52 protein-coding genes (1 of these 52 running past the window's edge) are annotated in these 56,863 nt (G+C 60.8%); 27 read left to right on the top strand and 25 right to left on the bottom strand.

The genetic code is table 11. The annotated features are described in order from the left end of the window. The 4 genes in view from JQF37_RS07880 to JQF37_RS07865 are tightly spaced (at most 3 nt apart) and all read left to right on the top strand, a layout consistent with a single transcriptional unit that may run on beyond the window. Positions 1–415: the 3' portion of a DUF1175 family protein gene (locus JQF37_RS07880; RefSeq protein ID WP_130209795.1), read on the top strand. It extends 236 nt beyond the left edge of the window; the window shows 415 of its 651 coding nt (coding positions 237–651); its start codon lies off the left edge, out of view; its stop codon occupies positions 413–415. Next, positions 412–4,971, top strand: a complete 4,560-nt coding sequence (locus tag JQF37_RS07875) for an alpha-2-macroglobulin (RefSeq protein ID WP_130209781.1) — start codon at positions 412–414, stop codon at positions 4,969–4,971. Before JQF37_RS07880 ends, JQF37_RS07875 begins: the two co-directional genes overlap by 4 nt. Before the next feature lies 1 nt (position 4,972). Next, positions 4,973–6,592, top strand: a complete 1,620-nt coding sequence (locus JQF37_RS07870) for a DUF2300 domain-containing protein (protein ID WP_130209783.1) — start codon at positions 4,973–4,975, stop codon at positions 6,590–6,592. Between the two features lie 3 nt (positions 6,593–6,595). Continuing rightward, positions 6,596–7,408 carry a DUF2135 domain-containing protein gene (locus JQF37_RS07865; protein WP_130209785.1) on the top strand — a complete coding sequence of 271 codons (813 nt, stop codon included), beginning with the start codon at positions 6,596–6,598 and terminating at the stop codon, positions 7,406–7,408. Here JQF37_RS07865 and JQF37_RS07860 read toward each other — a convergent pair. The 10 genes from JQF37_RS07860 to JQF37_RS07815 all read right to left on the bottom strand — a co-directional run bounded on the left by JQF37_RS07860 (position 7,395) and on the right by JQF37_RS07815 (position 18,559). Next, the gene (locus tag JQF37_RS07860; RefSeq protein ID WP_130209787.1) at positions 7,395–8,570 is read right to left on the bottom strand and encodes a GGDEF domain-containing protein; all 1,176 of its coding nucleotides are present in this window, start codon (positions 8,568–8,570) and stop codon (positions 7,395–7,397) included. The two genes, JQF37_RS07865 and JQF37_RS07860, sit on opposite strands and share 14 nt — an antisense overlap. Positions 8,571–9,101: 531 nt before the next feature. Continuing rightward, positions 9,102–9,848, bottom strand: a complete 747-nt coding sequence (locus JQF37_RS07855) for a helix-turn-helix transcriptional regulator (protein ID WP_130211359.1) — start codon at positions 9,846–9,848, stop codon at positions 9,102–9,104. A gap of 229 nt (positions 9,849–10,077) precedes the next feature. After that, positions 10,078–10,605, bottom strand: a complete 528-nt coding sequence (gene ppa / locus JQF37_RS07850; RefSeq protein ID WP_003228599.1) for an inorganic diphosphatase — start codon at positions 10,603–10,605, stop codon at positions 10,078–10,080. Positions 10,606–10,716: 111 nt separating this feature from the next. Continuing rightward, positions 10,717–11,529: a zinc-dependent peptidase gene (locus JQF37_RS07845; RefSeq protein WP_130211358.1), complete on the bottom strand. Its 813-nt coding sequence runs from the start codon at positions 11,527–11,529 to the stop codon at positions 10,717–10,719. Positions 11,530–11,535: 6 nt separating this feature from the next. Then, a complete protein-coding gene (locus JQF37_RS07840; protein WP_130211357.1) occupies positions 11,536–12,192 on the bottom strand; it encodes a DedA family protein in 657 nt (218 codons plus the stop codon). Positions 12,193–12,462: 270 nt separating this feature from the next. After that, positions 12,463–12,924 (bottom strand): GNAT family N-acetyltransferase, encoded by a 462-nt coding sequence (locus JQF37_RS07835; RefSeq protein ID WP_130211356.1) that lies wholly within the window; start codon positions 12,922–12,924, stop codon positions 12,463–12,465. Positions 12,925–13,040: 116 nt separating this feature from the next. Beyond that, complete coding sequence (gene eutC / locus JQF37_RS07830) at positions 13,041–13,865, bottom strand: ethanolamine ammonia-lyase subunit EutC (RefSeq protein ID WP_130211355.1); 825 nt, start codon at positions 13,863–13,865, stop codon at positions 13,041–13,043. 8 nt (positions 13,866–13,873) lie between these two features. After that, a complete protein-coding gene (locus JQF37_RS07825; RefSeq protein WP_130211354.1) occupies positions 13,874–15,268 on the bottom strand; it encodes an ethanolamine ammonia-lyase subunit EutB in 1,395 nt (464 codons plus the stop codon). Between the two features lie 136 nt (positions 15,269–15,404). Beyond that, positions 15,405–16,775: an ethanolamine permease gene (eat, locus tag JQF37_RS07820; RefSeq protein ID WP_130211353.1), complete on the bottom strand. Its 1,371-nt coding sequence runs from the start codon at positions 16,773–16,775 to the stop codon at positions 15,405–15,407. A 263-nt stretch (positions 16,776–17,038) separates the two neighbouring features. Continuing rightward, positions 17,039–18,559 carry an aldehyde dehydrogenase family protein gene (locus JQF37_RS07815; RefSeq protein WP_047533778.1) on the bottom strand — a complete coding sequence of 507 codons (1,521 nt, stop codon included), beginning with the start codon at positions 18,557–18,559 and terminating at the stop codon, positions 17,039–17,041. A 299-nt stretch (positions 18,560–18,858) separates the two neighbouring features. Here JQF37_RS07815 and JQF37_RS07810 point away from each other — a divergent pair, with 299 nt between their 5' ends. The 4 genes from JQF37_RS07810 to JQF37_RS07795 all read left to right on the top strand — a co-directional run bounded on the left by JQF37_RS07810 (position 18,859) and on the right by JQF37_RS07795 (position 23,156). After that, a complete protein-coding gene (locus JQF37_RS07810; protein WP_130211352.1) occupies positions 18,859–20,772 on the top strand; it encodes a sigma-54-dependent Fis family transcriptional regulator in 1,914 nt (637 codons plus the stop codon). Positions 20,773–20,900: 128 nt separating this feature from the next. Further along, the gene (gene mpl / locus JQF37_RS07805) at positions 20,901–22,250 is read left to right on the top strand and encodes a UDP-N-acetylmuramate:L-alanyl-gamma-D-glutamyl-meso-diaminopimelate ligase (protein ID WP_130211351.1); all 1,350 of its coding nucleotides are present in this window, start codon (positions 20,901–20,903) and stop codon (positions 22,248–22,250) included. Next, positions 22,247–22,879, top strand: coding sequence for a flavin prenyltransferase UbiX (ubiX, locus tag JQF37_RS07800; protein ID WP_047533771.1), 633 nt, complete (start codon positions 22,247–22,249; stop codon positions 22,877–22,879). Before mpl ends, ubiX begins: the two co-directional genes overlap by 4 nt. Next, entirely contained in the window at positions 22,872–23,156 is a 285-nt protein-coding gene (locus tag JQF37_RS07795) for a YceK/YidQ family lipoprotein (RefSeq protein ID WP_130211350.1), read from the top strand. Before ubiX ends, JQF37_RS07795 begins: the two co-directional genes overlap by 8 nt. Before the next feature lie 29 nt (positions 23,157–23,185). Here JQF37_RS07795 and JQF37_RS07790 read toward each other — a convergent pair whose 3' ends face one another. The 3 genes from JQF37_RS07790 to JQF37_RS07780 all read right to left on the bottom strand — a co-directional run bounded on the left by JQF37_RS07790 (position 23,186) and on the right by JQF37_RS07780 (position 26,142). Continuing rightward, complete coding sequence (locus JQF37_RS07790) at positions 23,186–23,827, bottom strand: oxidoreductase (RefSeq protein WP_130211349.1); 642 nt, start codon at positions 23,825–23,827, stop codon at positions 23,186–23,188. 27 nt (positions 23,828–23,854) lie between these two features. Continuing rightward, on the bottom strand, positions 23,855–25,573 hold the full coding sequence (locus JQF37_RS07785; protein ID WP_130211348.1) for a C13 family peptidase: 1,719 nt from the start codon (positions 25,571–25,573) through the stop codon (positions 23,855–23,857). A 113-nt stretch (positions 25,574–25,686) separates the two neighbouring features. After that, the gene (locus JQF37_RS07780) at positions 25,687–26,142 is read right to left on the bottom strand and encodes a MaoC family dehydratase (protein WP_130211347.1); all 456 of its coding nucleotides are present in this window, start codon (positions 26,140–26,142) and stop codon (positions 25,687–25,689) included. Positions 26,143–26,336: 194 nt separating this feature from the next. On the opposite strand from JQF37_RS07780, the gene JQF37_RS07775 reads away from it, so the two are divergent. The 3 genes from JQF37_RS07775 to JQF37_RS07765 are packed head-to-tail and all read left to right on the top strand — an operon-like array spanning position 26,337 to position 28,017. Beyond that, a complete protein-coding gene (locus JQF37_RS07775) occupies positions 26,337–26,702 on the top strand; it encodes a CidA/LrgA family protein (protein ID WP_130211346.1) in 366 nt (121 codons plus the stop codon). After that, positions 26,699–27,415, top strand: coding sequence for an LrgB family protein (locus JQF37_RS07770; RefSeq protein ID WP_130211345.1), 717 nt, complete (start codon positions 26,699–26,701; stop codon positions 27,413–27,415). Before JQF37_RS07775 ends, JQF37_RS07770 begins: the two co-directional genes overlap by 4 nt. 11 nt (positions 27,416–27,426) lie before the next feature. Beyond that, positions 27,427–28,017, top strand: a complete 591-nt coding sequence (locus tag JQF37_RS07765; RefSeq protein WP_130211344.1) for an LON peptidase substrate-binding domain-containing protein — start codon at positions 27,427–27,429, stop codon at positions 28,015–28,017. Positions 28,018–28,023: 6 nt separating this feature from the next. Here the strand turns inward: JQF37_RS07765 and JQF37_RS07760 are convergent, their stop codons facing one another. Beyond that, on the bottom strand, positions 28,024–29,340 hold the full coding sequence (locus tag JQF37_RS07760; RefSeq protein ID WP_130211343.1) for a bifunctional DedA family/phosphatase PAP2 family protein: 1,317 nt from the start codon (positions 29,338–29,340) through the stop codon (positions 28,024–28,026). A gap of 95 nt (positions 29,341–29,435) precedes the next feature. Next, positions 29,436–30,134 carry a DNA-3-methyladenine glycosylase gene (locus JQF37_RS07755; protein WP_196587176.1) on the bottom strand — a complete coding sequence of 233 codons (699 nt, stop codon included), beginning with the start codon at positions 30,132–30,134 and terminating at the stop codon, positions 29,436–29,438. A 189-nt stretch (positions 30,135–30,323) separates the two neighbouring features. On the opposite strand from JQF37_RS07755, the gene JQF37_RS07750 reads away from it, so the two are divergent. The 13 genes from JQF37_RS07750 (at position 30,324) to JQF37_RS07690 (ending at position 42,979) form a co-directional block, all read left to right on the top strand. Beyond that, positions 30,324–31,595 (top strand): glutamate-5-semialdehyde dehydrogenase, encoded by a 1,272-nt coding sequence (locus JQF37_RS07750; RefSeq protein ID WP_130204635.1) that lies wholly within the window; start codon positions 30,324–30,326, stop codon positions 31,593–31,595. 1 nt (position 31,596) lies between these two features. Next, positions 31,597–32,286: a nicotinate-nucleotide adenylyltransferase gene (gene nadD / locus JQF37_RS07745; protein ID WP_161793943.1), complete on the top strand. Its 690-nt coding sequence runs from the start codon at positions 31,597–31,599 to the stop codon at positions 32,284–32,286. 73 nt (positions 32,287–32,359) lie between these two features. Then, complete coding sequence (gene rsfS, locus JQF37_RS07740; RefSeq protein ID WP_130204637.1) at positions 32,360–32,854, top strand: ribosome silencing factor; 495 nt, start codon at positions 32,360–32,362, stop codon at positions 32,852–32,854. A 9-nt stretch (positions 32,855–32,863) separates the two neighbouring features. Next, entirely contained in the window at positions 32,864–33,331 is a 468-nt protein-coding gene (rlmH, locus tag JQF37_RS07735; protein ID WP_007937439.1) for a 23S rRNA (pseudouridine(1915)-N(3))-methyltransferase RlmH, read from the top strand. A gap of 10 nt (positions 33,332–33,341) precedes the next feature. Further along, positions 33,342–35,237: a penicillin-binding protein 2 gene (mrdA, locus tag JQF37_RS07730; RefSeq protein ID WP_130204639.1), complete on the top strand. Its 1,896-nt coding sequence runs from the start codon at positions 33,342–33,344 to the stop codon at positions 35,235–35,237. A gap of 31 nt (positions 35,238–35,268) precedes the next feature. Continuing rightward, positions 35,269–36,372, top strand: a complete 1,104-nt coding sequence (gene rodA / locus JQF37_RS07725; RefSeq protein WP_090327560.1) for a rod shape-determining protein RodA — start codon at positions 35,269–35,271, stop codon at positions 36,370–36,372. Between the two features lie 17 nt (positions 36,373–36,389). Then, positions 36,390–37,400 (top strand): lytic murein transglycosylase B, encoded by a 1,011-nt coding sequence (mltB, locus tag JQF37_RS07720; RefSeq protein ID WP_090466901.1) that lies wholly within the window; start codon positions 36,390–36,392, stop codon positions 37,398–37,400. Then, complete coding sequence (locus JQF37_RS07715) at positions 37,400–38,407, top strand: septal ring lytic transglycosylase RlpA family protein (RefSeq protein WP_130204641.1); 1,008 nt, start codon at positions 37,400–37,402, stop codon at positions 38,405–38,407. Before mltB ends, JQF37_RS07715 begins: the two co-directional genes overlap by 1 nt. Before the next feature lie 259 nt (positions 38,408–38,666). Beyond that, positions 38,667–39,824 carry a D-alanyl-D-alanine carboxypeptidase family protein gene (locus JQF37_RS07710; RefSeq protein ID WP_047533722.1) on the top strand — a complete coding sequence of 386 codons (1,158 nt, stop codon included), beginning with the start codon at positions 38,667–38,669 and terminating at the stop codon, positions 39,822–39,824. 87 nt (positions 39,825–39,911) lie between these two features. Continuing rightward, positions 39,912–40,187 (top strand): DUF493 domain-containing protein, encoded by a 276-nt coding sequence (locus tag JQF37_RS07705; RefSeq protein ID WP_130204643.1) that lies wholly within the window; start codon positions 39,912–39,914, stop codon positions 40,185–40,187. After that, positions 40,187–40,834, top strand: coding sequence for a lipoyl(octanoyl) transferase LipB (gene lipB / locus JQF37_RS07700; RefSeq protein WP_047533716.1), 648 nt, complete (start codon positions 40,187–40,189; stop codon positions 40,832–40,834). The genes JQF37_RS07705 and lipB overlap by 1 nt, the downstream gene beginning before the upstream one ends. 25 nt (positions 40,835–40,859) lie before the next feature. After that, positions 40,860–41,858, top strand: a complete 999-nt coding sequence (gene lipA / locus JQF37_RS07695; RefSeq protein WP_161793957.1) for a lipoyl synthase — start codon at positions 40,860–40,862, stop codon at positions 41,856–41,858. A 170-nt stretch (positions 41,859–42,028) separates the two neighbouring features. Further along, positions 42,029–42,979, top strand: coding sequence for an LD-carboxypeptidase (locus JQF37_RS07690; RefSeq protein WP_047533711.1), 951 nt, complete (start codon positions 42,029–42,031; stop codon positions 42,977–42,979). A 110-nt stretch (positions 42,980–43,089) separates the two neighbouring features. Here JQF37_RS07690 and JQF37_RS07685 read toward each other — a convergent pair whose 3' ends face one another. The 5 genes from JQF37_RS07685 to leuS all read right to left on the bottom strand — a co-directional run bounded on the left by JQF37_RS07685 (position 43,090) and on the right by leuS (position 49,390). Then, positions 43,090–44,412: a lytic murein transglycosylase gene (locus JQF37_RS07685; protein WP_130204645.1), complete on the bottom strand. Its 1,323-nt coding sequence runs from the start codon at positions 44,410–44,412 to the stop codon at positions 43,090–43,092. A gap of 62 nt (positions 44,413–44,474) precedes the next feature. Continuing rightward, positions 44,475–44,639 (bottom strand): alternative ribosome rescue factor ArfA, encoded by a 165-nt coding sequence (gene arfA, locus JQF37_RS07680; RefSeq protein WP_065908951.1) that lies wholly within the window; start codon positions 44,637–44,639, stop codon positions 44,475–44,477. A gap of 373 nt (positions 44,640–45,012) precedes the next feature. Continuing rightward, positions 45,013–46,050, bottom strand: coding sequence for a DNA polymerase III subunit delta (gene holA, locus JQF37_RS07675; protein ID WP_130204647.1), 1,038 nt, complete (start codon positions 46,048–46,050; stop codon positions 45,013–45,015). A 39-nt stretch (positions 46,051–46,089) separates the two neighbouring features. Beyond that, positions 46,090–46,695 (bottom strand): LPS assembly lipoprotein LptE, encoded by a 606-nt coding sequence (gene lptE, locus JQF37_RS07670; RefSeq protein ID WP_130204649.1) that lies wholly within the window; start codon positions 46,693–46,695, stop codon positions 46,090–46,092. 88 nt (positions 46,696–46,783) lie between these two features. After that, on the bottom strand, positions 46,784–49,390 hold the full coding sequence (gene leuS / locus JQF37_RS07665) for a leucine--tRNA ligase (RefSeq protein ID WP_130204651.1): 2,607 nt from the start codon (positions 49,388–49,390) through the stop codon (positions 46,784–46,786). Between the two features lie 280 nt (positions 49,391–49,670). Here leuS and JQF37_RS07660 point away from each other — a divergent pair, with 280 nt between their 5' ends. Next, positions 49,671–49,991, top strand: a complete 321-nt coding sequence (locus JQF37_RS07660) for a hypothetical protein (protein ID WP_130204653.1) — start codon at positions 49,671–49,673, stop codon at positions 49,989–49,991. A gap of 105 nt (positions 49,992–50,096) precedes the next feature. After that, complete coding sequence (locus tag JQF37_RS07655) at positions 50,097–50,858, top strand: YdcF family protein (RefSeq protein ID WP_204149609.1); 762 nt, start codon at positions 50,097–50,099, stop codon at positions 50,856–50,858. Between the two features lie 76 nt (positions 50,859–50,934). Here the strand turns inward: JQF37_RS07655 and lnt are convergent, their stop codons facing one another. From lnt to miaB, 5 genes are all read right to left on the bottom strand, one after another. Then, positions 50,935–52,458, bottom strand: a complete 1,524-nt coding sequence (gene lnt, locus JQF37_RS07650; RefSeq protein ID WP_130204657.1) for an apolipoprotein N-acyltransferase — start codon at positions 52,456–52,458, stop codon at positions 50,935–50,937. Positions 52,459–52,474: 16 nt separating this feature from the next. Further along, complete coding sequence (locus tag JQF37_RS07645; protein WP_046028710.1) at positions 52,475–53,314, bottom strand: HlyC/CorC family transporter; 840 nt, start codon at positions 53,312–53,314, stop codon at positions 52,475–52,477. A gap of 5 nt (positions 53,315–53,319) precedes the next feature. Continuing rightward, positions 53,320–53,814, bottom strand: a complete 495-nt coding sequence (ybeY, locus tag JQF37_RS07640; RefSeq protein WP_047533696.1) for an rRNA maturation RNase YbeY — start codon at positions 53,812–53,814, stop codon at positions 53,320–53,322. Then, on the bottom strand, positions 53,807–54,811 hold the full coding sequence (locus JQF37_RS07635) for a PhoH family protein (protein WP_103403448.1): 1,005 nt from the start codon (positions 54,809–54,811) through the stop codon (positions 53,807–53,809). The genes ybeY and JQF37_RS07635 overlap by 8 nt, the downstream gene beginning before the upstream one ends. Positions 54,812–55,018: 207 nt before the next feature. Then, a complete protein-coding gene (miaB, locus tag JQF37_RS07630) occupies positions 55,019–56,347 on the bottom strand; it encodes a tRNA (N6-isopentenyl adenosine(37)-C2)-methylthiotransferase MiaB (RefSeq protein ID WP_178083105.1) in 1,329 nt (442 codons plus the stop codon). Between the two features lie 135 nt (positions 56,348–56,482). Between miaB and JQF37_RS07625 the strand changes: the two genes are divergently transcribed. Further along, the gene (locus tag JQF37_RS07625; protein WP_003185742.1) at positions 56,483–56,812 is read left to right on the top strand and encodes a DUF1820 family protein; all 330 of its coding nucleotides are present in this window, start codon (positions 56,483–56,485) and stop codon (positions 56,810–56,812) included. Positions 56,813–56,863: the final 51 nt, after the last annotated feature.

The following is a 56,863-nucleotide window of genomic DNA, read 5'->3' as shown; positions in this document are numbered from 1 at the left end:
TGACGATAAATGGCTGCGCAGCAATGGCCTGTCCAACCGCTACCTGCCGCCGGAACTGCAACTGAGCGACGCCCAGCGCGGCCTCGCCCAGCAGTGGCAGCAGGGCGGCGGCAAGGTCGGGCCGTACGTCAACGCGATCAAGCTGATTCAGTTCAACAGCCATCTGGTCGGCCGTGATGTGGCCCAGGCGCGTCCCGGCGACCTGATGTTTTTCGATCAGGGTGACGACCAGCACCTGATGATCTGGATGGGCCGCTACATCGCTTACCACACCGGCACCACCACACCCACTGACAACGGCATGCGCTCCGCAAGCCTGCAACAACTCATGACATGGAAGGACACCCGATGGATACCCGATGCAGCCAACCCCAACTTCATCGGCGTTTATCGACTGAATTTTCTCTCCCAATGATCGGTGCCCGCATGTTGCGTTTTCTGCCCCTGCTGTTGGTCTTGATGCTGCCTTTTTCGCGGGTGAATGCCGAAGACACCGTCGAGCCGAGTGGCTATGCGCCGGTGGCCGGTGAGAGTTTCTTTTTGCTGGCGGACAGCAGTTTCGCCAGCGACGAACAGGCGATGGTGCGTCTCGAAGCACCGGGCCGCGACTATCGCCGGTTCCGCATGGAACCCTACGGCGGCGCCGACATCCGCGTGTACCGCATCGACAAGCCGCTGGATTTCCTCAAGCGCCAGAAGAACCTGCACCGGGTGGTCAGCGATGGCCAGTTCAAGGGCGAAGGCCTGTCCAACACCTTGGCGTACCTGTGGGATAGCTGGTACCGCAAGTCCCGCCGGGTGATGCAGCGGGCGTTTTCCTACGAGTCGCGTAAACAAGTCACCGAAGAAGTGCCGGAACTGAAGATGGGCAACGCCATGGCCGCGCCAACGCCCTACGACGCCCAACCGCAATTCGCGTTGATTCCGGGGCTGCCAGTGGTCAGCCAGTTCCGCTACCCGCTGTGGCAGGCCAAGCCGATCCAGCCACCGCAAGGGGTGAACCTCGCGGGCTCCTCCAGTGAATTCGTCAGCGTCGCGCCGGGCAACGTCTATATCCCGTTGGGCAACCTGAAACCGGGCCTGTATCTGGTGGAAGCGCTGATCGGCAAGTACCGGGCGACCACCATGGTCTTCGTCTCCAACACGGTCGCCGTGAGCAAGATCGCTGGCGATGAATTGCTGGTGTGGGCGGCGCGCAAACACGAAGGCAGTTCGGTGCCCAAGGTCAGTGTGTTGTGGACCGACGGCCTCGGCGTGATGAGCAGCGGTACCACCGATGCCGAGGGTCTGCTGCGCTTGAAGCACGTCAGCCCCGAGCGTTCGTTCGTGATAGGTGAAGACGAAGAGGGCGGCGTTTTCGTCTCGGAAAACTTCTACTACGACAGTGAAATCTACGACACCAAACTCTATGCCTTCACCGACCGGCCGCTGTACCGGCCAGGGGACTGGGTGTCGCTGAAGATCGTCGGGCGCGAGTTCAAGAATGCCCGGGATTCGGTGCAACCCAGTGCCGCTGACGTCAATGTGACGGTGCTGGATGCGACGGGAACGGCGTTGCAAACACTGGACTTGAAACTCGATTCCAAGGCCGGCACCCAAGGCCGTTTCCAGTTGCCTGACAACGCCGTGGCCGGTGGTTATGAGCTGCGTTTCAATTACAAGGATCAAGCCTACAGCAGCGCCTTCCGGGTCGCCGAGTACATCAAGCCGCACTTCGAGATTTCACTGAACCTGGCCAAACAGGACTACCGCACCGGCGAAGCGGTCAAGGGCAGCCTGGTGCTGCTGTATCCCGACGGCAAACCGGTGGCCAATGCCAAACTGAGCCTGAGCCTGCGTGCTCAGCAGCTGTCGATGGTCGACAACGAGCTGCAATACCTCGGGCAATTCCCGGTGGAGCTGACCAGCACCGAACTGACCACCGACGCCAAGGGCAACGCTGCCCTCGACCTGCCGGCCGCAGAAAAGCCGAGTCGCTACATGCTCACCGTGTTCGCCAGTGATGGCGCGGCGTACCGGGTCAAGACCACCAAGGAAATCCTCATCGATCGCGGTGCGGCAAACTTCCGCCTCAGCGCGCCGCAGCGTTTCAGCGCGGTGGGCGACAAGGTGGTATTCAGCTACGCCAATGAAAACGAGCAGAGCGAAGCGGTCACGCCGAGCAGTTATGGCTGGGTGCGCCTGGAGGACCAGAGCACCGGCGAAGGCAAACTGGCGGCCACCGACAAGGGGTTCACCCTGGCCTTCGAGCGCCCTGGCACCTACAACCTGACACTGCGGGATGACCACGGCCGAACCCTCGGCGCCACTGGTCATTCGGTCACCGGCGAGGGCGTCAAAGCGGTGCCGGGCACCGTTGAAATCGTCCTCGACAAACCCGAGTACAAGGCCGGCGACGAAGCGCTGGCACTGATGACCTTCCCCGAGCCGATCAGTGATGCACTGCTGTCGCTGGAGCGCGACAAGGTCGAGGCCACGGCGTTGCTGTCCAGGGGCGGTGACTGGCTGAAGTTGGAAAAACTCAGCGACACCCAATACCGCGCGCGCATTGCGGTGAAGGACAGCTTTGCGCCGAACCTGACGTTCTCGGTGCTGTACACCAAGGGCGGTCAGTACAGTTTCCAGAACGCCGGTATCAAGGTGGTTGCGCCGCAGATAGACGTGGCCATCGCCACCGATAAAGACACCTATCAACCCGGCGATACCGTGTCGGTGGACCTGACCACCCAGTTCGCCGGCAAGCCGATCCCGGCGCACCTGACGGTCAGCGTGGTCGACGAAATGGTCTACGCCTTGCAGCCGGAAGTGGCGCCGAGCATCGACCAGTTTTTCTATCACCCGCGGCGCAACAACGTGCGCACCAGCGCCAGCCTGTCATTCATCAGCTACGACGTGGCGTTGCCGGGCAGCCCCGGCGCGCCGGGCAAGGCCAACCGTAGCGAGCGCGGTGTGAAGGTGCTGGAGCGGCCACGTCGCGAAGACGTCGACACCGCCGCGTGGCAACCGGAGCTGGTGACCGACGCCAGTGGCAAAACCCGCTTCACCTTCAAGATGCCGGACTCGCTGACCCGCTGGCGTATCACCGCCCGGGCCATCGCCGATGACGGTCAGGTCGGGCAGAAGAAGCAGTTCGTGCGCTCTGAGAAACCGCTGTACCTGAAGTGGAGCGGGCCGAGCACATTCCGCACGGGCGATAAGCCGGATCTCGGCGTGTTCGCGTTCAGCCAGGCAGAAAAACCGGTCAAGGCCGAGCTGGTGATTCATTACGCGGGCAACGAGCAGCGTGTGCCAGTGACCCTGAGCAACGGCATCAACTACATCGCGTTGCCGGCGTTCTCATTGGCCAGTGGCGAGTGGACCGCCGAGCTGGTGCAGGATGGCAAAACCGCTGATGCCTTGGCTGTGCGCCTGACCGCCACGGGTGAAGGTTGGCAGGTCACGCAGAGCCAAAGCCTGGACGTGACCGTCGGCGATACGCCGCTGACACTGCCGGCGGACGCCACGGATATTCGCCTGCGCCTGGATGACAGCCCGCAAGCGCTGTTCCGCTCGGCACTGGATGATCTGCTGAGCTACCCCTATGGCGGCGTCGAACAAACCGCCAGTCGCTTGTTGCCACTGAGCATTGCCTATCCGACCTTGTCGTCGAACCCGCAGGTCCGCGACCGCTTGCGCCTGATCATGCAAAACAGCCGCTTGCGCCTGGTGCAAATGGCCGGGCCGTCGGCGAGTTTTACCTGGTGGGGCATGGACGGCGAGCCGGACGCGTTCCTCACCGCCTACGCTTATTACGCCGACTGGCACGCCAGCAAAGTGCTGGAACTGAGCCTGCCGCCGGAGCACTGGCAGCGGGTGTTGGAGGTCTATTCGAAGCAGGCGAAGAACACGCCGCTGTTGCAGCGAGCACTGATTCTGTCGTTCGCCAAACAGATGCAATTGCCGGTGAACACCCTGCTCGGCGGTTTGATGGATGACCTGGCGAAAGCGGGCGAGGGCAATGCCGCGAACCTGATGGACGATGGCGAAGACAGCATTGTCATGAGCGATCCGGATTCGGCGCTGGGCCTGGCCGCCGCCCGGGCGTTGACGGCGTCGTTGGCCAAGCAATCGAAGGTCACCGTGCCCGACGCTTTCAACCGGCAACTGGCGGATGCACAGCAGCGCCTGGCCGTCAGTTCCCAGCCGTTTGCCGAAGCCCTGAGCCTGTCGCTGCAAGCCTTCGATCAGGCCCGCGCGCAAGCGTTGCTGCAGCGATTGCTGCCCCAGCAATCGACCCTGGAACGGGCCTTGGCGCTGACCTGGCTGCAGCGCAGCATCGAACAGGCTTCACCCACCATCGCCCTGGCGCCGGGTGAGGGCTGGAAGAAAAAATACGGTGATACCGGTGAGGTGTATTGGACGTGGCAGGGGACTACGCCCGTGCCGACGGTGTTGTCGTTAAGCGGCACTCAGGAGCGCCCATTGCGGGCCGCATTGAGCTTCCAGAGCCAGCAACCGACCGTCGATCCAATGGCCGTGACCATCACCCGTCGCCTGTCTCGGCTGGTGCCGGGGGATGAAGCGTTCACCTTCAAACTGGAAGCGGTCGGCAACGCGCCGTTGTCCAGCGACAACCTGTACCTGGACGAAGTGATCCTCACCAGCAAAGCCGCCAAACCGCTGCGCTACGGCATGCTCGAAGTGCCGTTGCCACCGGGCGCCGATGTTGAGCGCACTACCTGGGGCATCAAGTTGATGGGCAAGGCCGGCACCGAGCCGACGGCACTGGAAAAGGCCCGTTTCGAACCGGGGCAACTGGCCTATGCCGTGCCGGTCGATGCGCTGAGCGGCGAACTGCGCCTGCGTCATCTGGTGCGCTTCTCGCAGAAAGGCCAATTCAACCTGCCGCCGGCGCGCTTCACTCAGGTGTATGCGCCACAGCATCAGGCCCAGGAGCAGAAACCGGCGCTCGGTCAGGTCACGGTCCACTGACATGCAGCGGCTTCTGGTCTGCTGGCTGTTGTGTTTGATCCCTGCGCTGGCCACGGCGCAGGACGAACCGCTGCATCTGGCGTTCAAGGGGGATTTGCTGTCCTTGAGCCGGACTCAGTTGCTGTCGCGCGAGGCGTTGCCCGACACCTTGCAGACGCCGCTGGGCAGTGTGTGGAAGTTGTTTGTCTACAGCTGGCTGGTGGACACCGGCGCGCGCGAGCCGGCTTACGAATGTCGCGGGCAGTCGAAAGAAGAAGTCTATTGCTGCACGGCGGGCGGCAAGATCGAGCGTGATCAGGCGCTGGTCAAATCCTGCGGATTGTATTTCGAGCCGGCGCGTCTGGGCATTTCCAGCGCCGATTGGCGAGCCTATTGGCAGACGCGACAGGCGCCGCAGTGGTTGCTGAATCTGGCTTCACTGCAGCCCGACACGCGTGTCCCGGTGGCTGAGTTGTTACGCACGTTGGCGCTGCTGCCGGCCCAGGATCAGGCGCGCCGGGTGTTGCTCGATGTGGTGCTCAATGCTGCAGACGGCAATGTCGTCGGCGAGCTCGGCGGCCGGTTGCGGGTGAAAACCTGGAGCTGGTTGGGGGATCAGGATCCGGCGTCTCGCCAGGGTGGATTCGCCGGTTGGACGGTGGACGGTACGCCGATCTGGGCCGGTGGGCGCGGGACCAGTCAGCGAGTCTTGCGTGAGTATGGTCCGGCGTTGGCGACGGTGCTCCCGGCATCAGGGGCGGCCGAGAGCGGAACGTGCGTCGAGGTCAGTCTGTTCTCTCGTTATCCACTGAAACGCGTACTGTCGGGAGATCGCCTGGCAGCGTCCGGGCCTTTACAGGGCGACTACCGCGTCGAATTCGCCAGCGGCAATCATCTCGATATCCACAGCGATGGCGAACTGTTTTTACTGAACAACACACTGGTGGCTCGGCTGGATCGCGAAGAATATGTCGCGCGCGTGCTGCAACGCGAGGCCACCGCTGAACCCGCCGAAGCGGCCAAAGCCCTGGCCGTGGCCATTCGCACCTACCTGCTGCAAAACGCCATGCGCCACGGCGATTGCCTGAGCATCGACGACAGCAGCCAGCGCCAACGGGTCGCACCGCGTCCGGCCAGCGCCGAAGCGCGCGACATCGCCGCCTGGACCCGTGATCTGGTACTGGCCGGCAGCACCGTGACCTACCATTCCGATCAACCCGGCCCGGACAAACTGTCCTGGCAGCACGCCGTCGAACAAGCCAATGCCGGCCAACGCTACGACGCCATCCTGCTGCACGCTTACCCGCGCGCGAGCCTCAGCCGTTGGGACAATCCCGTCGCTTCCTGCGAAGCCCTGCCCGCCGCGCAAGACTGGCTGCAAAAGCAGCGTCGCGGCTGGCGCTCACGGCTGGAAAGCGAAACCGGCTACAACGAAGTCAGCACGTTCGCCGTCTGCCGCCTGACTTTCGGCCGCCCCTATGTCGACCGCGAACGCCAGCGCATCTACGTGCGCGGCGTGCTCTCGCTGCAAGACCGTCTCGATCTGACTCACGAATACCTGCACCTGGCCTTTGAGGCACACCCCAATGGCCAGGATGAAACCTACATCGAAGGGCTCGCCCGTCATCTTTTGCTGGAATAGACCATGACACTCCGTTATCCACAGGTCTTGCTGTTGCTCTGCGCGTTGGCCGTGTTATCGCCGACCCAGGCTGCCGACAGCGTCAAGCTCGACACCCCCGCAGGCGGTTGGCGCACCGGTGCGGCTGAAGGCGAGGGGGAGAACTTCCGTCAGACCGTCAACTACCCGGCCTCCTCGGTGAACACACCGGCCGGCCAGGCCAACACCGCGCGCATTGCCGGACAGATCAAAGCCACGCCCAAGTCGGCAGAGCCCGGTCGATTGATTGTGAATGGTGTCAGCATGCCGCTGAAAATCGATCCGGCGGGCCGCTTTGATCGCCCGTTCTCGTTTCCCAACGGCAGCAACAGTGTCGAGGTCCGCAGCCCTGACGGCCAGCAACGCCGTCGTGTGCAGTTCTTGAATGCCAGCGGTGGAGCAACACCGGCCAAATTGCGCGTTCTGCTGTCATGGGACAGCGACAACACCGACCTCGACCTGCACCTGATCACCCCCGATGGTGCGCACATCTGGTACGGCGACCGCGTCGCCCCCAATGGCGCAGCACTCGATGTCGACGTGACTACCGGCTACGGTCCGGAAATCTTCGCCATGCCGGCGCCGATCAAGGGGCAGTATCTGGTGTATGTGAACTACTTCGGCGGTGGTTATCGCAGTGACGAAGAGGGGCAGGAAGAGGCGGTTCAAGCGCTGACCACCGCGCAGGTCACGGTGATTACCGAGGAGGGTACGCCGAGCGAGAAGATCGAGACGTTTCTGGTGCCCATGCGGGCGGTGGGGGAGTTGACGCTGGTGAAGGCGTTCAGTTATCCGTGAGGCTCAAGTACATCTTGCGCAGGGTCTGAACGCGGTTACGTCCCCGATTCTTTGCCCCGTATAGCGCTTCATCCGCTTGTGAAAGCAGGCCGAAAAGATCGTAGCCCGACTCACGCGTGGTGACGACACCAATGCTGACACTGAGCATTCCCGGTTCCAGCATCGACAGCTGTGAAAAGGACAGGCGAATGCGCTCGGCCACCTGAACCGCTTCCTGCTCACCAGCCTCCTTGAGCAGGCAGGCAAACTCTTCGCCACCGATACGACCGAACACATCCTGCTTGCGCAGGTTGTCCGTCAGAATCCGACTGAATGCGATCAAGGCCTGATCCCCCATCGGGTGACCAAAACTGTCGTTCAGGCGCTTGAAATGATCCAGGTCGCATAGCAACAGAGCGGCGGGTTCCTTGCGGCGATTGCTGTCCGCCAGCAAGCGTTCTCCGTTCGCCATGAACGCGCGACGGTTGCCGATTCCGGTCAGCGGATCGCAGAAAGCGGCGGCCCTGAACTTGAGTTCGGCGCGCTCCTTGACCATGGCCAACGCCACATAGGCAATGCCAATGACGTAGAGCATGGACTCGAACAGCATGAAGGAGAAAAAGCGCACGCCATCGCCGACGCCCGACAAGGCCTGATCCAGCGGCAGGCTTTTGTCGATCACACTGCGGACAACATAGAAAGTGGTGTGCAGCAGCGTCAGCAGCAACGCGGGCATGTACGCGACTTCAAGGCTGCGACGGCTACGCCAGAACTCCAGTGCCGTCAGCACGCCATAACCGGCGACCAGCAAGGAATACACCACGACTCGAACGGGCATGGCGTCATAGAAAACCGGGCTCAGACACAACGTCAGCCAGAGGCCGGGACCGGCCAGAATCCCCTGCATTGATGGTGTGCGTCCGACGAACACGCGCATGGCCGTCCAGTTCATCGCCGCGCTCAACAACAGGGCGACGTTGCCGAAGATGATCGGCACAAAATCGACCCCCCGGCCCCGCCAACTGACCAGCACCACACCCAGCGCAGCCAGCAGCATCATGGCGCCCAGATAAGCCAGGGTCCGCTCACGGGGTTCGCGCCAACAGGCGTGACAGGTCAACAGCCCCATCAACGCGAAGACGAAGACTGACGCGACCAGCAAGGTCGGGATGTGAAGCGCCATGTCTTTGGTTCCCGCGAAGCTCAAACCGGAGTGGTCCTGCAGAAGGGGGCTCGGGTCAACGAGGTAGTGGTCGAAAGGGTGGATTTAGCACTTGGGATGTGAGTATTGGCAAGGGGGACGTTTATCTGAGTTTGCGGGGCGGGGGAGTGGGTTGTGTTGATTGGGATGGTTTTCTGGCAGGCATTAAAAAGCCGGCTTGTGGCCGGCTTCTCGGGGACTGGCTTGGTTCATTTTTGGTAAACCGCGCCAGCCTTCAAAACGTACACCCGGATCTTGCGTCCGGCTGTGGGACTCGGCGAGAAAATCATCTGCCTTGTCGGTGCGATTCTCCGCCGCGGAGCGGGGGGATGCGCAAATGTGGGGCGCAGCATACTGATTTTTTGAGGAAATTCCCAGCTTGGTGTGCGAGATAGAGCTCTGGGGTTGGTTCTCGGGGTTATTCTCTCGACGCCTTTGCGGGCAAGTCCGTTCCCACAGGTCTCGCCTGTCCCTGCGGGCGCATGGCTTGCGCGTGATGAATTCGCCTCGGTATCACAGAAATGGCACTTGCGGCCGGCGCTTGTTCAGTGTCGACCACCAGAACACCCAACCTAATACCCGAATGTTTTGCTCTTCGATCTGCGCGGCCCGGAAGATTTCGTCCGGGTATTCGATCCTGTTGTGGCTGCGCATGCGAATTGCGTTGCCGGGCACTCGGTGCAGGTATTTGATCCGCAGCATGCCGTCATGTTCGATCGCGTAGATTTCGCCATCGATGATGTCCTTGAGCCCGCGGTCTATGCCCAGGAAGGAACCGTCTTCAATTCTTTCGCCCATGCTGTTGCCGATCATGCGGGCACAGATGGCATCGGTATGTCTGATTTCCAGGGAGTCGAGGTGACTGCGGGGCAATCGGATGGATTGGCCGGGGTCTTCGACGACGTGGGTTTTATTGGAGCCAGGTGCGGTGGCGGTTTCCTTGTAGAGGGGCAGTTCGACGTCAAGGGGCTCGACGACGGTGTAAATGCCGCGGATGGCCTGGGCATCGAACGTATGGCCGGTCTCGTCGAGCAGGCGCAGGTGTCTGGCGTCTTTCGGGCCTTCGCCCGTTTTCAGCCATTCACTGTTTACGGAGAGTTTTCTGGCCACTTCTTCCATGCAGTGCGCAGGCACGCCACGGGTGTACCAGTTGTGGACTTTCTGCGGGACTGCGTCCAGAAACTCGGCAAATCCCGTTGTCGTGATGTTCGCTTCTTCAAGGAGCGCTTTAAAGCGCGGGCCGCTAGTGTTCTTTTTCATAAACGCGAGTCTACTGGCGGCGCATAAGGCTTTGAATAAACGAACCGTTCAAATTTCGAGGGAGATTTAAGACTGGATGTAAGACGTTCTCGGGTGAAATTAAACAAGAAAAAACCAATTTGGCGCCTGTTAAACGATCCGTTTAAATGGTGCTTTTCGAGCGCCCAAAAAAAACCCCGGATCACCGGGGCTTTTCTTGAAGCTTGCTGCTTGAAGCTCGCAGCGGCGCTTAGCCTTTATAAGCAGCAACCGACTTGGTGATTGCGGCACGGGCGGCGTCTGCGCCGTCCCAGCCTTCGATTTTCACCCATTTGCCTTTTTCGAGATCTTTGTAGTTCGCGAAGAAGTGCTCGATCTGCTGAATCAGCAGCGGTGGCAGGTCGGTGTATTCCTTCACGTCCACGTACAGCTGGGACAGCTTGTCGTGTGGAACCGCGATGACTTTGGCATCGCCGCCGCCGTCGTCAGTCATGTTCAGGATGCCGACCGGACGAGCGCGGATCACGGAGCCTGGAGCAACCGGGTAAGGGGTCACGACCAGCACGTCGAGGGGATCACCGTCGTCAGCCAGGGTGTTCGGGATGTAACCGTAGTTGGCCGGGTAGAACATCGGGGTGGCCATGAAACGGTCAACGAAGAGGCAATCGCTGTCTTTGTCGATTTCGTACTTGATCGGCGCGTGGTTGGCCGGGATCTCGATCGCGACGTAGATGTCGTTCGGCAGGTCTTTGCCAGCCGGAATCTTGCTGTAGCTCATTGGGCGTTGCCCCCGTTAGTTGACCAAAAACACTTGGTCGGATTGACCAAAAAGTGGCGGCGATTATAGGCATATTCCTGTGTCGACGCCATGTACCAGAGGTCGTAGACCTTAGTCATGTGCCTGATAGACCGGGTCCTCGGCGAGAAGTTGCTTGAGCCTCCTCAGCGGGTCCTGGCGATAGAACAGTTTCAGCTGCTCATAGACCTGTGGATAAGCCTCGTGCAGCAAATCCGGAGCACTGAAGAAGTACTCGCTGGTCACGGCGAAAAATTCGGCCGGGTTCTCGGCGGCGTAGGGATCTATCGCGGTCTCGGCGTCAGGATGGCGATCAAGTTGTCGGTCGAGATCGTCATAGGCTTCTTGCATGACTTTCGCCCAGTCGCTGACTCGCATGTCGGCATGCAACGGTGGCAGGCCGTTGGCATCGCCGTTGAGCATGTCGAGTTTATGCGCCAGTTCGTGGATCACCAGGTTGTAGCCTTCCCAGCCACCGCTGGCCAAGACGCCGGGCCAGGCGAGGATGATCGGGCCCTGCTGCCAGGCTTCGCCGCTGTGCTCGCCATCCCATTCGTGCTCTACGCCGCTGGCGTCGCGATGCCGTTGCGGGCTTAGGAAGTCGTCTGGGTAGAGGATGATTTCGTGAAAACCCTGGTACCAGTTCAGGTCGCCCAGGTTCAGCAATGGCAGTTGTGCCTGGGCCGCGAGCAGCAGGCGTTGCTCCTGATGGAGTTCAACGCCGGGCAGGGCGGTCAGGTGTTTGTCTTGCAGGAACAGCACGCTGGCTTCTCTCAGCCACTGGTCTTCGGCGGCGCTGATGCCATCCAGAAAGCTCAGTTGATGACGCACCCGTTGCCACATGTCGTCGGCAATCGGGTGTTTGGCCAGGGTGCGCTGGCGTCTCCAGGCGCTTAGGGACCACATCGTGAATCAGCGTGTTTCGGCTTTGGAGTTCGAGTTGCCGAAGCGGCTGCGGATTACGCCGATGATCATCGGTAGCAGTGACAGCAGGATGATCCCGACCACCAGCAGCGACAGGTTTTTCTTGATGAACGGTACATTACCGAAGAAGTAACCGAGGGTGACCAGGCCGCCGACCCAAAAAACCGTGCCCAGTACGCTGAACCCGAAAAAGCGCGGGTAAGGCATCTTGCCGACGCCGGCGACGAACGGTGCAAAGGTGCGGATGATGGGCAGGAAGCGCGCCAGGGTCACGGTTTTGCCACCGTGCTTGTCATAGAAGTCATGGGTTTGTTGCAGATAGTCGCGGCGGAAGATTTTCGAGTTCGGGTTGCTGAACAAACGTTCGCCGGCCGTTCGGCCGATGATGTAGTTGGTACTGTCGCCCAGTATCGCCGCCATCATCAGCAGCCCGCCCAGCAACACCGGATCCATACCGCCACCGGCGGCAACGGCGCCGGCGATAAACAGCAGCGAGTCGCCTGGCAGGAAAGGCATCACCACCAGGCCGGTTTCACAAAAGATCACCAGAAACAGAATGGCGTAAATCCAGGCCCCGTAATTGGTTACGAGCATGTCGAGGTAGGCGTCGAGATGCAGAACGATATCGATCGGGTTGAAATCCATGGAGGGCACCTGTGATAACGGCCCGACTCGGCAGGCCTGTGCGTATGACTTCGCGTAAGACTACGGATGGGTGTAGTTTTTCTTACAAGCCGGAAAGATCGGGATTATACGGAGTGAGAAGTGAAAAGAGCGTCGAGATTGTAGCGGGGGATTTCACTCGGGCTGACGCTGGGTGCGCTCTGTTTTGCGGGCGCACACCTGCTCGCGATGAAGGTGCCAAATGACACGCCGCAATCGAGAGCAAGCTTGCGCCTGCAGGTTTGACGCGGGTCAAAGCTCTTCGCTGATCGGCAACACGTAGTTCTTGAACTCGGTGTCTTCCTTGAACCCGATGGATTCATAGGTTTTCTGTGCGGCCTGGTTGTTGCTGCTGGTGGAAACACGCATGCGCACGGCATTGGTTTCCTTGGCCATTTTCTTCGCGGTACGGATCAGGTTGTCGGCCACCAGTTGGCGGCGGGCGTCTTCGGCGACATAGATGTCGTTGAGGATCCACACGCGTTTCAGCGAGAGCGAGGAAAAGCTTGGATATAACTGACAGAAACCCATCAGCTTGTTGTCGTCGTCATCGGCCAGTGCCAGGTAAATCACTGACTCCTTGCGACGCAGGCGTTTCTCGAGGAACGCCCGGGACGAGTCCGGATACGGCAGGGAGCCATAGAATTCGCGATATTTGACGAACAATGGGGTCAGCAGGTCCAGGTGTTCGAGGGTCGCTTGAATAATCCGCATGGTAGGTCTCGTCTTCAAGTGGCTGTCTTCACGTGCTCTGACGGCAAAAGGTACTCACTGGCAGCCGTGCGTCGATCCTGCCTGAAATCATCCCGAAAGTGCAATGCGGAAGCGGTTCAGGCATCCGGCGGACTCAGTAGGAAATTACCTTTCATGTCCGCGTCAACGTCCGACCCCAGCGTCTGAACCTGCGCTTCATCCTTTAAATTGACACCCGAAAGCTGCCGTCGGCAGGCCTCGCGCATCAGATACAGCAAACGGTGTGCCGCCATGCCATAACTCAGGCCTTCAAGGCGAACATTAGAGATGCAGTTGCGGTAGGCGTCCGTCAGGCCGACCTTGGGATTGTAGGTGAAATATAAACCCAGGCTGTCTGGCGAGCTGAGGCCGGGGCGTTCGCCGATCAGGATCACTGTCATTTTGGCGCCGAGCCGTTCACCAACCTCGTCGGCCACTGCAACGCGACCTTGTTCCACCAGAATCACCGGGGCCATTGACCAGTTTTCGGCACCCATCTGTTCTTCCAGGCGCGCCAGAAACGGCACCGTGTGGCGATGAACGGCCAGGGCCGACAAACCATCGGCGACCACGATCGCCAGATCGACCCCGCCGGGATGTGCCGATGCGTAATCGCGCAGGAGTTGTGCGGACTCATCGCTCAACTTTCGCCCCAAATCGGGGCGCTGCAGGTAGCTGTTGCGATCGATCGCCGCGCTGTGCAGCAAGATGCTTTCGCGCCCACGTTCAGCCAATTGCGAGCTCAGTGCCTTGTGGTCAAACGGCAAATGCACGGCGTCCCGGGCCTGGGCATGGGCGTATTGGAAGTCCAGCTGCGCGCGCGTGGGCATGCTGGTGCCGGTTCGGCCCAGGGCGATCCGCGCCGGTGTCAGGCGTCGCAGTTCCAGCCATGGGTTGTGCGGATCGAAGGGTGGTTTATCCATGGAAACACTCATCCCAATTGCGCCAGGGCCTGGCGGAATGCCGGAGGCAGGCTGTTGCCGAAGAGAATCTTGCCGTCCGCTTGAGTGAAGATGCCCATTTTCGCCAGCCATTGTTCGAATTCCGGCGCGGGCTTCAGGCCCAGGGTCTGACGGGCATAGAGCGCGTCGTGGAATGAAGTGGTCTGGTAGTTGAGCATGATGTCGTCGGAGCCGGGGATGCCCATGATGAAGTTGATCCCGGCCACGCCCAGCAGGGTCAACAGGGTGTCCATGTCGTCCTGGTCGGCTTCGGCGTGGTTGGTGTAGCAGATGTCACAACCCATCGGTACGCCCAGCAGCTTGCCGCAGAAATGGTCTTCAAGGCCGGCGCGGATGATCTGTTTGCCGTTGTAGAGGTACTCCGGGCCGATAAATCCTACGACGGTGTTCACCAGAAACGGATTGAAATGTCGTGCCACGGCATACGCCCGGGTTTCGCACGTCTGTTGATCGACGCCATGGTGGGCGTTGGCCGACAGGGCGCTGCCCTGGCCTGTTTCGAAATACATCAGGTTTTGCCCGAGGGTGCCGCGATTGAGGCTCAATCCGGCGTCGTAACCTTCCTTCAATACATTCAGATTGATGCCGAAACTGGCGTTGGCCGCCTCGGTGCCGGCGATCGACTGGAACACCAGGTCCAGCGGCACCCCGCGATTGACGGCTTCGATCGACGTAGTGACATGCGTCAGAACGCAGGCCTGTGTCGGGATTTCGTAGCGTTGAATGATGGCGTCGAGCATTTCCAGCATCGCGCAGATCGAGGCGATGCTGTCGGTGGCCGGGTTGATCCCGATCATCGCGTCGCCGTTGCCGTGCAGCAAGCCGTCAAGGATGCTCGCGGCGATACCGGCCGGTTCATCCGTGGGGTGATTCGGTTGCAGTCGCGTGGAGAGCCGGCCGCGCAGGCCCAGGGTGCCGCGGAACTGCGTGACCACACGGATTTTCTGTGCCACCAGCACCAGATCCTGCACGCGCATGATCTTCGACACGGCGGCGACCATTTCCGGCGTCAGGCCGGGTGCAAGGGCGCGCAGGACGTGTTCGTCGGCGGCATCGCTGAGCAGCCAGTCTCGAAAACCGCCCACGGTGAGGTGACTGACCACGCTGAACGCATGCATGTCGTGGGTGTCGATGATCAGCCGGGTGACTTCATCATCTTCATAGGGAATCAGTACTTCCTGTAGGAAATGGCTGAGCGGAATGTCGGCCAAAGCCATTTGCGCGGCCACTCGTTCGCCATCATTGAGCGCGGCGACGCCGGCCAGAAAATCCCCTGAGCGCGCCGGACTGGCCTTGGCCATCACGTCCTTGAGGTTTTCGAAACGGTAGGTCTGAGCGCCGACGGAATGGGCAAATGCGGCCATGGGGCGGTGTCCTCTGGTTCTGTACAAGTCTTGATAACACAAACAGTCCCTGTGGGAGAGCGTGTGCTCCCACCAGGGAATGTGCATGCACTTCAATCATGCAGGCGCCAGGCCAGGAGCCCGGCGCCGGTGCATCTCAGACGCCTTCGAGCATGGCGTCCGCCGGTGCTTCGGAGCGTTGCTTGGCGGTCAACTGGAAATACAGGTAACCGGCGGCCATGAATCCGACGAAAATCAGGCCGATCAAGGTGTTGAACCAGGCCATCGCCACCAGGCACACCACGGCGAGAAACAGCGCGATACCGGGCACGATCGGATAGCCTGGCGCACGGAAGGTGCGTTCCAGGTTCGGCTCGGTTTTACGCAGTTTGAACAGGCTCAGCATACTGATGATGTACATCACGATGGCGCCGAAAACCGACATGGTGATCATCGCTGCCGTCAGGGTCATGCCTTGCAGGTTGACCAGGCCGTCGCTGTAAATCGCCGCTATACCGATAACGCCGCCGGCAAGGATTGCCCGGTGCGGCGTCTGGAAGCGCGACAGCTTGGCCAGGCTGCGGGGCAGGTAGCCGGCGCGGGCCAGGGCAAAGAACTGTCGCGAGTAGCCCAGGATGATCCCGTGGAAACTCGCCACCAGACCGAACAGGCCGATCCATACCAGCATGTGCATCCAGCTCGAATTGTTGCCCACCACAGCCTTCATGGCTTGGGGCAGCGGATCGTTGATGTTCGACAGTTGACGCCAATCGCCAACGCCGCCGGCCATGATCATCACGCCGATGGCCAGGAACACCAGGGTCAGAATCCCGCTGACGTAAGCCTTGGGAATCGTGCGCTTCGGGTCCTTGGCTTCTTCGGCCGCCATGGCCGCGCCTTCGATGGCGAGGAAAAACCAGATCGCAAAGGGAATGGCGGCGAAAATGCCTGGAACGGCCGCCATCGTGAACTCGCTGGAGCCGGACCAGCCATTGAGCACGAAGTTACTGAAACTGAAGCCTGGCGCAACGACGCCCATGAACACCAACAATTCGGCGACCGCCAGTACGGTGACCACCAGTTCGAAGGTGGCCGCGATGCTGACGCCGAGGATATTCAGGGTCATGAACACGAAATAGGCGCCTACCGCCGCGATTTTCGGGTCCAGTTCCGGGTATTGCACATTGAGGTAGGCGCCGATGGCCATGGCAATCGCCGGGGGCGCAAAGACGAATTCGATCAGGGTGGCGATGCCGGCGATCAAGCCACCTTTCTCGCCAAAGGCTCGCCGGCTGTAGGCAAACGGCCCGCCCGCGTGGGGAATGGCGGTGGTCAATTCGGTAAAACTGAAGATGAAGCAGGTGTACATCGTCGCCACCATCAGGGCGGTGACGAGGAAACCCAGGGTGCCTGCGGTGCCCCAGCCGTAACTCCAGCCGAAGTATTCGCCGGAAATCACCAGGCCGACGGCGATGCCCCATAAATGCAGGGTACCGAGTGTGGGTTTGAGCTGTGTGGTAGAAGTCATAAGTCCTCGCTGTCTTTTTTATTGTTTGATCTTTTGGACTTTCGGAAGCGGCTTTTGCGTGTAATGCGGGCACGCAAGGCCCGTGCCAGAGCGGCCAGCCTTTTGTGTTGTGCCATTGAAGGCGCCATCGCGAGCAAGCTCGCTCCCACAGGGATTTCTGCTGAGTCAGGTTTTCGGAATTAACCCGAATCCATTGTGGGAGCGAGCCTGCTCGCGATGGCTGCTGGAAGGGCGACACAGAAACCCTGTGTCGCCCCCGGTTTTTAGAAGAAGCCCAGCGGATTGATGTCGTAGCTCACCAGCAGGTTTTTGGTCTGCTGATAGTGATCGAGCATCATTTTGTGGGTTTCACGGCCGACGCCGGACTTCTTGTAACCGCCGAACGCGGCGTGCGCCGGGTACAGGTGGTAGCAGTTGGTCCACACACGACCGGCCTTGATGGCGCGGCCCATGCGGTAGGCGCGGTTGATGTCGCGAGTCCAGAGGCCGGCGCCCAGGCCGAACTCGGTGTCGTTGGCGATGGCCAGGGCTTCTGCTTCGTCCTTGAAGGTGGTGATGCTCACGACCGGGCCGAAGATTTCTTCCTGGAACACGCGCATTTTGTTGGTGCCCTTGAGCAGCGTCGGCTGGATGTAATACCCGGTCGCGAGGGTGCCCTCGAGTTTTTCCACTTTGCCGCCGGTCAGCAGTTCAGCACCTTCGCCCTTGGCAATTTCCAGGTACGAAAGGATTTTATCGAATTGTTGCTCGGACGCCTGGGCGCCGACCATGGTGTCGGTGTCCAGCGGGTCGCCACGTTTGATCTGCAGGACCTTTTTCATCACCACTTGCATGAATTCGTCGTAGATCGACTCTTGCACCAGCGCGCGGGACGGGCAGGTGCAGACTTCACCCTGGTTGAAGAACGCCAGCACCAGGCCTTCGGCGGCTTTTTCGATGAAGCTTGGCTCTGCCTTCATGATGTCTTCGAAGAAGATGTTCGGCGACTTGCCGCCCAGCTCCACGGTGGACGGAATGATGTTTTCGGCGGCGCATTTCATGATGTGCGAGCCGACTGGCGTCGAGCCGGTAAAGGCGATTTTGGCGATGCGTTTGCTGGTCGCCAGGGCTTCGCCGGCTTCTTTACCGAAACCTTGCACAATGTTCAGTACGCCCGGTGGCAGCAGGTCGCCAATCAGCTCGACCAGCACGGTAATGCCCAGCGGGGTTTGTTCGGCAGGCTTGAGCACCACGCAGTTGCCGGCGGCCAGGGCCGGGGCGAGTTTCCAGGCGGCCATCAGGATCGGGAAGTTCCAGGGGATGATCTGCCCGACCACACCCAGCGGTTCATGGATGTGATAAGCCACGGTGTTGCCGTCGATTTCGGCAGCGCTGCCTTCCTGGGCGCGGATGCAACCGGCGAAGTAGCGGAAGTGGTCGGCGGCCAGCGGAATGTCGGCGTTGAGGGTTTCGCGCACGGCTTTGCCGTTGTCCCAGGATTCGGTGATTGCCAGCAGTTCGAGGTTCTGTTCGATGCGGTCGGCAATTTTCAGCAGCACCAGCGAGCGTGCCTGGGCGGACGTGGCGCCCCAGGCATCGGCGGCGGCGTGGGCGGCGTCCAGGGCCTTGTCGATGTCTTCGGCGGTGGAACGCGGGAATTCGGCAATCGGTTGGCCATTGACTGGCGAGGTATTGGTGAAGTACTGACCTTTGACAGGCGCGACGAACTCGCCGCCGATGTAGTTACCGTATTTGCTCTTGAACGAAACGATAGCGCCTTCAGTACCGGGGTGAGCGTAACGCATGATGTTTCTCCTTGGCTTTTGTATTTATAAGAGAGACGCGCATGTGCGCTTGCTATAAGCGTAGAGCAAGGGTCGGGCCAGTGCCTTGCAGGTCAGGCAAATCAAGGCCTTGGACGATTTCTGTCGGACGGGCGGGCGGTGTCTGTGGCGCTTTCGGTACAGTGCCTGTGACACTTTGTACCGTTTGTGGCACAGCCTGTGACAGGCCGGTCTTGCCGGCATTGCAATGCAGGCTAGGCTGGAGGATGCTCGGCATCACCTCAACACGGGTCGCCGAGCCCCGGGGAGAATAATAAGAAATGCACGACAACCATTTGAGTCGCCATGCCCAGCAAGTACTGACTGTGACCCAGGGCAAAGCCCACCTGCACGGTCCTGGCAGCGATCCGTCCATCGCCCGCTCCTGGCTGCGCTGCCTTGAGGACTATCACCTCGATCCGGCCCTGAGCATGGCGCCGACAGTGCTGGAACATGGACGCGTCCTCGAAAGCCGTGAACGCCTGCAGCAAGTGCTGCACATCGCCGGCAGTGAAATGACCAGCCTGCATCAACAGCTTTCCGGCGCCGGCCATGCGGTGCTGCTGACCGACGCGCGTGGTGTGATCCTCAACTGTGTGACGGCGCCCGCCGAACGGAAGATTTTCGAGCGCGCCGGGCTCTGGCTCGGCGCCGACTGGAGCGAGGCCTGCGAAGGCACCAATGGCATCGGTACCTGTCTGGTGGAGCGCCAGTCGCTGACCATCCACCAGGACGAGCACTTCCGCGGCCGTCATACCGGCCTGACCTGCTCGGCGAGCCCGGTGTTCGACCCCCACGGTGAGCTGCTGGCGGTGCTCGACGTCTCGTCGGCGCGGCATGAGGTGTCGCGTCAGAGTCAGTTCCATACCATGGCCCTGGTCAATCTTTCGGCGAAGATGATCGAGAGCTGCTATTTCCTGCGTTACTTCGACAATCAATGGCTGCTGCGTTTTCATTTGCAGGCCGAGTCTGTCGGGCTGTTCAGCGAAGGGTTGCTGGCGTTCGATGGAGAAGGACGGATCTGTGCGGTGAATCAGAGCGCGCTGAACCTGCTGGGCCACGTGCGCGGGGGATTGCTGGGCAAGCCGGTTGAGGCATTTTTCGATTGTTCGCTGGATGAGTTGCTTGGCCGTGCGAGCGCCAATGCCAGCGCCAGTTGGCCGCTGCGCACCCGTGACGGGCGCAAGCTGTTCGCCGTATTGCGTGGGCAGCCGCGCCGCGTGCCAGTACCACTGGTGCCCAGTCCGGTGGTTGAGGAGCGTGCGCCGTCATTGGGTATCTGCCTGGGCGATGCCGGTTTGCAGGCGGATTTCCGCAAGGCCCTGCGGGTGTACGAACGGGATGTGCCGTTGCTGATCAACGGTGAAACCGGTTCGGGTAAAGAGGCATTTGCCAAAGCCGTCCATCGCGCCAGTCAACGGGTGGACAAGGCGTTTGTCGCCCTCAACTGCGCCGCCATCCCGGAAAGCCTGATCGAGAGCGAGCTGTTCGGCTATCGCGGCGGCAGCTTCACCGGGGCGCGCAAGGAAGGCATGCGCGGCAAGTTGCAACAGGCCGATGGCGGCACCTTGTTCCTCGACGAGATCGGCGACATGCCGCTGGCGATGCAGACGCGACTCTTGAGGGTGCTGGAGGATCGTCAGGTGGTACCGATCGGTGGCGAGCCGGAGGCGGTCAACGTGCGGATCATCAGCGCCACGCACCGCAATCTGCTGGAACGGGTGCAGGAAGGCAGTTTCCGTGAGGACCTGTTCTATCGACTCAACGGGCTGGAGGTCGCGCTGCCGGCATTGCGCGATCGCAGTGACAAATCGCAACTGCTGGACTTTTTACTGGCCGAAGAGGCGGGCGCAGAGCTGGTCGTGATCGACGGCCAGGCCCGCCAGGCCCTGCTGGGTTTCGCCTGGCCGGGCAACGTGCGGCAGTTGCGCAACGTACTGCGGACATTGGCCGCGTTGTGCGAGGGCGGGCGGATTGTGCTGGACGATTTGCCGGCGGTGATTCGCCAGACCCGACCGGCGGTTCAATCGGTCATTGAAGAGCCTGCCGAACATCCGCTGGAAGATGCCGAACGCCTGGCGCTGTTGAATGCGCTGGAGCAAACGCGTTGGCACATGACCCACACGGCTGAGCAGTTGGGAGTCAGCCGCAACACGCTTTACAGAAAACTGCGCAAACACGGTATCGCCCGCTAGGACCAGCCAGTCGGTGGGGGCACGGAAAGTCGTGCTTCCACAGGTCCAGCCATCAGCAGGGACTGAAACACAAGGTGCGATTTTCCCCTCCCTAAGCTAACCTGCGGCCATGTTTTACGAGGTCGACTATGCACATTCATATTCTTGGTATCTGCGGCACTTTCATGGGTTCGATGGCGGTTCTGGCCAAAGAGCTGGGCCATCACGTGACGGGCTCCGATGCCAACGTCTATCCGCCGATGAGCACCCAGCTCGAGGCCCAGGGCATTGAGTTGACCCAAGGTTATGACCCGGCGCAACTGGACCCGGCCCCCGACCTGGTGGTGATCGGCAACGCCATGTCCCGTGGCAACCCCGCCGTGGAATATGTGCTGAACAAAGGCCTGCCCTATGTTTCCGGTCCGCAATGGTTGGCAGACCACGTGCTGCAAGGTCGCTGGGTGCTGGCCGTTGCCGGTACTCATGGCAAAACCACCACCAGCAGCATGCTCGCCTGGGTGCTGGAGCATGCGGGCATGAGCCCTGGCTTCCTGATCGGCGGCGTGCCGCAGAATTTCTCGGTCTCGGCGCGCCTGGGTGATACGCCGTTCTTCGTCATCGAAGCCGATGAGTACGACAGTGCGTTCTTCGACAAGCGTTCCAAATTCGTGCACTACCGTCCGCGCACGGCGATCCTGAACAATCTGGAGTTCGATCATGCGGACATCTTCCCGGATCTGCCGGCCATCGAACGGCAATTTCATCACTTGGTGCGGACCATCCCGAGTGAAGGCCTGATCATTCATCCGACCACCGAGCCAGCCTTGCAACGCGTCATCGAGATGGGCTGCTGGACCCCGGTGCAAACCACGGGTGCCGGCGGCCAGTGGCAGGTCAAGCTGCTCAGCGAAGACGGCTCGAAGTTCGAAGTGATGTTCGAAGGCGCTTCCCAGGGCGTGGTCGAGTGGGACATGACCGGCCAGCACAACGTCGCCAACGCACTGGCCACACTGGCGGCTGCACGTCACGTCGGTGTGGTGCCGTCCATGGGCATCGCCGCGTTGAGCGCTTTCAAAAGCGTGAAGCGTCGCATGGAAAAAGTCGCGGAGGTGCGCGGCATCACTATTTATGACGACTTCGCTCACCATCCGACCGCCATCGCCACCACGCTCGACGGCTTGCGTAAACGCATTGGCGATGCACCGTTGATCGCCATCATCGAGCCGCGCTCCAATTCCATGAAGCTGGGTGCGCACCGTGACGGTTTGCCGGAAAGCGTGGTCGACGCCGACCAGGTGATCTGGTACGCACCGGCCAACCTCGGTTGGGATCTGGCGGGCACCGCCGCACTGTGTACGGTGCCGTCGATCGTCAGTGATTCGCTCGAAGGCATCATTGAACGCGTCAAGAGCCAGGCCCAGCCCGGCACTCACGTGGTGATCATGAGCAACGGCGGCTTCGGCGGCCTGCACGGCAAACTCGCCGAGGCGCTTAAATGAACAACGGCCCGGACCGCATCACGCTGGCGATGACGGGCGCTTCCGGCGCCCAGTACGGCTTGCGCCTGCTCGACTGCCTGGTGCGCGAAGAGCGGGAAGTGCACTTTCTGATTTCCAAGGCCGCGCAACTGGTGATGGCCACCGAAACCGACGTCACGCTGCCGGCCAAACCGCAGATGATGCAGGCCTTCCTCACCGAATACACCGGCGCTGCGGCGGGGCAGATTCGGGTGTATGGGAAGGAAGACTGGATGTCGCCGGTGGCCTCGGGCTCCGGCGCACCGGCGGCGATGGTGGTCGTGCCGTGCTCTACCGGGACGTTGTCAGCCATCGCGACCGGCGCCTGCAACAACCTGATCGAACGTGCCGCCGATGTGACGCTGAAGGAGCGTCGCCAACTGATCCTGGTGCCCCGTGAAGCGCCGTATTCGAGCATTCACCTGGAAAACATGCTCAAGTTGTCGAACATGGGCGTGACGATTCTGCCAGCATCGCCGGGCTTCTATCACCAGCCGCAAACCATCGACGACCTGATCGATTTCGTCGTGGCGCGCATTCTCAACCTGTTGAATATTCCGCAAGACATGCTGCCGCGCTGGGGCGAACACCATCTGACCAGCGATGAATAAGTTACTGGCGATTGTGCTGGCCTTGCAGTTGGCCGGATGCGCCACTGCGCGCACGCTGGATGCCGCGAAGCCGGGTGCGCCCGTGGTGTATTCGGGGACCCGGCTGGATTTGTATGCGATGAACGGTGGTTGCTGCGCGATGGACCGCTTCGGCGCCGAAGCGCCGAGCTATCCCGGCGTCGACCTGCCGGCCAGCGCACTGCTCGACACCCTGCTGCTGCCTTTGTCGTTGCTGACTGTAATCGGGGTCAGCTTTCAGGCGACAGGTGGGTTATAGGCAAGTCCCCTCGCCGCAAGTCGGCCAGTCTATTTGCCGAGCTTGCGCAGCTCATCCGACTCGACAATCCGCACTCCATTCTGTTCTTCCAGCGCCAGTCGCCACATGGCGCGGGCCATTTGGCAGGCCTCGATGCCGTGGTACTTGCCGGGTATCAGGCGAGACAGCGGGCCGGCGAGTTTCTCTGCCAGGCGCGGTTCGGTGCGCTCGCCCAAGAGCAGTGATGGACGGCAGATGGTCAGTTGCGGCCAGTCCTGCGCGCGCAATGCCTGCTCCATCTCGCCTTTGACCCGATTGTAGAAAATCGGAGACTTCGGATCGGCGCCCAGGGCGCTGATCACGATCAGGTGACGGGCGCCCATTTCCCGCGCCCGTTTGGAGAAGGCCACCACCATGTCCAGGTCCACCGCGCGAAACGCCTGTTCCGAGCCCGCCTGCTTGATGGTGGTGCCCAGGCAGCAATAGGCGATGTCGACGCGACCGTTCAATTGCGGGAGGAATACTGCCGGGTCGCCGACCGGGTTTTCAAGGTGGGGATGTTTGGCCAGCGCCCGGCGTGAGGGGGCCAGAACCCGCGTAATGGTGGGCTCATTGAGCAAACGATCGAGTAGATGCTCACCGGTCAACCCGGTGGCTCCGGCAAGCAGTACGTGCTGAGGCGTCAAGTACATAGTGTTTCTCCCTTGATACCCATCAGCTTAGTTGTTCTTTGTATCCTTGCTTTCAATGGCGGCACTTTGCAGGGCTTTGCGTGCCTGTTGTTTACGTAACAGCTGCCAGTGGGAGAGCACGGTTTTCGGTGCCCAGATCTGCGGTTCGGAGGCTTCGAAGCCATCGGCCAGCTCGCGCTCGGCGACAGTCGCCCTGGCCAACTTGAAGGCCTGTTCCAGATCATCGGTCTGGTTCAGGGCCTGGGCGAACAGGGCATCGCCGAAGTACGTGAAGTTGGCTTCTTCCGAACAGCCGAAAGACACGCGGTCAGCCCGTGTGGCGGTCATGATCAGGGTGCGTTCGTCCTTGAGGGCCGGGATGAAACCGCCGGAGTAGCAGGACGAAATCACAATGATCTTGTCGCGGTTTTTCAGCGGGGCGAGGACCGTGGCCAGTTCGTCGGCCGGCAGATCGGCCAGTTCCATGCGTGGCTGGTCGAGCACCAGTTCGTGTTCGGCGTTGCCGTGGCTGGTCAGGTAGATGAAAACCAAATCTTCCGGGCCGCTGCGTTCGGCCAGGGTCACGGCGGCGCGACGCAGGTTTTCCCGGGTGGCCATCGGACGGTCGACGAGGTGATCGCGATGGTTCACCAGGCGGATCTGGCCGAAGGCGCCGAAGCGGCTGGTGAGCATGTTGGCGACGTAGTCGGATTCGCGCAGGAAAACACTCAGATTGCCATCGCCGCCGAGGGTCAAGGTGTACAACTCTACGGCCGGGGTCGAGGTCGGTACATTGCCGAGTGCGTCCTCCAGCAGGTGGCCCTGGGCCAGCAGGCCGAGTTCGAGGGTGTCGGGGAGTAATTTGCCATTGGCATCGCGCACGCGCTGGCCGTTGACCCAGGTACCGCTTTGTACCGTGCCGTCCGTCAGCACCAGGGTGCCGCGACCGGAATAGCTGTCGTTGTCGAACTGGCCGATATAGAAACTGCCATCAGGCAGGTTCAGGCGACCTTGGCCGACAAAGCGCCAGTCGCTGAATTGACCGATGTAATGGCTGCCATCGGCGCCGATCAACTCGCCCTTGCCGTTCAGCGAGCCTTCCTCGAATTGGCCCAGCCAGACGTCGCCGTCGGCGTTTTCGTAGCGGCCCTTGCCGTGCAGTTGATTGTTCTTGAAACCGCCGACATAAATGTCGCCGTCGGCACTGTTGAACGTCCCGTTACCTTGCAGCTGTCCATCGACGAAGTGCCCGGTGAACTGATTGCCGTTGCCGTCCCCGCGCTGGCCTTCGCCGTTGGGCTTGCCGTGGGCGAACTGGCCCTGGTAGGTGCTGCCATCATCGAGTTCGAGACGGCCAAGCCCTGAATACTGATCGGCTTTGAATTCGCCGCGGTACGTCATGCCGTTTTCTTTGAGGGTGCCTTCGCCGTCGCGGCGGCCGAGTTTGAAGCTGCCGGTGAAGCTGCTGCCATTGGTGGTCAGGCTGCCCTGGCCGTCGAACAGCCCTTGCTTGAATTGCCCGCGATAAACCTCGCCGTTGCTGCCGTGCCATTCGCCCTGGCCATGCCATTGGCCTTGGTCGAACTCGCCGGCATACCAACTGCCGTTCGGGTAATCGATGCGACCCTGGCCTTGCAGCAGCCCATTGACCAGATCTCCACGATAGCGTCCGCCATCCGGCAGGCGGGCGTCAGGGGGCAGCGGCGATTCGCCGTCGCCGCAAGCGGTGAGCATCAGGGTCAAGGCAAGGAGTGCGAGTGAGCGCATAGCAGGATCCGGGCAATTAGGCGACGGAGTATGCCGCAGCTATGTGACCTTATACAGTCGGTATAAAAGGAGGTGATGCGAAACAGTACGGCCTGCTTCGCATCCGGGATGGTTTACACGAAGCAGAGCGACAAGGGCTCAGCAATGTACGCCGGCTTGTCCGAGCCTTCGATTTCCAGGGTCGCGGTGGCTTTGAGCAGCCATTGGCCGGGTTTCTTCTCGGTGACGTCGGTCAGGTCGACTTTGAGGCGCACGTTCGAATTGACCTTGACCGGCTGAATGAAGCGCACGCTGTCGAGGCCGTAGTTGACCACCATCTTCAAGCCCTCGGGCATGACGAGGATGTCTTCCATCAGTTTTGGAATCAGCGACAGCGACAGGAAACCGTGGGCGATGGTGCTGCCAAAGGGCGTTTGCGCGGCTTTGACCGGATCGACATGGATGAACTGATAGTCCCCTGTGGCTTCGGCGAACAGGTTGATGCGTTCCTGATCGATGGTGAGCCATTCGGAACGTCCAAGTTCCTTGCCGACATAATCATTGAGCTCTGCAACTGGAACATAGGGCATTGAGACTCTCCTTGGGTTCATCGGTTTTATAGTTTTGAATGGGGGGATTTTTGGCCTCCCGGCTTACCACTTTAGATCAACATGGCAAATTGCTCCGGTCAACCGACCATGCTTTTGGCGAATGCCGGTCTATAGCGCAGGCGTGCTTATAATGCCCGGGCCAATGCGGGTGACGGATTTGCGGGAGATGAAGAATGTTGTTACGTGGCCTGACCTGGCTGGTGCTGTTCCAATTGCTCGGCACCGCGATAAACCATTTGTTTTTGCCAGTGCTGCCGGGGCCGATTGTCGGTCTGCTGCTGTTGCTGGTGTTCCTGATCAGCCGTGGTCAGGTGGGTGAACCGCTGAACCTGGCGGCCAGCAGCCTGTTGCGGTATTTGCCCTTGCTGCTGGTACCGCCGGCGGTGGGCGTGATGGTTTACGCCAAAGACATTGCCGCGGATTTTTGGGCCATCACGGGAGCCTTGGTGTTGTCGCTGCTGCTGTCCATGGCCTTCGCGGGCGTGCTGATGCAGCGCTTGATCAAGCGTCACGCTCACCATCCCGAGGACAGCCAATGATCCTTGACTGGCAAGGCGCCTGGACGTCGGTGATTCACCATCCATTGTTCGGTATCGGCATTACCCTCGGCGCCTATCAGCTGGTACTGGCCGCATTCGAGAAAACCCGCTGGATCTTTTTGCAGCCGGTGCTGGTCTCCATGTTGCTGGTGATCGGTGTGCTGGTGGGCTGCGGGTTGACCTACGCCGAGTACCGCAAGAGCACCGAGATTCTCAGCATTCTGCTCGGCCCGGCGACGGTCGCGCTGGCCGTCCCGCTTTATCTCAACCTGCGACGGATTCGGCAGTTGTTCTGGCCGATTTTTACTACGCTGGTGATAGGCGGCGTGGTGGCTACAGGCATGGGTGTGCTGTTGGGCTGGTGGTTCGGTGCCGAACACATGATCCTGATGACCATGGCGCCGAAGTCGGTGACTTCGCCGATTGCCATGTTGGTGGCCGAGCAAATCGGCGGTGTCGCGGCGCTGGCGGCGGTGTTCGTGCTGATCACGGGTGTGATCGGGGCGATTTTCGGCCCGAGCCTGCTGACCCGGCTCGGTGTCCACAGCCCGGAGGCACGCGGCATGGCGCTGGGCATGACCGCCCACGCGGTTGGCACCTCGGTGGCCTTGCAGGAAAGTGAAGAGTGCGGCGCGTTCGCGGCGCTGGCGATGAGTTTGATGGGCGTGGCCACGGCGGTGTTCCTGCCGTTGGCGGTGTCGATAGTGGTTTGAAGGAAATGTCTATGAGTCTGCCGCTTTTTCCGCTGAACACGGTGCTGTTTCCTGGCTGCATCCTCGACTTGCAGATTTTCGAGGCGCGCTACCTGGACATGATCGGTCGCTGCATGAAGCAGGGCGGCGGCTTCGGTGTGGTGTGCATTCTAGACGGCGAAGAAGTCGGCATCGCTCCGGCGGGTTATGCCCTGGTTGGTTGCGAGGCGCTGATCACCGACTTCAAGCAGCAGGACAACGGCCTGCTCGGGATTCGAGTCCAGGGCGGTCGGCGATTCCATGTATTGCGCACCGAGGTTCAGCGCGATCAGTTGACCGTCGCCGAGGTCGAGTGGCTGGAAGATGAGCCTGAACAGCCATTACAGGAAGAGGACGCTGATCTGGTGGCCTTGCTCAACGCGCTGGCCGAACACCCGATGGTCGAAGCGCTGAACATGGGCACGGAAGCGACCGGCCAACAGTCGTTGGCCAATCAGTTGGCTTACCTCTTGCCGTTCGCCGAAGTGGACAAGATCGACCTGCTGCAACTCGATGATCCGCAGCAACGACTGGATGCGATTCAGGCGTTGCTGGACGAGTTGCAAGGGGAGTTGTTTGCCTGAGCTTTCTTAATAGGCATACCGCAGCATCGTGTGCGGTAAGTGCCGGATCACGAAGAACGCGAACAGCGCCACCAGCGCCGGCAATACCAGCCACCACACCCTGGGCGGCAGGGCGTTGAGCGAAGTCTTGCGCTGACTCAACCACAGGCTCGTCGCGCAAACGCTCGCCGCCAGCATCGCCCCGGCCAAAACATCCGTCGGCCAATGCACGCCGAGGTAGACGCGGGAAAGGGAGATTGCCAGCGCCGGCAGGCATCCCACCAGCAGCCAGGTCAGGCGCATCCGTGGTGGCTGTCCACGGCCGGCCAGCACGGCGATGGTCAGGAACAGCGCGAAAGAGCCTGACGCGTGGCCGCTGGGCATGCTGTAGCTGGTCAGTGGGTCGCTCAGCACTTCCGGACGTAGGCGTGTGAAAAAGTACTTGGTCAAGGTGTTGGCCAATGCGGTGCACATCAGCGTGCTGCCGGCAAAGATCGCCGGACGCCATTGCCGGGTGATCAGCAAAAGCCCGACCAGCAAGACACTGAACAGGAGCATGCTGCGAAATTCGCCGATCAGCGTGAAGACCACGGCCACTTCATCGAGCGCCGGGCTGCGGTGTTCCTGTACCAGGGCCATAATCCCCTGGTCGAGGGCCGTCAGGTGTGGATAGCTGATAAACAACCCTGCCAGAATCAGAAAACTCATGCTTGCAATGAACATCGTGGCTTTGCGGTGGCGACGCAGACTGCTGGTCGCGCTCAGTCCCACCATGACCGCAATACTGCCGACGACGATACCCGCCTGCGGCCAGAAGCCTTCGGGCAGCGGCAAGCGAATCGCCGCACCCGTGGCCCAGCCCGGCAATAGGTAGGCCACTGACCATCCCGCTCCTGCCAGCAGACTGACGGCGAAGAAGCGTGGGAATGGCATGTCGAACATCCCGGCGACCATCGGCAACATGGGCCGCAAGGGGCCAATGAAGCGCCCGACCAGCAGGCTGGCGATACCGTAGCGCTGGAAGTACGACTCGGCCCCGGCGATCCACTCCGGGTGATGACGCAGCCCGGGCAGGCGCCGGATGTTCTGATGGAAATGGCGTCCCAGGAAATAGGACACGACGTCGCCCAGTACGCCGGCGAGGAAGCCCAGCAATAACGTTTCGCTCAACGACAGCGCACCGCTGCCGGCCAGCACTGCCACGGCGAATAACAAAACCGTGCCGGGCACGATCAGTCCGGCAATCGCCAGGCACTCCACGAAGGCCACGATGAATACTGCCGCTGCCAGCCATTGCGGGTTGACCGTCAACCAGGCCGTCACGCTATCGAGCCATGGGCCCATAAAAACAACTCCATTGAATGTTCAATTGATCCTGCTGAACCCGCAGGGCTCTGGTAACGACGTCACCGAACCCTGTGGGAGCGGGCATAGGGTCGTCAGGACAGCACAAAATAATCGCGACCTTCGACCTGCCCCCGTCGCAGCGGGTTCCGCGTGCAATGGGCGGCATAGGCGCCGTCCACGAAGCGGTACATCAGGTGTTCGTCGCGCCCGTGGGGAATGCCCAGGCGGGTCGCCTGGATGATGTGTGGGGGTGTCTGACCGACGTCTTCCACCAGCAGCACTTCGTGATCGAAGCGTTTCGCGTCCCAGACGGGCACTTTCAGCCCCAGCGACTTGCAGAGCAATGTTTGCCCCGCGCACAGCTTCTGCGAGGGGCGAGGGCGGCCTTGGGCGTCGGGGTTGTTCAATAGCATCTGCGCCAGGCTCGCCGGCCCGCTGACCTCATCGACCCAAGGGTAGGCGGATTTGATCAGCACTGCGTTGCCAGGGCCTTGAGCGCTGAAGTTGAGGGAGTCGCCGCCACGGGCGTAATACATATAAATGTGGCCGCCATCCAGAAACAAAGCCTTACGCTTTTCTGTGTAACCGAGGGAGGCGTGACTGCCTTTTTCTTCGCAGTAATAGGCTTCGGTTTCGATAATCCGGGCACTGAGCCACAGGTCGCCGACCCGATGGCGGATGACTTTGCCCAGTAGATCCCGGGCCACTGTTTGGGCGTCACGGTCGAAAAAAGCGTCCGGGAGGCCCTTGGGCAGGCTCGCGGCGGACTCACGAACAGTCAGATTAGTCATGATGAACGGCGTTTATCAGGGCTGATTGAGTCGTGATGATAACAATTTGCAGCTTAATCCCGGCTGAACGTCGGCAAATTGCCCTCCATTTCGACCATCCGCCCGTCACCGCTGTTAGTCGGTGGACGCGACAGCTATAATCTGCCGCTTTACTCTTTACCACGACCTCGGAAAAGACCACGCCAGACCATGACTGAGTCCGTTCTTGACTACATGACCCGCTTGGGGATCGCTGCCCGCGAGGCTTCCCGCGTTATCGGCCGTGCCAGCACCGCGCAGAAAAACCGCGCCTTGCAGGCGGCTGCCAATGCGCTGGATGCTGCCCGCGCCGAGCTGACGGCCGCCAATGAGCTGGACTTGGCAGCCGGCCGCGCCAATGGTCTGGAGCCGGCGCTGCTTGAACGCCTGGCGCTGACCCCTGCGCGTATCGACGGCATGATCGTCGGCCTGCGCCAGGTTGCGGCGTTGCCGGACCCGGTCGGTGCGATCCGCGACATGAGCTATCGGCCTTCGGGTATCCAGGTCGGCAAAATGCGCGTGCCTTTGGGCGTGATCGGGATTATTTACGAATCGCGACCGAACGTGACCATCGACGCCGCCAGCCTGTGCCTGAAGTCCGGCAATGCGACCATCCTGCGGGGCGGCTCCGAGGCCATTCATTCCAATCGTGCCATCGCTGCCTGTATCCAGCGCGGTCTGGCCGAAGCCGATTTGCCGGCGGCGGTGGTGCAAGTGGTCGAAACCACCGATCGTGCAGCCGTTGGTGCATTGATCACCATGCCGGAATACGTTGATGTCATCGTGCCCCGTGGCGGTCGTGGCCTGATCGAACGGGTCAGCCGCGATGCCCGCGTACCGGTGATCAAGCATCTGGACGGCATCTGCCACGTTTATGTCAGTGCCCACGCCGACCTGCCGAAAGCCCAGCGTATCGCCTTCAATGCCAAGACTTACCGCTATGGCATTTGCGGTGCGATGGAGACGCTGCTGGTCGACCAAACCGTTGCCCGGGATTTCCTGCCGCCGATGGCTGCCCAGTTCCGCGAAAAAGGCGTCGAGCTGCGCGGTTGCGATCGCACGCGGGCTATCATCGAAGCGCTGCCGGCCACTGAAGAAGACTGGAGCACTGAGTACCTGGCGCCGATCCTGTCGATCCGCGTGGTCGACGGGCTGGAGCAGGCCATCGAGCACATCAACCATTACGGCTCTCACCACACCGATTCGATTGTCAGCGAACACCTGGGCGACACCCGGCGTTTCGCGGCTGAAGTCGACTCGTCGTCGGTGATGATCAACACCCCGACATGCTTCGCCGATGGCTTCGAATACGGATTGGGTGCCGAGATCGGCATTTCTACTGATAAGCTGCACGCCCGCGGCCCGGTCGGCCTCGAAGGTTTGACCTGCGAGAAGTACGTCGTGGTCGGTGATGGACAGCTGCGCGGACAGGAGTCGGTCTGACTTGGGCGACCTCGACCCGTCAGCTCCGGTCACTGGCAGCGAGCCCGCACCTCGCCGTATCGGCATACTGGGCGGAACTTTCGACCCGGTGCACATCGGCCATTTGCGCGGTGCACTGGAAGTCGCCGAATCATTGGCGCTCGATGAGCTGCGTCTGACACCCAGTGCCAGGCCTCCCCATCGGGATACGCCGCAGGTGTCGGCGAAAGACCGTCTGGCGATGGTCGAGTGCGCGGTGGCCGGTGTGGCGCCGTTGGTGGTGGACGCCCGCGAATTGCAGCGGGACAAACCGTCCTACACCATCGATACCCTGGAACTGATGCGCGCCGAACTGGCCGCGGATGACCAGGTTTTTCTGCTTTTGGGCTGGGACGCTTTTTGCGGCCTGCCCACTTGGCACCGCTGGGAAGAGTTGCTCCAGCATTGCCATATCCTGGTGTTGCAACGCCCGGATGCCGACAGCGAACCGCCGGATGCCTTGCGCAACCTGCTGGCAGCGCGCTCGGTGAGCGACCCGCTGGCCCTCAAAGGGCCGAGCGGACAGATTGCATTCGTCTGGCAGACACCGCTCGCGGTATCCGCCACCCAGATCCGTCAACTGCTGGCCAGCGGTAAGTCGGTACGTTTCCTGGTGCCCGACGCGGTCCTGGCCTACATCGATGCGCACGGACTTTACCGTGCGTCGAACTGAATAGGAGTGCCTCAAGGCACGTAGCAACAACGTGTATTGAAGCGCCCGAACATACGAGCAAAACGAGTTTTATATGACTGACAAAGACCAAACCAAAGTAAAGCGCAAAGGCACGTTCAAGAGCGCTCCGCTGCCAGTACCGGCAGCAACCGGCGTGGTTCTCGCCGGCGAAGAGCTGGTCAAGGTTGCCGTGGCGGCCCTGGAAGATGTGAAGGCCCAGGACATCCAGGTGATCGACGTTCGTGACAAGCAGAGCATCACTGACTTCATGATCATCGCTACCGGTACGTCCAATCGCCAGATCGGCGCGATGCTCGACAAGGTCCGCGAAGCGGTCAAGGCCCAGGGCGTCAAGCCACTGGGCGAGGAAGGCAAGGGCGACAGCGACTGGGTACTGCTGGATATGGACGATGTCATCGTGCACATGATGACGGCCTCCGCTCGCCAGTTCTATGACCTGGAACGCTTGTGGGCCGGTGCCGAGCAGAGCCGTTCGGCCAGCGCGGCTCACCACAGCCCTGAAAACACCCACGAGCACTTCACCAAGCTCAACAAAGACCAGGAATAAGGGCCCGCTGTGCGACTGCGACTGATCGCCGTCGGTTCACGCATGCCCAAGTGGGTGGAAGAGGGCTGGCATGAATATGCCAAGCGTCTTCCGTCCGAGCTGGCGCTTGAACTGGTGGAAATTCCGCTCAACACCCGTGGCAAGAACGCCGACGTGGCCCGCTTCATCCGTCAGGAAGGCGAAGCCATGCTGGCCAAGGTCGGGCCGAACGAACGTGTTGTCACCCTCGAAGTCCACGGCAAGCCCTGGAGTACCGAGCAGCTGGCGGTCGAACTCGATCGCTGGCGGCTGGACTCGCGCACGGTGAACTTCATGGTCGGTGGCCCCGAGGGGCTGGCGCCTGAAGTCTGTGCCCGTGCCGATCAGCGCTGGTCGCTATCGCCGTTGACGTTGCCGCACCCGCTGGTGCGAATTCTGATCGGCGAACAGCTGTATCGTGCCTGGACCGTGTTGTCCGGCCACCCTTACCACAAGTAGTTCTGCCCTCATGTCTCAGCCGATCCGCATCAAGGACCACGAAAAAGACGCCCGTCTGGTGCGTGGCCGTGTCGTGTTCGGGGCCATTGCGGTCGTGACGCTGATCGGCGTGTTGATCGCGCGGCTGTATTTCCTTCAGGTGATCCAGTACGAGTACCACTCGACCCTGTCGGAAAACAACCGCGTCCACGTGCAGCCGATTCCGCCACCCCGTGGGTTGATTTTCGACCGCAACGGTGTGGTCATTGCCGACAACCGGCCCAGCTTCAGCCTGAGCATGACCCGCGAGCGCTCTGGCGATTGGCAGCAAGTGCTCGATGTGATCGTCCAGGTGCTGGAACTGACGCCCGAGGACCGGGTGATTTTCGAAAAGCGCATGCGCCAGGGGCGTCGGCCGTTCGAGCCGGTGCCGATCATGTTCGAATTGACCGAGGAGCAAATCGCTCGAATCGCCGTCAACCAGTTCCGCCTGCCCGGGGTGGAAGTGGTCGCGCAACTGGTTCGTCACTATCCTCAGGGCGCGCACTTTGCGCACTCGGTGGGCTATATGGGGCGGATCAACGAGAAAGAGCTCAAATCTCTGGATCCGGTGAGTTACAGCGGTACCCATCAAATCGGCAAAACCGGCATCGAGCGCTTTTACGAGCCCGAACTGCACGGTCAGGTGGGGTATGAGGAAGTCGAGACCAACGCTCGGGGCCGCGTATTGCGGGTACTCAAGCGCACCGATCCGATTCCCGGCAAGGACATCGTCCTGAGCCTGGACATCAAATTGCAGGAAGCCGCCGAAGCCGCGCTCGGCGGTCGTCGTGGCGCGGTGGTGGCACTGGACCCGAAAACCGGTGAAGTGCTGGCGATGGTCAGCCAGCCGAGCTTCGACCCGAACCTGTTCGTCACCGGCATCAGCTTCAAGGCTTATTCCGAGTTGCGCGACTCCATCGACCGACCGCTGTTCAACCGTGTGCTGCGCGGTCTGTATCCACCGGGTTCGACCATCAAGCCGGCGGTAGCGATTGCCGGCCTGGATTCGGGCGTGGTCACGGCCTCGACGCGGGTATTCGACCCCGGTTACTACATGTTGCCCAACTACGACCACAAATACCGCAACTGGAACCGCACCGGGGACGGCTTTGTCGACCTCGATACGGCGATCATGCGCTCCAACGACACCTACTTCTATGACCTGGCCCACAAGCTGGGGATCGATCGCTTGTCGTCGTACCTGAGCAAGTTCGGCATCGGTCAGAAGGTCTCGCTGGACATGTTCGAAGAGTCTCCGGGCTTGATGCCTACGCGCGAGTGGAAGCGCGCAACGCGCCGTCAGGCATGGTTCCCGGGTGAAACACTGATTCTCGGGATCGGCCAGGGCTACATGCAGTCGACCCCGTTGCAACTGGCCCAGGCCACCGCGCTGGTGGCCAACAAAGGTATCTGGAACCGTCCGCACCTGGCCAAGACCATTGAAGGCCAGAAACCGGTGGATCCCAACCCGATGCCGGACATCGTCCTGCGTGACCCGTCCGACTGGAACAAGGTCAACCACGGCATGCAGCAAGTGATGCACGGCGCCCGTGGCACGGCGCGCAAAGCCTCGATCGGTGCGCAGTACCGGATCGCCGGCAAGAGTGGTACGGCCCAGGTGGTCGCGATCAAACAGGGTGAAAAGTATGACCGCTCCAAGGTTCAGGAACGCCATCGCGACCACGCCTTGTTCGTTGGCTTCGCGCCGGCCGATGATCCGAAAATCGTGGTGTCGGTGATGGTGGAGAACGGTGAATCCGGCTCCGGTGTCGCCGCGCCGGTGGTGCGTCAGGTCATGGACGCCTGGCTGCTGGATAAGGATGGTCGTCTCAAAGCCGAATACGCCAGCCCTAACAGCGCGGAGGCTACCGCCCGTGATGAATAATTTTGATCGCATGCTCTCCAGCGAGGATGTGATGCGTCGTCGTGCGACGCTGCTGCAGCGCCTGCACATTGATGGCCCGCTGCTGATTTTGCTGCTGACCCTCGCCGCCGGCAGCCTGTTCGTGCTGTATTCGGCCAGTGGCAAGAGCTGGGATCTGCTGGCCAAACAGGCGACCTCGTTTGGCATCGGTCTGGTGTCGATGATCGTCATTGCCCAGTTCGAGCCGCGCTTCATGGCCCGCTGGGTGCCGGTCGGTTATGTGCTCGGCGTGCTTTTGCTGGTGGTGGTGGACGTGATGGGCCACAACGCCATGGGCGCCACGCGCTGGATCAACATCCCGGGGGTAATTCGCTTCCAGCCTTCGGAGTTCATGAAAATCCTGATGCCGGCGACCATCGCCTGGTACCTGTCCAAGCGCACTTTGCCGCCGCAGCTCAAGCATGTGGGGGTCAGTCTGTTTCTGATCGGCTTGCCCTTCATCCTTATCGTGCGGCAGCCGGACCTGGGCACCTCGCTGTTGATTCTGGCCGGTGGTGCCTTCGTGCTGTTCATGGGCGGGCTGCGCTGGCGCTGGATTCTCAGCGTGCTGGCCGCCGCCGTGCCGGTGGCCGTGGCGATGTGGTTCTTCATCATGCACGACTACCAGAAACAGCGAATCCTGACCTTCCTCGACCCGGAAAGCGATCCACTGGGCACCGGCTGGAACATCATTCAGTCCAAGGCCGCCATCGGTTCCGGCGGTGTGTTCGGCAAGGGCTGGTTGCTGGGTACCCAGTCGCACCTGGATTTCCTGCCGGAGAGCCACACCGACTTCATCATCGCGGTCATGGGTGAGGAGTTCGGCCTGGTGGGCATCTGTGCGTTGCTGCTGATCTATCTGTTGTTGATCGGTCGCGGGCTGGTGATCACCGCCCAGGCCCAGACATTGTTCGGCAAATTGCTGGCCGGCAGCCTGACCATGACTTTTTTTGTATATGTTTTCGTCAACATCGGTATGGTCAGTGGCCTGTTGCCGGTGGTGGGGGTGCCGTTGCCGTTCATTAGCTACGGAGGAACTTCGCTGGTGACGTTGCTGTCAGCGTTTGGGGTTTTGATGTCGATCCATACCCATCGCAAGTGGATCGCGCAGGTTTGAATAAGGTGAAGATTTCAATGCAAGTAATGCATGGCTGGGCGACTCGATACGCGTCGTGGGTTGGCCTGGTAAGCATCCTTGGCACTGCGCAGGAAGCGTTGGCCGGCGATTACGAAGGTTCACCCCAGGTGGCCGAATTCGTCGGTGAGATGACCCGCGATTACGGCTTCGCCGGCGAGCAGCTGATGGGCGTGTTCCGTGAGGCCGAGCGCAAGCAGTCAATTCTGGACGCGATTTCGAAACCCGCCGAGCGGGTCAAGCAGTGGAGCGAATATCGCCCGATGTTCATCACCGATGCGCGCATTGCTCGCGGTGTCGACTTCTGGCGTCAGCACGAGGCGGTGCTGGCCCGTGCCGAGCAGGAATATGGCGTGCCGGCCCAGGTGATTGTGTCGATCATCGGCGTTGAGACCTTTTTCGGACGCAATACCGGTAATTTCCGGGTAATCGATGCGTTGTCGACCCTGGGTTTCGACTATCCTCCCCGTGCCGAATTTTTCCGCAAGGAATTGCGTGAATTCCTGCTGCTGGCCCGGGAAGAGCAGGTCGATCCATTGACCCTCAAAGGTTCCTACGCCGGTGCCATGGGCTTGCCGCAGTTCATGCCGAGCAGCTTTCGCGCCTATGCGGTGGACTTCGACGGTGACGGGCACATTAATATCTGGACCAACCCGGACGACGCCATCGGCAGCGTCGCCAGTTACTTCAAGCGTCATGGCTGGGTGGCCGGTGAACCCGTGGTCAGTCGCGCCGATGTCCGGGGTGATCAGGTGGACGATGGTTTGACCACCGGCATCGAACCGACGAAAACCGTCGGAGAATTGCGGGCCTTGGGCTGGTCAAGTCATGATGCGCTGCGCGATGATATGCCGGTTACCGCGTTCCGCCTGGAAGGCGACAATGGCCCCGAATACTGGATGGGCCTGAAGAATTTTTACGCAATCACGCGATATAACCGCAGCGTGATGTACGCCATGGCCGTACATCAACTGTCAGAACAGCTGGTCCAAGCACGGGGCGTCAAGTAATGCGGGCATTGCCTATGAATAAACCCCTGAAGCTGATGGCATTCGTCGCGTTGGCAGTGCTGGTCGCCAGTTGTTCGACCAGTCGCTCGCCCGGCCAGAAGTCCTCCACTGCCGTGCGTTCGGCACCGGGGCTGGACATCAACCGCGCCCACAAGGATGGCGCGCCGTGGTGGGATGTCGATGTGTCGCGCATCCCCGATGCCACGCCGACCCTGCACACCGGCCCCTACAAGGCCAATCCGTACACGGTGCTCGGAAAAACCTATTTCCCGCTGCAGGATTCCAAGACTTACGTCGCTTCGGGCACGGCGTCCTGGTACGGCACCAAGTTCCATGGTCAGAACACCGCCAACGGCGAAGTCTATGACCTGTATGGCATGAGCGCCGCGCACAAGACTTTGCCACTGCCAAGTTACGTTCGGGTGACCAACCTGGACAATAACAAGAGCGTGATCCTGCGGGTCAATGACCGCGGGCCGTTCTACTCGGACCGGATCATCGACTTGTCCTACGCCGCCGCCAAAAAGCTGGGCTATGCCGAAATCGGCACCGCGCGAGTCAAGGTGGAAGGGATCGATCCGCAACAATGGTGGGCCGCCAAGGGCCGACCGGCGCCCCTGATGCTCAACGAGCCGCAAGTTGCACAGAATAGTGCCCCGGTCATTACGGCATCGGCCGGTACCGTCGAGCAATGGACACCGCCACCACAGCAGCACGCTGCCGCCGTTGTGCCTGTCCAGCTCGATACTAAAAAAAACGCTTCTGCACCAGCCTCTGGCCAGTATCTGCAGGTGGGCGCGTTCGCCAACCCGGACGCTGCAGAGCTCCTGAGGTCGAAACTCAGCGGGATGGTGAGCACCCCGGTGTTCATCAGCTCGATCGTACGCAATCAACAGACGCTGCATCGGGTTCGACTGGGACCCATCGGTACGCCGGGTGAAATCCAGCAAGTGCAGAACAGCGTGCGTCTGGCCAATCTTGGCTCGCCGAGTGTGGTCACGGAGTAATACGTAGGACTTGATTGACGGTTCACTTGCAGTCGGGAGTGAACCAGGTTGTTGGCTCGTCGAGAACAAAAGCCCGGCAAAGGGTGACTGGAGTGAGCAACTGAATACGCGATGACTCGTAGGGTTTGTTCGAAAACTCGCCGAGCGGCGGTCACGCAAGCAGCGTCATCGTCGCGCAGGCCGTTCAAGAGCAAGGCCTGAAGGTTATTTGATTAGTTTTGCCCTTGGGCAAGTTTCCATTAGCGATTTCGAGAGACGGATGAACATCACCACCTTTGCCAAACGCCTGTGCCTTCTAGTCCCGCTGCTCCTCTCGCCTGCCGCGTTCGCGGCCGAGATGATGCCGTCGCCACCGCAACTGGCCGCCAAGGCCTACGTGCTCATGGACGCCAGCAGCGGCAACGTGCTGGTCGAGAACAATGGTGACCAGCGCCTGCCGCCAGCCAGCCTGACCAAGCTGATGACCGCCTACATCGCGACCCTGGAAATCCGTCGTGGCCAGATCGGCGAAAACGATCCGGTGACCGTCAGTGAAAACGCCTGGCGCACCGGCGGTTCCCGGATGTTCATCAAGGTCGGCTCGCAAGTCACTGTCAGCGACCTGCTGCACGGCATCATCATTCAGTCGGGCAACGACGCCAGCGTGGCGCTCTCCGAGCACATCGCCGGCAGCGAAGACGCGTTCGCCGACCTGATGAACAAAACCGTTGCCGACCTGGGCATGAGCAACACCCACTTCATGAACCCGACCGGGCTGCCGAACCCTGAGCACTACTCGTCTGCTCACGACATGGCGGTGCTGGCTCGCGCGATCATCCACGAAGACCCGGCCCACTACGCGATCTACTCGCAGAAAGAGTTCTTCTGGAACGGCATCAAGCAACCGAACCGCAACCTGCTGCTGTGGCGCGACAAGACCGTTGACGGTCTGAAAACCGGCCACACCGATGAAGCAGGCTACTGCATGGTGTCTTCGGCCGTGCGTGATGGCATGCGTCTGATCGCCGTGGTGTTCGGCACCAACAGCGAAGTGGCTCGCGCCGCCGAGACTCAGAAACTGCTGACTTACGGTTTCCGTTTCTTCGAAACCCAGACCTTCTATCAGAAAGGCGCCGAGCTGGCTCAGGCTCCTGTCTGGAAAGGCTCGACCAACCAGGTCAAGGCCGGTCTGGCTGAAGACCTGACCATGACCCTGCCGAAAGGCCAGCTGAAAAAGCTCGCTGCCAGCATGACCATGAACCCGCAACTGGTTGCGCCAATCGCCAAGGGCGACGTGATCGGTAAAGTCGAAGTGAAACTGGACGATAAGGTCGTGCACAGCGCTGATCTGATCGCTCTGGACGCCGTCGAGGAAGGTGGTATCTTCCGCCGCATGTGGGATAGCATCCGTCTATTCTTCTACAGCCTGTTCAACTGAATTTAGTGTGCACCTGCAAGGCTCCGTGCTGATCCAGCCCGGAGCCTTGCCCGTCGCCACGGCTTACGCTTACGAGGCCGTTACGCCATGACCGATACCGAAGTAAAGGCGCCAAAGATCGAATTCCCCAACGTTGATTACCCGGTTAAGGTGATCAGCGATACTGGCGTGGGCAACAAAGACAGGATCATCGAGATCGTCAGGAAACACGCGACGATCAACCATGACCGCGTGGATGAGCGCCAGAGCACCAACGGTAAATACACCACGATTCAGTTGCACATCGTCGCCACCGACCAGGATCAGCTGTACAACATCAACAGCGAACTGCGGGCGACCGGCTTCGTGCACATGGTGCTGTGATGCCTGGCACGCTGGGCTTTCGCGAACTCGGCCAGATGGCTTACGAACCGGTCTGGCATGCCATGCAACGCTTCACCAACGAACGCGGCAGCGATGCCGCCGACGAAATCTGGCTGGTAGAGCACCCGCCGGTGTTCACCCAGGGCCAGGCCGGCAAGGCCGAACACCTGTTGCTGCCGGGAGATATTCCGGTGGTGCAGGTTGACCGCGGTGGCCAGGTGACGTATCACGGCCCCGGGCAATTGGTGGCCTACCTGCTGCTGGACGTGCGCAAGCTGGGTTTCGGTGTCCGTGACCTGGTGACCCGAATGGAGACGTGCCTGATCGAGCTGCTCGCCAGTTATGGCGTGACGGCTGCGGCCAAGCCGGATGCGCCGGGTGTCTACGTCGACGGAGCGAAAATCGCATCCCTGGGTCTGCGGATCCGCCACGGTTGTTCCTTTCATGGCCTGGCCCTGAACGTGGACATGAACCTGGAACCGTTTCGACGGATTAATCCCTGCGGCTACGCCGGGCTGGCGATGACCCAGCTGAGCGATCACGCAGGATCGATTGAATTTGCCGAGGTAAGTGCCCGGCTGCGCGCGCAGCTCGTCAAACACCTCGACTATGCTGAGCAGACGACCCTAACGGGCGGAATCGACTGATATGACTACTGATGCAGTGCAAACCATGATCCCGACGCAGGATGTCACTGATCGTCCGGCCCCGCGTGCCAAGGTTGAAGCCGGCGTAAAGCTGCGCGGCGCCGAGAAGGTTGCACGCATTCCGGTAAAGATCATTCCGACCACCGAGCTGCCGAAAAAGCCTGACTGGATTCGCGTTCGTATCCCGGTATCCCCGGAGGTCGACCGCATCAAGGCCCTGTTGCGCAAACACAAACTGCACAGCGTGTGCGAAGAGGCCTCCTGCCCGAACCTGGGCGAGTGCTTCTCCGGCGGTACCGCGACCTTCATGATCATGGGTGACATCTGCACCCGTCGCTGCCCGTTCTGCGATGTGGGCCATGGTCGTCCGAAGCCACTGGATGTCAATGAGCCGGAAAGCCTGGCCATCGCCATCGCTGACCTGCGTCTCAAATACGTGGTGATCACCTCGGTAGACCGCGACGACCTGCGTGACGGCGGTGCCCAGCACTTTGCCGACTGCATCCGCGAAATCCGCAAACTGTCGCCGAACGTTCAGCTCGAAACCCTGGTGCCGGACTACCGTGGCCGCATGGACATCGCGCTGGAAATCACCGCGGCCGAGCCGCCGGATGTGTTCAACCACAACCTGGAAACCGTGCCGCGCCTCTACAAGGCTGCGCGTCCGGGGTCGGACTACCAGTGGTCGCTGACCCTGCTGCAACGCTTCAAGCAGATGATGCCGCACATTCCGACCAAGTCAGGCCTGATGCTGGGTCTGGGCGAGACCGACGAAGAAGTCATCGAAGTCATGAAGCGCATGCGCGAACACGACATCGACATGTTGACCCTGGGCCAGTACCTGCAACCGTCCCGCAGCCACTTGCCGGTGCAGCGTTTCGTGCACCCGGACACCTTCGCCTGGTTCGCCGAGGAAGGTTACAAGATGGGCTTCAAGAACGTCGCTTCCGGTCCGCTGGTCCGCTCCTCGTACCACGCCGACGAGCAGGCGAAGCTGGTCAAGGCCGAGTTGATGTCGTCCTGATGCGCTGAAGACAGGAAAACGCCCGCCAGGCATTGAGCCAGGCGGGCATTTTTTTGTCCTGTCCACGGCCATCACCGATTTTTCCTGCAACCTGCGGGGCAAAGAAGCCTCTTCTGTTTGTGCCCATTCCTGACTACTGTGTGTTGAGGATTTCACGCAGGGAGATATGGATGACAGTTCCACCGACCCACACTCTTTGTCCAAATGCTCCCGTTCCGGCATTGCCGATGGAAGGGCTGATTGGCGTCATTGCGCCTGCCGGTCCCGCTGCGCTGGACACCCACAAGGCCGTGCAGTGGATGCGCGCCCGAGGCTATTCGCTCAAAGTGTTTCCCGGCGTCTACGAAAAGGAAGGCTACCTGGCCGGTAGCGATGAGGTGCGGCTGAACGATTTGCATGCGGCATTTGCCGATCCTGAAGTCGACGCCATCATCTGCCTGCGAGGTGGTTACGGCACGCCACGCTTGCTTGACCGTATCGATTTCGAGTTGCTGCGCAATAACGCCAAGCCATTCATCGGTTATAGCGACATTACTGCGTTGCATCTGGCGATCAGTCGCCATGCAGGGTTTGTGACGTTCCATGGTCCACTGCTCAACGCCGACCTTCTCGGCAAACGACAACAACCCACCGAGTCTTCGTTCCTCAACATGCTGCGCGGCCATTTGAAGGCGGGCAGCGTGCTCGCGCACCCCGAGGCCTACCCATTGACCACCATCGCGCCTGGCATCGCTCACGGGCGTTTGCTGGGTGGGAACCTGTCGATGATTGCCGCGACCATGGGCACGCCTTACGAGATCGACGCCGAGGGTGTCATCCTGTTTATCGAAGACATCAACGAACCGCTGTATCGCATCGATCGCTTACTGACTCATCTGCGACTCGCCGGGACGCTGCGCAAGCTGCGTGGCGTTCTGGTCGGGGACGTGGCGGGGGTCGATGTGTCCTCCCTGGATCGATTGCTCAAGCAGGCGTTCGAGCCATTTCGGATTCCGGTGCTGTCCGGGTGGCGCAGCGGGCATTGTGACCCGAATTTGACGTTGCCCATGGGCGCGCTGGTCAGGCTGAATGCGGGCAGGCAAGAGCTGGTGCTGGAACAGGATGTGGTGATCAGGCGCTAGAACGTCACGGCCTGACAAGTCGTCATCGCGGGCAAGTCCCCCTCTGGCATCAAGGTGAATGCAGTATTTGCATGCAGCGTGATGTCAGTGGGGGCTTGCCCGCGATGCTTTCAGCGGCTGCGAAGACCTTCCAGCAACTTGTGCGTCGGGTAACCATCGGCCGGCCAGCCGAATGACTGCTGGGCGCTGCGGATCGCCTTGCGCGTGTTGGCGCCGATGATGCCGTCGGCAGTGCCCGCATCGTAGTTCTGCGCGCTCAGCAGGTTTTGCAGTTCAATGCGCTCCGTACGGCTCAATGGCAAATCATCTTTCGGCCAGGAGCCGTTGATCAGGCCCGCACCGTTGAAACGCTCGGCCAACAGGCTCACCGCCAGGGCGTAGGACGAAGAGTTGTTGTACTTGAGGATCGCCCGGAAGTTATCGAGCACGAGGAATGCCGGGCCGCGATAACCGGCTGGCAGCAGCAAGGCCGCAGACAGTTGCTCGGTGCCTGGCGGGACCTGCCCGCCATTGGGCAGCGTGATACCCAGTTGGCGCCATTCGGCGACACTTTTACGAATTGTGCCGTCAGCCAGCATGTAATTGAAGTTGCCCGGCAGTTGCACTTCGAAGCCCCATGGCTGGCCTTTCTGCCATCCGGAGCTTTGCAGGTAATGCGCAGTTGACGCGAGGGCGTCGCTGGCACTGCCCCAGATATCTCGGCGACCGTCGCCATCGAAGTCCACGGCGTGGGTGTTGTAGGTGGTCGGGATGAATTGGGTCTGGCCCATGGCGCCGGCCCAGGAACCGAGCATTTTCTCCGGTTCGATGTCGCCTTGTTGCAGGATCTGCAAAGCGGCGATCAATTGCGCGTGGGCGAAGCCGGGGCGTCGGCCTTCATAGGCCAGGGTCGCCAGCGAGTTGATCACCGACTTGTTGCCCTGGAATTGGCCGAAGTTACTTTCCATGCCCCACACGGCGACCAGGGCCTGGCGATCGACGCCGTATCGCTGCTCGATGCTTTGAAGAATGCCGTCGTATTGGCTGACCAGTGACTGCCCCTTACGCACTCGCAGTGGTGACAGGGCGCCGTCCAGGTATTCCCATACCGGCCGGGTGAATTCCGGTTGGCTGCGGTCGGCACGAATCACGCTGGGGTCGAAGCTGATGTTGGCGAAGGCGCGGTCGAAGAGGTCGGCGCGAATACCGGCGGCCATGGCGTCCTTGCGGAAACCGGCCTGCCATTCGGCGAAGGTCTGGGTCGGCTGGATGTCGAGATTGTCGTCGCTTGGTACCACTGGCGCTACCACTGCAGGGGCGGTGGTGACAGGAAGGGTCTGAAGCGGCTGGGCGTCGGCGGCGGTGGGTTTTTCCGCGCAGGCGACTAGCAAAATGAGGCTGGAGGCAGCTATCAATTGGCGCAGGTGCCAACGACGGGAAAGACAAAGGGGCATGCACGGGTCCAGGGAAAACGGATCAGGTGCAGACCTTAACATGTTGAGCGGATGCATGCCTTTCAGGCTGCCAGAAAGTAAGAAGCCTCCCAGCTATTAGACTGGAAGGCTTCGCGGCGGTAGCTGCCTTTGCCCTTGCCGGCTCGTTCCTGACGGCTGCGGAACAGTGGCTGGGCGATGATGGATTTGGCCTTGTTGGGGCCGTGTCTGGACGGCTTTTTGCTCATGATGGATTCTCGCAAGTGAGTGGTTTTTGCGGAGCAAATCATCGGCTGAAGTTGGGGTTCTGTCTATAGGGCGGGTTGTCAGTAAATACGCCGTACCCTGTAGGAGCGAGCCTGCTCGCGATGGAATCAGGAACACTGCGGGGAGCCAGACTCCCCGCGTTATCGTTAACGACCATCGCGAGCAGGCTCGCTCCTACAGGGGGGGCGGGGTTACTCGGCAGGCAGCGCCTTACGCTGCCTGCCGAGTAACCCCGCCCCCCCTGTAGGAGCGAGCCTGCTCGCGATGGTCGTTAACGATAACGCGGGGAGTCTGGCTCCCCGCAGTGTTCCTGATTCCATCGCGAGCAGGCTCGCTCCTACAGGGGGGGCGGGGTTACTCGGCAGGCAGCGTAAGGCGCTGGCCCGCCATCAGCAACGTCAACCGACTCAGGCTCATCCAGGGCGAGCCGGCGGCCTGGCCCTTGATCTGTGCATCGATGCGCTGCGCTTCGAGTAGCAACTGCGCCCAGCGTTGCGCCGAATAACGTTGCAGGGCTTTGCTCATCAGTGGCTTGCGCTTGTCCCAGACAGGTGGCTTGGCCTGGCTGAAGGCTTTGTCCAGGGGAGTTCCCTGGCTGTATTGCAACGAGATATTGGCCAGCAGGCGCAGTTCCCGGGCCAGCGCCCAGAGAATGACCGGCGGTTCGACGCCTTCCCCGCGCAGCCCTTCGAGCATGCGCAGGGCATGGGCGGCTTCGCCGTTGAGAATCGCATCGGTCAGCCCGAAGACATCGAAGCGTGCACTGTCGGCCACCGCTGCCTGCACGGTTTCGATCGTGATCTGACCACCTTCGGCCATCAGCTTGAGTTTTTCGATTTCCTGGGCGGCGGCCAGCAGGTTGCCTTCGACCCGCGCGGCGATCAGCTCGACCGCATCCTGGCTGGCGGAAAGCCCGGCCTGGGACAGTCGCTGTCGGATCCAGCTCGGCAACTGGCTGACATCCACCGGCCAGATCTGCACGAACTGGGTTTGCGGGCCTTCGACCAACGCCTTGCCCCACTTGGTTTTCTGCGCGCTGCCATCGAGCTTTGGCAGGCTGATCAACAGCACCGTGTCTTCGGCCGGTCGCGAGCAGTACTCGATGAGCGCGGCGGCGCCCTTGTCACCGGGCTTGCCGGAGGGCAGACGCAGTTCCAGCAGGCGTTTTTCGGCGAACAACGACATGCTGGCACCGGCTTGCAGCAGCGTACCCCAGTCGAAACTGGCATCGGCGGCAAAGACCTGGCGTTCATCAAAACCTTGCTGGCGTGCGGCAGCGCGGATGGCGTCGGCGGCTTCCTGACACAGCAAGGGGTCGTCGCCACTGATGACGTAGACCGGCGCGAGGGCGCCTTGCAGGTGTTTGCCGAGTTGGGCGGGGGCGAGTTTCATAGGCGAGGGCGAACGGGGCGCCTGAGCGCCCCGCAAGTCTTACTGCTTCGGCAGTTCGAGAGGCGACTGACGCGGAGTTTCCGCTTCAGCCTTCTGCGCCGCTTCCAGCGCCGCGGCTTCAGCCTTGGCCCTGGCATCGGCAGTCTGCTGCAACTGATCGAGCTGGGCCGGGGTCAGTTGTTGCAGGCGCAGCATCATGCGCTGAGTCAGCTCGCGACGGGTTTCGCCCCGGGCTGTTGCAGCTTCCTGGTCGGAACCTACCAGGTTGTTGCCGTCGTGGATGAAGATCTTCTGAACTTCAAGTTTGTCGCTCAGCAGATCCAGGTTGTTTTTACCACGGATGTCGTAGTTGAGGACGGTGGTGACCTGGTACTCGCCAGTACGACCGGCGCCGGCGTAACTGAGGATGCGCTGGTTTTCCTGCTCATCGGTCAGCACCAGTTTGTAAGGTGCGCCGGTGTAGACCTTGACGCCGCTGCTTTCCAGCACCTGGCGCATTTGCGTCACGGTTTCGCCGTAGGCGTTGCGCGCGCTCAGGTCGAGCTCCTTGATCGCCAGTTCTGTAGTGCCGGTGCCACGCAGCTGGAAACCGCAGGCGCTCAGCAGGACCGCAAGGCCCATCACCAGCAAATTGCGTTTGATCATTGTGTTGCTCCCCTTGAAACCATGTGGGCCGATCATGCGGCCCGAAAGGTTTTACGCGGCGCCAGGCATGACCTGGCGCCTGATCCAATTAGCTGGCGACGATGTTGACCAGTTTCCCGGGCACCACGATCACTTTCCGAATGGTCAGACCGTCGACGAAACGCAGCACGTTCTCGTTGGCGCGTGCGGCGGCTTCGACTTCTTCACGGCTGGCGCTGGCCGGCATGTCGATATGGCCGCGCAGTTTGCCGTTGACCTGGATCACCAGTTGCAGGCTGTCCTGTACCAGCGCGCTCTCGTCCAGCACTGGCCAGGCGGCGTCGATCACCGGGGCGGCGTGACCCAGTTGATTCCACAGCTCGTGACTGATGTGCGGGGTGATCGGGGCCAGCAGCAGGGTCACGGTTTCCAGGCCTTCCTGAACCAGTGCGCGATCCTGCCCGGTGCCTTGCGGGGCTTTTTCCAGCACGTTCATCAGCGTCATCACCTGGGCGATGGCGGTGTTGAATTTGTGGTTCTGGCCGACGTCGTGGCTGGCCTGCTTGATGGCCTGGTGGATCGAGCGGCGAATGGCTTTCTGCTCGTCGTTCAGGCTGGCCACGTCGAGTTTTCCCGGCAGGCCCTGAGTGACGTGCGCTTGAGCCAGGCGCCAGACGCGCTTGAGGAAGCGGTGCGAACCTTCCACCCCGGAGTCGGACCATTCCGCGCTCATGTCCGGTGGCGAGGCGAACATCATGAACAGGCGGCAGGTGTCTGCGCCGAACTGATCGATCATCGACTGCGGGTCAACGCCGTTGTTCTTCGACTTGGCCATCTTCTCGGTGCCACCGATTTCCACCGGCAGGCCGTCGGATTTCAATTTGGCGCTGATGACCTTGGCCTTGCTGTCGCGTTCGAGTTCCACGTCCGCCGGGTTGAACCAGGTGTAGGCACCGTTGGCTTCGCGACGATAGTAAGTCTCGGCGATCACCATGCCCTGGGTCAGCAGGTTCTTGAACGGTTCGTTGGAGCTCACTAGGCCTTCGTCGCGCATCAGCTTGTGGAAGAAGCGCGCATAGAGCAGGTGAAGAATCGCGTGTTCGATACCGCCAATGTACTGATCCACCGGCAGCCAGTGGTCAGCCGCGGATTTTTCCACCAGGCCACCTTCAAAGTGCGGCGAGGCGTAGCGGGCGTAGTACCACGAGGACTCGACGAAGGTGTCCATGGTGTCGGTTTCACGCTTGGCAGGCTGGCCGCATTTCGGGCAGCTGCACTCGTAGAACTCGGGCATGCGCGCCAGTGGCGAGCCGGCGCCGTCGGGTACGACGTCTTCCGGCAGCACGACCGGCAGTTGATCTTCCGGTACCGGCACGTCACCGCAGGTATCGCAGTGAATGATCGGGATCGGGCAGCCCCAGTAGCGTTGACGGCTGATGCCCCAGTCACGCAGACGGAACTGGGTGCGCGAGGCGCCGAGGTTTTTCTTGATCAGTGCCACTTCAATGGCGTCGAAGGCGCCGGCGAAGTCGAGGCCGTCGAATTCGCCGGAGTTGATCAGCGTGCCGTGTTCGCCATAGGCGTCCTGCCACGGTGCCGGGTTGACGTCACCGGAGCTGGTGCGCACCACGGATTTGACCGGCAGGTTGTACTTGTGGGCGAATTCGAAATCGCGTTCGTCGTGGGCTGGAACGGCCATCACCGCGCCATCGCCGTAATGCATCAGCACGTAGTTGGCGACCCAGACCGGCAGCTTTTCACCGGTCAGCGGGTGTTCGACGAACAGGCCGGTCGGAACGCCTTTCTTCTCCTGGGTGGCGACATCGGCTTCGGCGACGCTGCCGCCCTTGCATTCAGCGATGAACGCCTGCAGCTCAGGATTGTTCTGCGCGGCCAGGGTGGCCAGGTGGTGCTCGGCGGCCACGGCGACGTAGGTGGCGCCCATCAGGGTGTCCGGACGGGTGGTGAAGACTTTCAGTGCGCCGGCTTCGCAGATGGAATCGACGTTGTACGGGAACTGCACTTCCATGCCGCGGGATTTGCCGATCCAGTTGCGCTGCATGGTCTTGACCTGTTCAGGCCAGCCAGTCAGCTCGTCGAGACTCTCCAGCAGTTCATCCGCGTAGGCGGTGATCTTGAAGTAGTACATCGGGATTTCGCGCTTCTCGATCAGCGCGCCGGAACGCCAGCCGCGACCGTCGATGACCTGCTCGTTGGCCAGGACGGTCTGGTCGACCGGGTCCCAGTTCACGGTGCCGTTCTTGCGGTAGATCACGCCTTTTTCGAACAGGCGGGTGAACAGCCATTGTTCCCAGCGGTAGTAGTCAGGCTTGCAGGTGGTCACTTCGCGCGACCAGTCCACCGCCAGGCCCAGGCTGCGCAGCTGGGATTTCATGTAGGCGATGTTTTCGTAGGTCCACTTGGCCGGTGCCACGTTGTTCTTCATCGCGGCGTTTTCCGCCGGCATGCCGAAGGCGTCCCAACCCATGGGTTGCAGGACGTTCTTGCCTTGCATGCGCTGATAGCGGGAGATCACGTCGCCGATGGTGTAGTTGCGCACGTGCCCCATGTGTAGCTTGCCGCTGGGGTAAGGGAACATCGACAGGCAGTAGTAAGTCTCCTTGCCTGGCTGTTCACTGACTTCAAAGGACTTTTGCTCGTCCCAGAACGATTGGGCGGCGGCTTCGATTTCACGGGGCTGATATTGTTCGTGCATGGCTACTTTTGAACTGAATAGGGGTGGCCTAATCCTCTTCAATGCGACGCTGGACCGTGAATGCGCCAATTCGGCGTTTCGCTGCCCAGGCGAGCTGGAAGTGGAGTTACAGGAAGCGCCGTAGCATACATGACCGCACTCTATCGAGGGAAACCCTGATTACTGCCGCGCGTCTCGCAAAAAACGCTACGAGGGCCGTTGGTCGCGGCGTTCAGTCGGTTTGTTCATGGAGGCTAAGCTCTAACTGGGGAGTAGGTTTTATCTTCCAATGAGGTGAGGGATGGTTGATTCACAGCAAAAAGCTACAAAACCGGAGTTATATGAAAGACTGATAGATCGTCTTGGAATGGCCCTGGAAGCGGCAAAAACCGCAGGCCGGTTGCGTGATGAGCGTCCGCTGGAGCTGGAATTGCGTGGTCTGAGCCCCGCAGAGTTTGCTCTGGTCAAGGCGTATCTGGATCGTTGTGAGCGTGAAACGCACGGATGCTTGTCCGAGGCAGTGAAGCAACTTGATGCGCCGCATTCAGCCAAGATCATCTGGCTCAAGGACAAAACACCCGGCAGAGACGCGGTAAAGGTCCGGTCTCTGCATTGCAAGTAAGGCATGGCGTCATGCTCCCGGGTTTTTCGAAGCATAGCCTTTCCATATTGATTGTCGCATTACGTCAACCCACTTAGGCTTCGGGCATCTTCATGGAGATGCTCGATGCCTTTTCGTTATTTCTTAAAACAACTTCTGTTGCCGCCGGGCATTCTGTTGCTACTGCTGGCGCTTGCCTGGTGGTGGCGCCGTTCAAGGCCGAGGCTCGCCGCAATGTGCTTTGCCCTGGGCCTGGGCGGCTTCTGGTTGATGAGCTTGCCCATCGTGGTGCAATGGGGCGCCCAGTTGCTTGAGCGCGAGCCACCGTTGGCTCGCGAGGAGTGGGCCACTTTGGCTCGGCATGCCGATGCGATCGTGGTATTGGGTTCGGGGCGCGAGCGGGGCGATCCGGCATGGGGAGCGGATCAGCCGACGGGCGTGGGCCTGGAGCGCGAACGCTATGCGGCGCGCCTGGCCAAGGCCTCGGGCTTGCCGGTGCTGACCAGTGGCGGCCTGCATTACGGCACGCCGCCGACCGAGGCCCGGTTGATGGCCGATTCGCTGCACGATGATTTCGGCGTCACTGTTCGGTGGCAGGAAGGGCGCAGCCGTACGACCTGGGAAAACGCGAAATTCAGCGCTGAAGTGTTGTTGCCTGAAGGCATCAAGCGCGTGGTGGTGGTGACTCAGGCCTGGCACATGCCGCGAGCTGTCTGGAGCTTTCAGAAGGCAGGGTTTGAAGTGGTGTCTGCGCCCGTGGGTTTTTTAGGCGTGGACAATGCCCGGCCGCTGGGTGGCTGGATGCCGGAATTCAAGTCGATCTGGCAGAGCGGGCAGTTGCTGAATGAAGCGGTGGGGCAGGTGGGGTATTCGTTGTTTTACCGATAGCGAGGGCTGGTCAACACCCTGTGGTGAGGGCGTGTGCTCCCTCACCACAAAAAGCCCTCTGTCCAGGGCCCGCAAGTCAGACCGTTTTGGCCATCCGGCTGGCAATCAGTGCCCAGCCAAACAACAGCACGCAAACAATGATCAACGGCCACGAACGCCATTGAAGATAAGGCGTCAGGTTGTGCATCGGCACCACTTCGCCATACAGGATGCCGCGCTCGAACTGCGGGATCTGCGCGGTGATCTGGCCGAACGGGTTGATCAGGCCGGTCACGCCGTTGTTGGTGGCGCGGATCATCCAGCGTCCGGCCTCCAGCGCGCGCATCTGCGCCATCTGCAAGTGTTGCAGCGGACCGATCGAGGTGCCGAACCAGGTGTCGTTGCTGATGGTCAGCAGCAAATCGCTTTGTGCCGCGAGGCCGGCAGCGAACTCCGGATACACCACTTCGTAGCAGATGAACGGCGCAATCTGGTAACCCTTGGCCTGCAACATGGCCTGGTCGGCCGGGCCTCGGGCAAAGTCCGACATCGGCAGGTCGAAGAAGGCGATCAACCCGCGCAGCACATCCTGCAGTGGAACGTATTCGCCAAACGGCACCAGTTTCTGCTTGAGGTACGTGCCATCGCCTTCACCGACCACGGTGATGCCGTTGTAGAAGCGTTTTTCGTGATGGACCATCTGGCGAATCGGCACGCCGGTAATCAACGCCGAGTGACGTTCTGCGGCAAAATTCCCCATCATGTTCAGGTAACCCTCGGCGGACTCCTTGAGCACCGGGACTGCGGTTTCCGGCCAGATCAGCAGGTCGACGCGTTTGGAGCTGAAGCTCATGTCGCGATAAAGCTCCAGTTGTGCATTGAGCTGCGCCGGGTCCCATTTCATGCTCTGTTCGATATTGCCCTGGATCGCCGCGACACTCAGTGGTGCGCCCGCCGGGCTGGTCCAGGCGTGGTGCTTGAGGGCCATGCCGGCGACCCAGGGGCCGACCAGCAGCAGGGCGCCAGCCGCGATGAAGCCTTTACGACCCGTGCGCACCAGGCGCATACCGTTGTAGATCAGCGCAGCGGTCAGGGCCAGGGTGAAGGAAATCAGCCACATACCGCCAACGGGGGCGAGCCCCGTCAGTGGGCCATCGAGCTGGCTGTAGCCGGAATAGAGCCACGGGAAGCCGGTCAGGAACCAGCCGCGGAAGGCCTCCTGGCCTACCCACAGCGCGGCGAATGCAAGGGCGTCGGCCAGTGGCGCTTCGTTGCGTCGTAGCCAGCGCGCCCAGAGCCAGGCGGGCAGCGCAAAGAACCAGGCAATCGCCGCCGTGAACAGCAGCATCAGGAACCCGGCCAGCAACACCGAGGCGCCACCGAAGTTGTGAATGCTGTAGTAGATCCAACTGGTACCGGCACCGAACAGGCCAAAACCGAAACACCAGCCACGGCCGAGTGCCTGGCGAGGGCTCAGTTCGCGCAGACCGGCATAGAAAAGCCCGACCGCCAGCAGTGCCAATGGCCAGATATCGAACGGCGCCAGGGCCAGGGTGGTGATTGCACCGGCCGCCACGGCCAGCAGGTTACCGGGCCAGCCGGGGCGGGTTGTCCAGCGCATTTCAATCCTTAATGTTTTACCGGGCGATTGGCGTCAGGCGCAGCAGGTGAATCCGACGACTGTCGGCATTCAGGATGCGGAAGCGGTACGGGCCGATTTCGGTGATTTCGTTGCGTTTTGGAAGATGCCCGAATGCACTCATCACCAGGCCGCCGACGGTGTCGAACTCGTCATCGGAGAATTCACTGTCGAAGAACTCGTTGAAGTTCTCGATCGGCGTCAGTGCCTTGATCAGGAAATCACCGCTTGGCAGCGGCTTGATGTAGCTGTCTTCTTCGACATCGTGTTCGTCTTCGATGTCGCCGACAATCTGTTCGAGCACGTCTTCGATGGTCACCAGGCCCGCCACGCCGCCATATTCGTCAATGACGATGGCCATGTGGTTATGGTTGGCGCGGAACTCGCGCAGCAGCACGTTCAGGCGCTTGGACTCCGGCACGAACGTGGCCGGGCGCAGCAGATCCTTGATATTGAAGCTGTCGCCGTTCTCCCGAAGGATCAACGGCAGCAAGTCCTTGGCCAGCAACACGCCCATCACGTCATCGTGGCTTTCGCCGATCACCGGGTAGCGGGAGTGGGCCGAGTCGACCACGGCGGGCAGGAACTCGCGGGGAGTCTGGGTCGCCTTGATGCTGACCATCTGCGAGCGCGGGACCATGATGTCCCGTACTTGCAGGTCAGCGACCTGGATGGCGCCTTCGACGATGGCCAGCGCTTCGCTGTCCAGCAGTTTGTTTTGGTGTGCGTCGCGCAGCAGCTCCAGCAGCTCCTGGCGGTTTTTCGGCTCATGGGCAAAAGCCTGGGTGAGCTTACCCAGCCAGGACTTTTGCCCGTTGCTCGATCGATCTTCGCTCATAGCGATTACTCTGAATCCTTTGTTGTAACGGTTGGGGATGTTTCGGTTTCGTCGTCCGCGTACGGATCGGGATAGCCCAATTCTGCAAGCAACGTTCGTTCCAGTGCTTCCATTTCTTCGGCTTCGTCGTCATCTATATGGTCGTAACCCAGTAGATGCAAGCAGCCGTGAATCACCAGATGAGCCCAGTGGGCCTTGAGTTCCTTGCCCTGTTCGGCGGCTTCGCGCTCGACCACGGCCACGCAGATCACCAGATCGCCCAGCAACGGGATGTCGAGAAACTCGTCGGGTACGTCGGCAGGGAATGACAGGACGTTAGTGGCGTAATCCTTTTGCCGCCAGGTGTGATTCAGTTCGCGGCCTTCGGCTTCGTCGACCAGACGAATGGTCATCTCGGAGTCGGCGCTGCGCTGGCGCAGGGCCAGTTCGCACCATTGGCGGAACTCGGCCTCGCCGGGGGCGGGTGCCTGGGTAGCCAGTTGCAGATCAAGCTCAAGCATCGCGGCGGCTGTCCTTTGGTGCTTCATCGGTCACACGGTTCTCGAAGCGCTCATAGGCTTCGACAATGCGCTGCACCAACGGATGACGCACAACGTCCTTGGGCATGAAGTGAGTAAAGCTGATGCCTGGCACGTCTTTCAGGACTTCAATCACGTGGTGCAACCCGGATTTGGTGCCTTTGGGCAGGTCGACCTGGGTGATGTCACCGGTGATGACGGCCGTGGAACCGAAGCCGATCCGGGTCAGGAACATTTTCATTTGCTCGACGGTGGTGTTCTGGCTTTCGTCGAGGATGATGAAGCTGTTGTTCAGCGTGCGCCCGCGCATATAAGCCAAGGGGGCGACTTCGATCACCTGGCGTTCGATCAGCTTGGCGACGTATTCGAAGCCGAGCATCTCGTAGAGCGCGTCGTAAAGCGGGCGCAAATACGGGTCGATCTTCTGGGACAGATCCCCAGGCAGGAAGCCGAGTTTCTCACCCGCTTCGACCGCCGGCCGCACCAACAGAATGCGGCGGATCTGCTCGCGTTCCAGTGCATCGACCGCGCAGGCAACCGCCAGATAGGTCTTGCCGGTACCGGCCGGACCAATGCCGAAGTTGATGTCGTTGCCGAGGATTTCCTTCACGTAGCGCAACTGATTCAAGCCGCGAGGGCGAATCATGCCTTTCTTGGTGCGCAGGGCGACGGAAGCTTCGGCAGGGGAGTGATTGTCCAGCTCTTCAACGGCCGATTCCTGCAGGAACAGGTGAACCATGTCCGGCGACAGCTCCGTACCCTTGGTTTCCCGGTACAGGCGGCGCAGCAGGTTTTCCGCAGAGGTGGTGTGTTTGGGTTCGCCGATCAATTCGAACTGGTTTCCGCGGTTGCGGATCTCGATGGTCAGGCGCTGTTCGATCAAGCGCAGATGCTCGTCGAATTGCCCGCACAGATTGGCGAAGCGGCGAGCTTCAAAAGGCTCGAGGATAAAACGATGTGGTTCGATGGGTGCGTTCAAGGTCGTATTTAGCCGCCCTGGGGCAATGGTGATGAGTTCAAGGATAGCGCCAGTGGCGTGGGTGCGAAAGCTCTTAAATACTCCAGCGCCAAACACTGTCCTCTGTGGGAGCGAGCCTGCTCGCGATGGCGGTATGTCTGACGGCTGATGCGCTGAATGTCAGGTCGCAATCGCGAGCAGGCTCGCTCCCACAGCGGGTAGGTGGTGTTATTGAATCAGCGAGCCCCGCAGCGAGTGCGGCTGCGCGGCATCGATGTGCACGTCGGCAAACTGACCGATCAGGGTCGGATTGTCACACTTGAAGTTGACGATACGATTATTTTCGGTCCGGCCTTGCAGCTCTCCGGGGTCTTTTTTCGAATAATCGGTAACCAGAATCCGCTGGATCGACCCGACCATTTGTCGGCTGATTTCGAAGCCCTGTTGGTTCAGGCGATGTTGCAGGGCGTTCAGGCGCTCTTTTTTCAGCTCTTCGGGGGTGTCGTCTGCCAGATCGGCGGCCGGAGTGCCTGGACGCTGGCTGTAGACGAATGAATAGGAAAAGTCGAAGCCGACGTCCTGGATCAGTTTCATGGTCTGTTCGAAGTCTTTTTCCGTCTCGCCGGGGAAACCGACGATGAAGTCCGAACTGATGCAGATGCCCGGTACGGCCGCGCGCAGCTTGCGCAGTTTGGATTTGTATTCCAGCGCAGTGTGGTTGCGCTTCATCGCCGCGAGGATGCGGTCCGAGCCTGACTGCACCGGCAAATGCAGGTGTTTCACCAGTTCCGGCACCTCGGCATGGGCCTGGATCAGGCTGTCGGAGAATTCCAGCGGGTGCGAGGTGGTGTAGCGGATGCGGTCGATGCCATCGATGGCGGCGACCACACGGATCAACTCCGCCAGATCGGCCAGGCGACCGTCGTGCGTGGTGCCGCGATAACCGTTGACGTTCTGCCCCAGCAAGGTGACTTCGCGCACGCCGTTTTCAGCCAGGTGAATGATCTCGGCGATCACGTCGTCGAATGGCCGGCTCACTTCTTCGCCGCGGGTGTACGGCACCACGCAGAACGTGCAGTACTTGCTGCAGCCTTCCATCACCGACACGTAAGCGCTGGGGCCATCGATGCGCGGCTCGGGCAAGTGGTCGAATTTTTCGATTTCCGGGAAAGAAACGTCGACCTGCGGCAGTTTGCTGATACGTGCTGCGTCAATCATTTCCGGCAGGCGGTGCAAGGTCTGCGGGCCGAAGACGACGTCCACGTAGGGCGCGCGATCACGGATGGCGGCGCCTTCCTGGCTGGCCACGCAACCGCCGACGGCGATGACCATGTCCGGGTTGGCGAGTTTCAGTTCGCGCCAGCGGCCGAGCTGAGAGTAGACACGGTCCTGAGCGCGTTCGCGAATCGAGCAGGTGTTGAGCAGGATGACGTCGGCGTCTTCAGCGCGCGCGGTGACTTCCAGGGCCTGGTGTTCGCCCAGCAGATCGACCATGCGCGAGCTGTCGTACTCGTTCATCTGGCAACCGTGGGTTTCGATGTAAAGCTTCTTGGCCATGGAAAGAGTCATCACGTGATTCAAAGAACCGCGCATTATAGGGAACATGCACCCAGGTTCCTACCGCTGCGCGTCCGACGGCTATGCTATAGTTCGCGCCCTCTTTTTTATCCCTCGATGTGTTACCCGCCCACCATGACCAAACGTGAAGCTCCAATCTACAAGGTGATTTTCCTCAACCAGGGCCAGGTGTTCGAAATGTACGCCAAGCAGATCTATCAAAGTGATCTGTGGGGCTTTCTGGAAGTGGAAGAGTTCGTCTTTGGCGAGCGCACGCAAGTGGTCGTCGATCCGAGCGAAGAGAAGCTCAAGGCTCAGTTCGAAGGCGTGGTGCGCAGTTTTGTGCCCATGCATTCGATCGTGCGCATCGATGAAGTCGAGCGCCTGGGCACGCCGAAAATCAGCGAAGCCCGTGGCGCGGTCGGCAATGTCATGCCGTTTCCGATGCCGATGCCTGAGAAGTAAGGTTTCAAGACCGGGTCGACTCCATCGCGAGCAAGCTCGCTCCCACAATGA

This window comes from Pseudomonas sp. MIL9 (genome assembly GCF_016887925.1).
GTDB lineage: Bacteria > Pseudomonadota > Gammaproteobacteria > Pseudomonadales > Pseudomonadaceae > Aquipseudomonas > Aquipseudomonas mohnii.
The sequence above is the reverse complement of the archived record's forward strand: the minus strand, read 5'-3'. Positions and strand labels throughout refer to the sequence as shown.

Coding starts and splice junctions, on each gene's coding strand:
- leuS (WP_130204651.1), bottom strand. CDS start 49,390: ATGCACGAACAATATCAGCCCCGTGAAATCGAAGCCGCCGCCCAATCG.
- JQF37_RS07870 (WP_130209783.1), top strand. CDS start 4,973: ATGCAGCGGCTTCTGGTCTGCTGGCTGTTGTGTTTGATCCCTGCGCTG.
- rodA (WP_090327560.1), top strand. CDS start 35,269: ATGCGTCGTCGTGCGACGCTGCTGCAGCGCCTGCACATTGATGGCCCG.
- JQF37_RS07750 (WP_130204635.1), top strand. CDS start 30,324: ATGACTGAGTCCGTTCTTGACTACATGACCCGCTTGGGGATCGCTGCC.
- JQF37_RS07710 (WP_047533722.1), top strand. CDS start 38,667: ATGAACATCACCACCTTTGCCAAACGCCTGTGCCTTCTAGTCCCGCTG.
- arfA (WP_065908951.1), bottom strand. CDS start 44,639: ATGAGCAAAAAGCCGTCCAGACACGGCCCCAACAAGGCCAAATCCATC.
- miaB (WP_178083105.1), bottom strand. CDS start 56,347: ATGGCCAAGAAGCTTTACATCGAAACCCACGGTTGCCAGATGAACGAG.
- eat (WP_130211353.1), bottom strand. CDS start 16,775: ATGACTTCTACCACACAGCTCAAACCCACACTCGGTACCCTGCATTTA.
- mpl (WP_130211351.1), top strand. CDS start 20,901: ATGCACATTCATATTCTTGGTATCTGCGGCACTTTCATGGGTTCGATG.
- JQF37_RS07815 (WP_047533778.1), bottom strand. CDS start 18,559: ATGCGTTACGCTCACCCCGGTACTGAAGGCGCTATCGTTTCGTTCAAG.
- JQF37_RS07855 (WP_130211359.1), bottom strand. CDS start 9,848: ATGAAAAAGAACACTAGCGGCCCGCGCTTTAAAGCGCTCCTTGAAGAA.
- JQF37_RS07785 (WP_130211348.1), bottom strand. CDS start 25,573: ATGCGCTCACTCGCACTCCTTGCCTTGACCCTGATGCTCACCGCTTGC.
- eutC (WP_130211355.1), bottom strand. CDS start 13,865: ATGGATAAACCACCCTTCGATCCGCACAACCCATGGCTGGAACTGCGA.
- JQF37_RS07875 (WP_130209781.1), top strand. CDS start 412: ATGATCGGTGCCCGCATGTTGCGTTTTCTGCCCCTGCTGTTGGTCTTG.
- JQF37_RS07715 (WP_130204641.1), top strand. CDS start 37,400: ATGCGGGCATTGCCTATGAATAAACCCCTGAAGCTGATGGCATTCGTC.
- JQF37_RS07790 (WP_130211349.1), bottom strand. CDS start 23,827: ATGTACTTGACGCCTCAGCACGTACTGCTTGCCGGAGCCACCGGGTTG.
- JQF37_RS07810 (WP_130211352.1), top strand. CDS start 18,859: ATGCACGACAACCATTTGAGTCGCCATGCCCAGCAAGTACTGACTGTG.
- JQF37_RS07705 (WP_130204643.1), top strand. CDS start 39,912: ATGACCGATACCGAAGTAAAGGCGCCAAAGATCGAATTCCCCAACGTT.
- mltB (WP_090466901.1), top strand. CDS start 36,390: ATGCAAGTAATGCATGGCTGGGCGACTCGATACGCGTCGTGGGTTGGC.
- lnt (WP_130204657.1), bottom strand. CDS start 52,458: ATGCGCTGGACAACCCGCCCCGGCTGGCCCGGTAACCTGCTGGCCGTG.
- lptE (WP_130204649.1), bottom strand. CDS start 46,695: ATGATCAAACGCAATTTGCTGGTGATGGGCCTTGCGGTCCTGCTGAGC.
- JQF37_RS07760 (WP_130211343.1), bottom strand. CDS start 29,340: ATGGGCCCATGGCTCGATAGCGTGACGGCCTGGTTGACGGTCAACCCG.
- ybeY (WP_047533696.1), bottom strand. CDS start 53,814: ATGCTTGAGCTTGATCTGCAACTGGCTACCCAGGCACCCGCCCCCGGC.
- ppa (WP_003228599.1), bottom strand. CDS start 10,605: ATGAGCTACAGCAAGATTCCGGCTGGCAAAGACCTGCCGAACGACATC.
- JQF37_RS07685 (WP_130204645.1), bottom strand. CDS start 44,412: ATGCCCCTTTGTCTTTCCCGTCGTTGGCACCTGCGCCAATTGATAGCT.
- holA (WP_130204647.1), bottom strand. CDS start 46,050: ATGAAACTCGCCCCCGCCCAACTCGGCAAACACCTGCAAGGCGCCCTC.
- JQF37_RS07765 (WP_130211344.1), top strand. CDS start 27,427: ATGAGTCTGCCGCTTTTTCCGCTGAACACGGTGCTGTTTCCTGGCTGC.
- JQF37_RS07645 (WP_046028710.1), bottom strand. CDS start 53,314: ATGAGCGAAGATCGATCGAGCAACGGGCAAAAGTCCTGGCTGGGTAAG.
- JQF37_RS07780 (WP_130211347.1), bottom strand. CDS start 26,142: ATGCCCTATGTTCCAGTTGCAGAGCTCAATGATTATGTCGGCAAGGAA.
- JQF37_RS07755 (WP_196587176.1), bottom strand. CDS start 30,134: ATGACTAATCTGACTGTTCGTGAGTCCGCCGCGAGCCTGCCCAAGGGC.
- mrdA (WP_130204639.1), top strand. CDS start 33,342: ATGTCTCAGCCGATCCGCATCAAGGACCACGAAAAAGACGCCCGTCTG.
- lipA (WP_161793957.1), top strand. CDS start 40,860: ATGATCCCGACGCAGGATGTCACTGATCGTCCGGCCCCGCGTGCCAAG.
- rsfS (WP_130204637.1), top strand. CDS start 32,360: ATGACTGACAAAGACCAAACCAAAGTAAAGCGCAAAGGCACGTTCAAG.
- JQF37_RS07825 (WP_130211354.1), bottom strand. CDS start 15,268: ATGGCCGCATTTGCCCATTCCGTCGGCGCTCAGACCTACCGTTTCGAA.
- JQF37_RS07835 (WP_130211356.1), bottom strand. CDS start 12,924: ATGCGGATTATTCAAGCGACCCTCGAACACCTGGACCTGCTGACCCCA.
- JQF37_RS07625 (WP_003185742.1), top strand. CDS start 56,483: ATGACCAAACGTGAAGCTCCAATCTACAAGGTGATTTTCCTCAACCAG.
- JQF37_RS07660 (WP_130204653.1), top strand. CDS start 49,671: ATGGTTGATTCACAGCAAAAAGCTACAAAACCGGAGTTATATGAAAGA.
- JQF37_RS07770 (WP_130211345.1), top strand. CDS start 26,699: ATGATCCTTGACTGGCAAGGCGCCTGGACGTCGGTGATTCACCATCCA.
- JQF37_RS07865 (WP_130209785.1), top strand. CDS start 6,596: ATGACACTCCGTTATCCACAGGTCTTGCTGTTGCTCTGCGCGTTGGCC.
- JQF37_RS07795 (WP_130211350.1), top strand. CDS start 22,872: ATGAATAAGTTACTGGCGATTGTGCTGGCCTTGCAGTTGGCCGGATGC.
- JQF37_RS07840 (WP_130211357.1), bottom strand. CDS start 12,192: ATGGATTTCAACCCGATCGATATCGTTCTGCATCTCGACGCCTACCTC.
- JQF37_RS07655 (WP_204149609.1), top strand. CDS start 50,097: ATGCCTTTTCGTTATTTCTTAAAACAACTTCTGTTGCCGCCGGGCATT.
- lipB (WP_047533716.1), top strand. CDS start 40,187: ATGCCTGGCACGCTGGGCTTTCGCGAACTCGGCCAGATGGCTTACGAA.
- JQF37_RS07775 (WP_130211346.1), top strand. CDS start 26,337: ATGTTGTTACGTGGCCTGACCTGGCTGGTGCTGTTCCAATTGCTCGGC.
- JQF37_RS07860 (WP_130209787.1), bottom strand. CDS start 8,570: ATGGCGCTTCACATCCCGACCTTGCTGGTCGCGTCAGTCTTCGTCTTC.
- JQF37_RS07690 (WP_047533711.1), top strand. CDS start 42,029: ATGACAGTTCCACCGACCCACACTCTTTGTCCAAATGCTCCCGTTCCG.
- JQF37_RS07845 (WP_130211358.1), bottom strand. CDS start 11,529: ATGTGGTCCCTAAGCGCCTGGAGACGCCAGCGCACCCTGGCCAAACAC.
- ubiX (WP_047533771.1), top strand. CDS start 22,247: ATGAACAACGGCCCGGACCGCATCACGCTGGCGATGACGGGCGCTTCC.